At 45.6% G+C, this 57,671-nt stretch carries 53 protein-coding genes and 2 pseudogenes; 9 read left to right on the top strand and 46 right to left on the bottom strand.

The annotated features are described in order from the left end of the window. Window positions 1–30: 30 nt before the first annotated feature. The 15 genes from GLIP_RS11525 to GLIP_RS11460 all read right to left on the bottom strand — a co-directional run bounded on the left by GLIP_RS11525 (window position 31) and on the right by GLIP_RS11460 (window position 11,589). Window positions 31–438 carry a helix-turn-helix domain-containing protein gene (locus GLIP_RS11525; protein ID WP_008844806.1) on the bottom strand — a complete coding sequence of 136 codons (408 nt, stop codon included), beginning with the start codon at window positions 436–438 and terminating at the stop codon, window positions 31–33. Between the two features lie 89 nt (window positions 439–527). Beyond that, entirely contained in the window at window positions 528–1,214 is a 687-nt protein-coding gene (locus GLIP_RS11520) for a hypothetical protein (protein ID WP_456057496.1), read from the bottom strand. Window positions 1,215–1,350: 136 nt separating this feature from the next. Beyond that, a complete protein-coding gene (locus GLIP_RS11515; RefSeq protein WP_008844804.1) occupies window positions 1,351–2,418 on the bottom strand; it encodes a DUF7146 domain-containing protein in 1,068 nt (355 codons plus the stop codon). 91 nt (window positions 2,419–2,509) lie between these two features. Further along, the gene (locus tag GLIP_RS11510; RefSeq protein ID WP_008844803.1) at window positions 2,510–2,851 is read right to left on the bottom strand and encodes a hypothetical protein; all 342 of its coding nucleotides are present in this window, start codon (window positions 2,849–2,851) and stop codon (window positions 2,510–2,512) included. Then, window positions 2,851–3,348 carry a RadC family protein gene (gene radC, locus GLIP_RS11505; RefSeq protein WP_008844802.1) on the bottom strand — a complete coding sequence of 166 codons (498 nt, stop codon included), beginning with the start codon at window positions 3,346–3,348 and terminating at the stop codon, window positions 2,851–2,853. Before radC ends, GLIP_RS11510 begins: the two co-directional genes overlap by 1 nt. Window positions 3,349–3,430: 82 nt before the next feature. Beyond that, entirely contained in the window at window positions 3,431–5,068 is a 1,638-nt protein-coding gene (locus tag GLIP_RS11500; RefSeq protein ID WP_008844801.1) for a VWA domain-containing protein, read from the bottom strand. Between the two features lie 69 nt (window positions 5,069–5,137). Further along, entirely contained in the window at window positions 5,138–5,578 is a 441-nt protein-coding gene (locus GLIP_RS11495) for a hypothetical protein (RefSeq protein ID WP_008844800.1), read from the bottom strand. A 61-nt stretch (window positions 5,579–5,639) separates the two neighbouring features. Beyond that, on the bottom strand, window positions 5,640–6,593 hold the full coding sequence (locus tag GLIP_RS11490) for a DUF3150 domain-containing protein (RefSeq protein WP_008844799.1): 954 nt from the start codon (window positions 6,591–6,593) through the stop codon (window positions 5,640–5,642). Between the two features lie 98 nt (window positions 6,594–6,691). Beyond that, window positions 6,692–7,456, bottom strand: coding sequence for a hypothetical protein (locus tag GLIP_RS11485; protein ID WP_008844798.1), 765 nt, complete (start codon window positions 7,454–7,456; stop codon window positions 6,692–6,694). Window positions 7,457–7,458: 2 nt separating this feature from the next. Next, window positions 7,459–8,418 carry an AAA family ATPase gene (locus GLIP_RS11480; protein ID WP_007104990.1) on the bottom strand — a complete coding sequence of 320 codons (960 nt, stop codon included), beginning with the start codon at window positions 8,416–8,418 and terminating at the stop codon, window positions 7,459–7,461. 209 nt (window positions 8,419–8,627) lie between these two features. Further along, window positions 8,628–9,644 (bottom strand): YqaJ viral recombinase family nuclease, encoded by a 1,017-nt coding sequence (locus GLIP_RS11475; protein WP_008844795.1) that lies wholly within the window; start codon window positions 9,642–9,644, stop codon window positions 8,628–8,630. Between the two features lie 60 nt (window positions 9,645–9,704). Further along, window positions 9,705–9,848 (bottom strand): hypothetical protein, encoded by a 144-nt coding sequence (locus GLIP_RS22130; protein ID WP_008844794.1) that lies wholly within the window; start codon window positions 9,846–9,848, stop codon window positions 9,705–9,707. A gap of 81 nt (window positions 9,849–9,929) precedes the next feature. Further along, the gene (gene bet, locus GLIP_RS11470) at window positions 9,930–10,748 is read right to left on the bottom strand and encodes a phage recombination protein Bet (RefSeq protein WP_000414664.1); all 819 of its coding nucleotides are present in this window, start codon (window positions 10,746–10,748) and stop codon (window positions 9,930–9,932) included. 79 nt (window positions 10,749–10,827) lie between these two features. Then, window positions 10,828–11,247, bottom strand: a complete 420-nt coding sequence (locus tag GLIP_RS11465; RefSeq protein ID WP_008844793.1) for a single-stranded DNA-binding protein — start codon at window positions 11,245–11,247, stop codon at window positions 10,828–10,830. 15 nt (window positions 11,248–11,262) lie between these two features. Further along, the gene (locus GLIP_RS11460; protein WP_008305491.1) at window positions 11,263–11,589 is read right to left on the bottom strand and encodes a hypothetical protein; all 327 of its coding nucleotides are present in this window, start codon (window positions 11,587–11,589) and stop codon (window positions 11,263–11,265) included. Between the two features lie 367 nt (window positions 11,590–11,956). Here GLIP_RS11460 and GLIP_RS11455 point away from each other — a divergent pair, with 367 nt between their 5' ends. Together GLIP_RS11455 and GLIP_RS11450 are read left to right on the top strand one after the other, a co-directional pair. After that, window positions 11,957–12,559, top strand: coding sequence for a hypothetical protein (locus GLIP_RS11455; RefSeq protein WP_008844792.1), 603 nt, complete (start codon window positions 11,957–11,959; stop codon window positions 12,557–12,559). Window positions 12,560–12,779: 220 nt separating this feature from the next. Beyond that, window positions 12,780–13,112, top strand: a complete 333-nt coding sequence (locus GLIP_RS11450; protein WP_008305497.1) for a DMT family transporter — start codon at window positions 12,780–12,782, stop codon at window positions 13,110–13,112. A 213-nt stretch (window positions 13,113–13,325) separates the two neighbouring features. Here the strand turns inward: GLIP_RS11450 and traN are convergent, their stop codons facing one another. From traN to GLIP_RS11425, 5 genes are read right to left on the bottom strand one after another with little or no spacing between them, the layout of a single operon-like run. Continuing rightward, window positions 13,326–17,018 carry a conjugal transfer protein TraN gene (gene traN / locus GLIP_RS11445; protein WP_008844791.1) on the bottom strand — a complete coding sequence of 1,231 codons (3,693 nt, stop codon included), beginning with the start codon at window positions 17,016–17,018 and terminating at the stop codon, window positions 13,326–13,328. Window positions 17,019–17,020: 2 nt separating this feature from the next. After that, window positions 17,021–18,049 (bottom strand): TraU family protein, encoded by a 1,029-nt coding sequence (locus GLIP_RS11440; protein ID WP_039995231.1) that lies wholly within the window; start codon window positions 18,047–18,049, stop codon window positions 17,021–17,023. After that, the gene (locus GLIP_RS11435) at window positions 18,033–19,160 is read right to left on the bottom strand and encodes a TrbC family F-type conjugative pilus assembly protein (protein WP_350438526.1); all 1,128 of its coding nucleotides are present in this window, start codon (window positions 19,158–19,160) and stop codon (window positions 18,033–18,035) included. Before GLIP_RS11435 ends, GLIP_RS11440 begins: the two co-directional genes overlap by 17 nt. A 7-nt stretch (window positions 19,161–19,167) precedes the next feature. Next, the gene (locus GLIP_RS11430) at window positions 19,168–19,659 is read right to left on the bottom strand and encodes a S26 family signal peptidase (protein WP_456057497.1); all 492 of its coding nucleotides are present in this window, start codon (window positions 19,657–19,659) and stop codon (window positions 19,168–19,170) included. A gap of 4 nt (window positions 19,660–19,663) precedes the next feature. Beyond that, the gene (locus tag GLIP_RS11425) at window positions 19,664–20,011 is read right to left on the bottom strand and encodes a hypothetical protein (RefSeq protein ID WP_008305502.1); all 348 of its coding nucleotides are present in this window, start codon (window positions 20,009–20,011) and stop codon (window positions 19,664–19,666) included. 129 nt (window positions 20,012–20,140) lie between these two features. On the opposite strand from GLIP_RS11425, the gene GLIP_RS11420 reads away from it, so the two are divergent. Next, window positions 20,141–21,244 carry an RNA-guided endonuclease InsQ/TnpB family protein gene (locus GLIP_RS11420; protein WP_032479266.1) on the top strand — a complete coding sequence of 368 codons (1,104 nt, stop codon included), beginning with the start codon at window positions 20,141–20,143 and terminating at the stop codon, window positions 21,242–21,244. Window positions 21,245–21,306: 62 nt separating this feature from the next. On the opposite strand, the gene traC is transcribed toward GLIP_RS11420, so the two are convergent. The 10 genes from traC to traL form a co-directional block, all read right to left on the bottom strand. After that, a complete protein-coding gene (gene traC, locus GLIP_RS11415; RefSeq protein WP_008844786.1) occupies window positions 21,307–23,718 on the bottom strand; it encodes a type IV secretion system protein TraC in 2,412 nt (803 codons plus the stop codon). Continuing rightward, window positions 23,718–24,410: a DsbC family protein gene (locus GLIP_RS11410; RefSeq protein ID WP_008305510.1), complete on the bottom strand. Its 693-nt coding sequence runs from the start codon at window positions 24,408–24,410 to the stop codon at window positions 23,718–23,720. The genes traC and GLIP_RS11410 overlap by 1 nt, the downstream gene beginning before the upstream one ends. Window positions 24,411–24,541: 131 nt before the next feature. Next, window positions 24,542–25,480, bottom strand: coding sequence for a nucleotidyl transferase AbiEii/AbiGii toxin family protein (locus GLIP_RS11405; protein ID WP_008844785.1), 939 nt, complete (start codon window positions 25,478–25,480; stop codon window positions 24,542–24,544). After that, window positions 25,473–26,264: a type IV toxin-antitoxin system AbiEi family antitoxin gene (locus GLIP_RS11400; RefSeq protein ID WP_008844784.1), complete on the bottom strand. Its 792-nt coding sequence runs from the start codon at window positions 26,262–26,264 to the stop codon at window positions 25,473–25,475. The genes GLIP_RS11405 and GLIP_RS11400 overlap by 8 nt, the downstream gene beginning before the upstream one ends. A 219-nt stretch (window positions 26,265–26,483) precedes the next feature. After that, entirely contained in the window at window positions 26,484–26,870 is a 387-nt protein-coding gene (gene traA, locus GLIP_RS11395) for a TraA family conjugative transfer protein (protein ID WP_000180225.1), read from the bottom strand. Then, window positions 26,867–27,517 (bottom strand): TraV family lipoprotein, encoded by a 651-nt coding sequence (locus GLIP_RS11390; protein ID WP_007105007.1) that lies wholly within the window; start codon window positions 27,515–27,517, stop codon window positions 26,867–26,869. The genes traA and GLIP_RS11390 overlap by 4 nt, the downstream gene beginning before the upstream one ends. Continuing rightward, entirely contained in the window at window positions 27,514–28,803 is a 1,290-nt protein-coding gene (locus GLIP_RS11385; protein ID WP_008844783.1) for a TraB/VirB10 family protein, read from the bottom strand. Before GLIP_RS11385 ends, GLIP_RS11390 begins: the two co-directional genes overlap by 4 nt. Before the next feature lie 2 nt (window positions 28,804–28,805). After that, window positions 28,806–29,702 carry a TraK domain-containing protein gene (locus GLIP_RS11380; protein ID WP_008844782.1) on the bottom strand — a complete coding sequence of 299 codons (897 nt, stop codon included), beginning with the start codon at window positions 29,700–29,702 and terminating at the stop codon, window positions 28,806–28,808. Beyond that, window positions 29,686–30,306, bottom strand: a complete 621-nt coding sequence (locus tag GLIP_RS11375; protein WP_008844781.1) for a TraE/TraK family type IV conjugative transfer system protein — start codon at window positions 30,304–30,306, stop codon at window positions 29,686–29,688. Before GLIP_RS11375 ends, GLIP_RS11380 begins: the two co-directional genes overlap by 17 nt. Continuing rightward, window positions 30,303–30,584 carry a type IV conjugative transfer system protein TraL gene (gene traL / locus GLIP_RS11370; RefSeq protein ID WP_000433891.1) on the bottom strand — a complete coding sequence of 94 codons (282 nt, stop codon included), beginning with the start codon at window positions 30,582–30,584 and terminating at the stop codon, window positions 30,303–30,305. The genes GLIP_RS11375 and traL overlap by 4 nt, the downstream gene beginning before the upstream one ends. Before the next feature lie 288 nt (window positions 30,585–30,872). Here traL and GLIP_RS11360 point away from each other — a divergent pair, with 288 nt between their 5' ends. After that, window positions 30,873–31,460, top strand: coding sequence for a plasmid-related protein (locus GLIP_RS11360; protein WP_008844780.1), 588 nt, complete (start codon window positions 30,873–30,875; stop codon window positions 31,458–31,460). 26 nt (window positions 31,461–31,486) lie between these two features. Here the strand turns inward: GLIP_RS11360 and GLIP_RS11355 are convergent, their stop codons facing one another. The 14 genes from GLIP_RS11355 to GLIP_RS11290 all read right to left on the bottom strand — a co-directional run bounded on the left by GLIP_RS11355 (window position 31,487) and on the right by GLIP_RS11290 (window position 53,168). After that, complete coding sequence (locus GLIP_RS11355; RefSeq protein WP_008844779.1) at window positions 31,487–32,122, bottom strand: DUF4400 domain-containing protein; 636 nt, start codon at window positions 32,120–32,122, stop codon at window positions 31,487–31,489. Then, window positions 32,109–32,669, bottom strand: coding sequence for a hypothetical protein (locus tag GLIP_RS11350; RefSeq protein WP_008844778.1), 561 nt, complete (start codon window positions 32,667–32,669; stop codon window positions 32,109–32,111). The genes GLIP_RS11355 and GLIP_RS11350 overlap by 14 nt, the downstream gene beginning before the upstream one ends. 9 nt (window positions 32,670–32,678) lie before the next feature. Beyond that, window positions 32,679–34,499, bottom strand: coding sequence for a conjugative transfer system coupling protein TraD (traD, locus tag GLIP_RS11345; RefSeq protein WP_008844777.1), 1,821 nt, complete (start codon window positions 34,497–34,499; stop codon window positions 32,679–32,681). Between the two features lie 47 nt (window positions 34,500–34,546). Further along, window positions 34,547–36,697 (bottom strand): MobH family relaxase, encoded by a 2,151-nt coding sequence (gene mobH, locus GLIP_RS11340; protein WP_008844776.1) that lies wholly within the window; start codon window positions 36,695–36,697, stop codon window positions 34,547–34,549. A 121-nt stretch (window positions 36,698–36,818) separates the two neighbouring features. Then, window positions 36,819–37,634 carry an abortive infection family protein gene (locus tag GLIP_RS11335; protein ID WP_008844774.1) on the bottom strand — a complete coding sequence of 272 codons (816 nt, stop codon included), beginning with the start codon at window positions 37,632–37,634 and terminating at the stop codon, window positions 36,819–36,821. Window positions 37,635–37,667: 33 nt separating this feature from the next. Continuing rightward, window positions 37,668–38,438, bottom strand: a complete 771-nt coding sequence (locus GLIP_RS11330; RefSeq protein ID WP_008844773.1) for a hypothetical protein — start codon at window positions 38,436–38,438, stop codon at window positions 37,668–37,670. Between the two features lie 26 nt (window positions 38,439–38,464). Next, window positions 38,465–40,516, bottom strand: coding sequence for a protease Lon-related BREX system protein BrxL (gene brxL, locus GLIP_RS11325; RefSeq protein ID WP_008844772.1), 2,052 nt, complete (start codon window positions 40,514–40,516; stop codon window positions 38,465–38,467). Between the two features lie 38 nt (window positions 40,517–40,554). Further along, window positions 40,555–42,858 (bottom strand): PglZ domain-containing protein, encoded by a 2,304-nt coding sequence (locus GLIP_RS11320; RefSeq protein WP_008844771.1) that lies wholly within the window; start codon window positions 42,856–42,858, stop codon window positions 40,555–40,557. Between the two features lie 12 nt (window positions 42,859–42,870). Next, window positions 42,871–46,632, bottom strand: a complete 3,762-nt coding sequence (gene pglX, locus GLIP_RS11315) for a BREX-1 system adenine-specific DNA-methyltransferase PglX (protein WP_008844770.1) — start codon at window positions 46,630–46,632, stop codon at window positions 42,871–42,873. Window positions 46,633–46,636: 4 nt separating this feature from the next. Further along, entirely contained in the window at window positions 46,637–50,326 is a 3,690-nt protein-coding gene (brxC, locus tag GLIP_RS11310; protein ID WP_008844769.1) for a BREX system P-loop protein BrxC, read from the bottom strand. Between the two features lie 12 nt (window positions 50,327–50,338). Beyond that, complete coding sequence (locus GLIP_RS11305; RefSeq protein WP_001115853.1) at window positions 50,339–50,887, bottom strand: hypothetical protein; 549 nt, start codon at window positions 50,885–50,887, stop codon at window positions 50,339–50,341. Continuing rightward, window positions 50,871–51,671 carry a BrxA family protein gene (locus GLIP_RS11300; RefSeq protein WP_007105023.1) on the bottom strand — a complete coding sequence of 267 codons (801 nt, stop codon included), beginning with the start codon at window positions 51,669–51,671 and terminating at the stop codon, window positions 50,871–50,873. The genes GLIP_RS11305 and GLIP_RS11300 overlap by 17 nt, the downstream gene beginning before the upstream one ends. Window positions 51,672–51,687: 16 nt before the next feature. Continuing rightward, window positions 51,688–52,608, bottom strand: coding sequence for a WYL domain-containing protein (locus GLIP_RS11295; protein ID WP_008844768.1), 921 nt, complete (start codon window positions 52,606–52,608; stop codon window positions 51,688–51,690). 317 nt (window positions 52,609–52,925) lie between these two features. Continuing rightward, window positions 52,926–53,168: a hypothetical protein gene (locus GLIP_RS11290; protein ID WP_226992213.1), complete on the bottom strand. Its 243-nt coding sequence runs from the start codon at window positions 53,166–53,168 to the stop codon at window positions 52,926–52,928. Between GLIP_RS11290 and GLIP_RS22410 the strand changes: the two genes are divergently transcribed. Beyond that, on the top strand, window positions 53,118–53,249 hold the full coding sequence (locus GLIP_RS22410) for a hypothetical protein (RefSeq protein WP_008844766.1): 132 nt from the start codon (window positions 53,118–53,120) through the stop codon (window positions 53,247–53,249). The genes GLIP_RS11290 and GLIP_RS22410 overlap by 51 nt on opposite strands. Before the next feature lie 49 nt (window positions 53,250–53,298). Here the strand turns inward: GLIP_RS22410 and GLIP_RS11285 are convergent, their stop codons facing one another. Next, window positions 53,299–54,207, bottom strand: coding sequence for a 3'-5' exonuclease (locus GLIP_RS11285; protein ID WP_008844765.1), 909 nt, complete (start codon window positions 54,205–54,207; stop codon window positions 53,299–53,301). Window positions 54,208–54,590: 383 nt separating this feature from the next. Then, window positions 54,591–54,791 carry a hypothetical protein gene (locus GLIP_RS22095; protein WP_022614398.1) on the bottom strand — a complete coding sequence of 67 codons (201 nt, stop codon included), beginning with the start codon at window positions 54,789–54,791 and terminating at the stop codon, window positions 54,591–54,593. A 55-nt stretch (window positions 54,792–54,846) separates the two neighbouring features. On the opposite strand from GLIP_RS22095, the gene umuD reads away from it, so the two are divergent. The 4 genes and pseudogenes from umuD to GLIP_RS11265 all read left to right on the top strand — a co-directional run. After that, window positions 54,847–55,296, top strand: coding sequence for a translesion error-prone DNA polymerase V autoproteolytic subunit (umuD, locus tag GLIP_RS11280; RefSeq protein ID WP_008844764.1), 450 nt, complete (start codon window positions 54,847–54,849; stop codon window positions 55,294–55,296). A 7-nt stretch (window positions 55,297–55,303) separates the two neighbouring features. Then, window positions 55,304–55,537, top strand: a pseudogene (locus GLIP_RS11275) (Y-family DNA polymerase); the annotation flags it as partial. A gap of 390 nt (window positions 55,538–55,927) precedes the next feature. Continuing rightward, window positions 55,928–57,139 (top strand): tyrosine-type recombinase/integrase, encoded by a 1,212-nt coding sequence (locus GLIP_RS11270; RefSeq protein ID WP_226083541.1) that lies wholly within the window; start codon window positions 55,928–55,930, stop codon window positions 57,137–57,139. A gap of 4 nt (window positions 57,140–57,143) precedes the next feature. Continuing rightward, a pseudogene (locus tag GLIP_RS11265) lies at window positions 57,144–57,671 on the top strand (hypothetical protein); the annotation flags it as partial.

Below are 57,671 nucleotides of genomic sequence, written 5' to 3'. Positions count from 1 at the left end.
TCTTCGTGATTCTTCATATCAATTGGTTTTTTATTTTTTATTATCGCCGTTAAGCGTAAATTCAATAATGTCTTTATGTTTGATGCGACGATGGGTCCCAACTCGATGAAAGGGAATTTGACCGCTTTCAAGGAGCTTAATTAGAAATGGGCGTGAGACGTTAAGAACATCTGCAGCTTCTTGGGTTGTCAGTTCAGGTTGCTGTGGTATGACCTTGACTGAACTTCCATTGCTAATTTCATTTAACGCGTCTGCTAGAAGGCTAATAGCAATTGCGGGCAGTTGAATAATCTTCGGCTCTTCATCATTTCTTATAACCTTGATTGAGTAGCTGGATACATTGTCACTTATCAGCTTGCGCAATACCTGTTTCCCTTTGTGTGCTAATTCGATGTCGCTAGCAGAGGGAGGGGAATTGACGTTTTTATGTGTTGACATACTGGCTCCAATGACAAGGCAGAACTTGAGTAATCAATTTAAACGAAATAAACGAAATAAACAATATATTCGAATCGTACATTGATACTTTATAAACTAACTTGGTTCATTGTTATGCACTGATTAACAACAGAAACTAAAATCTTAGATGATCCACTTGTGGGTATCATAACAAAGTACATTTTGCTCCCCACATGCTGCCAGAACTCGGCCTCTTGGGCATATTTTTTTGCTTTTTGGATAGCGACGTTTTCTGGCAACTGAGTTTTAGTTAGCCCCGAACATAGCAGCTTTGAGCACAAAGCCTTCCAAGGATGCTTAGGTACACCGTCTGAAAGCCGTTCCACAAACCGTTCCAGTGCATGACGAGTCACCACGACAGGTCCAATGTTCGGAACGTTGATTACCTCATCGATTTCTCTCACGGTAGCATTATCGACGATGTATTCTTCGAAGGAATGTGAGAGCCAATCGTCCCGCTTCTCTACCGAGATCTGTGCTTCCTGGTATCGAGTGAGCAAGAACCTAGTCAGGCTGTAAAGTGAATGCTGAGTTGAGCGTTGTTTCTGTAACTTTTTGATGGCTCCTTTACTGACTCGGATTTGAAGCCCATTGCCGCTTCGGTTACTCCCCATCACCTCTTTCACTGACAGTAGGTGATGAATCGCATAGAGCTCAGCTGCAATTGGCTTTTGCTGCTCAGGTAGCTTGTCGTATTGCTCACCTAAATCGACCTTTAGCTCACCACCTCTTCGAAGGCCAGTCTTCCAGTACACCGTATACTTGCCATCAATCTGCTTTGTTAAAAGAGTTAATACCATCATGTTTGTTTCTCCTATTGGTTATCTATTTTTCATTCTCCATGTTTTTTCAAATATGCAAGGCGCAAAAAAGGGGCCGAAGCCCCTTGGATCAGATATGAACTTTCGGAAAGCCCATAGCACCGTAAACATTCAGCACATCATTCCAATCCCAACTTTTCACGCCGAGTGACGTTGGTATCGGAGGGATCAGGACTTGTGTCAGAATGCCTTTCTGCCAGGCTTTTTTCTTGAGTTCATTCGCTGCATTCAGGCCGGTCTCAGAGAGATCGTGGTCTGCCCAGATGTACAGCATTTTCACATTACTTGGTGGCTCAAACCTAGCCAGTAGGGTTGCATTCACAACCGACCAACATGTTTGCCCCGTAGCTCTGGTAACCGCTAAAGCTGTTTCGATACCTTCAGACACACCTAATACCTCACTAGGCTCACCTATAGGAATGGCACCACCAGTGATTGTTCTGTCACTGGGGATCGGCATCATCTTTTTTGGCTTTTCAACTGGTGCTTTGAATCCATCTTCACTTAGGTAGATCCGATGAAACGTGGCCGAACGCCCTTGCTGCGTAACGATTTTACCTAGCAGCGCTGGGTAGCTATCGATAAACAGACCATCTTCATCATGGTAAGGCAAGTTTGGATGAAACCTCAGCACCGAATCCCATTCAGGACGAAGCCGCGTAACAATGCCACGACGATGCAAGTAGTTCCAAACGGGTTGCGCACGAGTATCTGCAAGGGATAACGTTTCTCCCCAGGTTTGATTCAAGCGATGGATAATCGCTTTGTCCTCGTCCTGCTTTTTAGTCTTCCAGTCAACAGCGTTACTCGGTATTACCCGAGTTGGTACTTGTCCGGGTTGAATACCTAGAGCTTGACCGATTGCTTCAATAGACTGAGCAAAGTTCCATCCATTAATCCAAGACAACAGTTCAAAACCATCATGAAAGATCCCGCAGGTGTTACAAACGCCACCTCCGGTATATTCAGCATCTTTGAACAGCCTAAAGCCATCACGACCGCCATGAACAGGACAAGCCACATGACGGCCTTTTCGAGCAATAGCGGCATCAAGTTCTGGCACCAACGCCGCCAGTATTTGAAGCCACTGGCCATTAAGATATGGCCTTACAGTTTCAATTTGTAAAGGTAACGCCATATAACCTCCTTAAGTAAAAAGCCGACTCCTACCACAAGTGATAAAAGTCAGCTCTGGGCCTGCATTGAGCCGTTTGGTTAATGCAGGAACGTTAGTCAAGCTGGATACCATGTCGTCTTAATAGCCACATGATGGAATCACGAAGCACATCAGGATCGACAACCGCAGCCATTGCGCAAACACGAAAGCAAAATGGCGTTAATTCGTCATTTTTAATCCACGACAACACATCCTTGCGCAATCGAGTACTGACACGACCGTCCAGCAATACACGGATTGCATCTAATAGAATGCCTTCGCGTAACTGCCAGATTTCCGTGTCAGACCAAGTGACAGGGGCATCATCAAACTCAAATAGAAATTCGAGCTGTGATGACGTGTGTTGATGGGACTGCTTTTGTGATGTAGGAGAATGGGCAATGCGCCCATTCATTAAAGATAACCGCGTTCAGCAAGCGAAACGCAGCCCTCGGATGCGACCACAACATGGTCAAGCGTTCGAATATCAACAAGTGACATGGCGTCACGGAGTCGATGAGTGATGCGTTTATCGGCTTCACTGGGCTCAGGATCACCCGATGGATGGTTATGAACCAGTATCACTGCTGCCGCATTAAGTTCTAACGCCCGCTTTGTTACTTCCCTTGGATATACGCTCGCCGCATCTAAAGTGCCTTTGAATAGCTCTTCAAATCGAATAACGCGATGCTTTGTATCAAGAAACAGCACGCCAAAGACTTCGTGCTCATACTCGTGCATCAGTGTTTGCAGGTATGAGAACGCCGACGATGGCTGTTCAATTTTGCGACCTTTACTCAATCGACCACGAGCGAGCTTAAGCGCCATATCTAAGATATCCGCTTCGGTCACTTGCTCAGGAACGATATAAGTACCGGCTTCTTCGCCAGCTAAGAACTTTCTGTTTTTCATAGGAGTCTCCAAAAAAAACGGAGACGAACCCATGCCCTGACGGGGACGGAATCGTCCCCGCAGGGTGGTAAAGTTGATGTGGTTACTGAACTAACAGTTGTTGTGTTACTTCGAATAACTCACGCTTCAGATCTTTGACGTCGTTAATCACGATGCTTTGAGGAAAGAATTTCTCAACACTGCGTGTTTGAATGCCGATCCCCAGCAGCTCAAAGCCACTTCGTCTGCAACGGTCAACAATGTCATGCGTAGCAGCCCAGTCATCTGGGTCACCATCGGTTAGCACTATCATTAGCTTTCGCTTCTGTTTTTGTGCCAACAAACTGTTTGCCGCAAACCACATAGCTTGTGCCATAGGCGTACAACCTCGTGGTTTTTGGTCAAAACAGGCGGCCCGATGTCGAACCGATTGCTTGGGCAATAACGCGATAGAAACTTCCTGATGAATACCAGGAAAATAACTGACCGCAGGTACAACACCCGGTATACCTTCCAATGCCATGGCCAAAGCCAAAGCGGCTTCATTGGCAACATGAAAGTACTTGCGATTACCTTCGCCAATGGGCTTACCCATTGAGCCCGATATATCGACAAGCAAGTGCACAGCAGCATTAGGCGCAATGCGTGGCTGCTTTTGAATAAACAATCTCGATTCACCTGCTTGTGAGGCGGCAAGACGATGGGTTGCAACTCGAAGACCGTGCCGTTTGGCATGATTCCGATTGTCCTGACTGGACTGAACCATGCCCCTAAGCCTGGCTCGAATTTGAGCCGACTCAGACGCCGATAAGGTCAAGATGGCCTCATCACCCAACATAGCTTGTTCTGCTTGGGGCAAACTGAGTGGAGTGACGCCCTGATGTCCTTCAGCTTGTTCCGACAACACTTCTGCCACTTGTGCAAAGGTATCGGGTTCAAACTGAGCGGCACTGGCCTCTAAGGCTTGTCGCAAATTGTCAGCTTGATCAGAGTTATCTGAATCACCCGTTGCAGACGAGTCTGCTTCCGGGGTTTGACTGTCACTACCGTTATTGCTGTCATTACTTGCATCTTGTCCAATGTCATTACCGTTATCAGCATCCAACTCATCCTGTGGTGGACGAGATTCGTCTTCCAACATGGCAACGATGGCATCGACAAGTTTCAGCACTTCACCTGTAGAGCCTAAGCTAGGCACTGCTGTCAGCATGGCGCTTAACCGGCTCATCGCTGCGGCAGGAAAGAGTTGTCTCACTCTTTCATCAACTGCTTGATACAAAGGCGTCAGTGCTTTCTGACCGAGAAAATGGCATCTCAAGCGGAACAACAACCAGGCTTGCAAGTTAGATGCAGGCTCAAGCTGTTCAGGTACACACATTTGCTGTGTGTCCACCATGTACTCAATCACTTGCGAAATACTGCGCCGGGTTCCGGGGTAATCCTTTGCCAATTCGTTTTCAATGCGAACGTCCTCAATGATATTGAGAAATGCCTTACGGATCGGTTTGGACGACGCTTTCTGCACCATGTCAAAATTGGTATGCCGAATATGCGCCGCTTCATGAGCCAGATAACCCCAAGCTATCTGTTGATAGTGTGGGTCGTCTGGGTTTGCTGTTGGGATCACAATCCGCTCACCATCGGTAAACGCATCTTGTCCTTGAATAAGCACCTTCACACCAAACTTTTCGCCATAAGCGGCGGCAACGATTGGCAGTGCGTTTTTTAATGGATGATTCATGGGAGTCTCCTAATCATTAGGGGGAATACTCCCTCAGCGGGAGCGTTTCCCCGCTCGGAATGTGGGTGTTTAAACCTGTGCTTTTAGCTTATCCAGGTCGTATTTTTGACCTAGCCAAGCCACCAATTGAGCTGGACTCTCGTGCTGCTCAAATGACGTTTTAAGCTGGTCTAAACTCAGGATGTCATCCAATGTCAGACCGTACTGGTCTTGTAACTGAGTAGACACCTCGTGTTGATATTGCAGCCAGGCCCGCTCATGAGCGGTTTGCTGCAATGCCATGTTTGGAACAAATACCATGGCCGTTACCCAAGCTCCTTGTGCGTCCGCATCTGCGATCAAAACAGGGTTCTTGGGGATCACGACACTATGTGTTGAGTACGATCGTTGTACTAACGTTCGACAACACGCCACTTCTGGTATCGATTCACTTTCAACCGCATCAGTCACACCACGAAAATGTGCTTCAAACTGGTTCAGTTGGCTGGGGTTATGGATGGTTGATTGCATAATTTCCTCTTACATAGTTCAGAGGACATGCGCCCTTAAGGGCAACATGCCCTCAAGGACGTTAGAAATAAAATGAGTTTGGTACAGTCGAACCAAGGTTTGGTCTGACGGTTGGTTGTGGTATTGCACGTAAGTTATCTGCCTGAGCAGATACTGGCTGTGCGGGTTTAGGTTCAGGTTTGGGCATCAGTTGTCTGATATCCAATTGACCTTCACCGTGCATTCTCATCTTGTCTGGATCAGACAAAATTAAAATGGTCGCCATCAGTTCGTGATAGAGATTGTCTGTCACAGGGCCGGTCTTCGGCAGACGAACAAATAAATTGTCCATCGCTTCAACCATTGGCTGAACTCGGTGATCCAGGAATGACAAACCATCCAACTTGTCTCTTAACCGTTTGAGAGGATTAAGAGATCGCTGGCTGATTTGATTCTTACCTGCAACGGAACGCTCAAACAGTTCATTGGCATCACGAGCCACCTCCCTAAAGAGGGTGTGTCCCATGCCATTGACCTTGTCATCTAATCCACCAGCTTGTTCAGCCGGTTGCATTCGATAGATGGCATAACCGAACTGAAGCCGTTGTTCCACGTCTTCGATGGGTGATAATGCACGTCGGATTGCATCTGCAAATTCCGGGTGTTTCGCAACCCAGTCAAACGTCACCTGATCATAGTTGTCCAAGAACAACTGCTTACACTGCGCAAACTCCTGACCGATCCGGTCAAGCTCTGGAACAATCTGATCAATTCGGTCTTCAGGGACGGCATAGCCACCTAAAAACCGCACACCGACTTGCTCACACAAGCGCTGCGCTTCTTTCTTAAGCCTTTCAAAGTTCGCCAATGCCTCTGGGTCACAAATTTTTTTACTCCCTAAGCTGGCAACATCCTTCGGTGGAAGTTGGCTGCCATTGGCTAATCTGAAATCTTCAGGCCTTAGTTTTTTTCTACCGCTCCAGATGGAACAGTCGATGTGACAAATCAAAAGTTTGTCAAGGGTTTGAATACTCATAGTGCATCCTCATGCGAGATGGGGACGCACCACTCCCAACAGGAGCAATGGCCCCCGTTTGGGTGGTAGTAGTTGACGCGCTAATGGCAATACCACTATCAGAAATAGTAATTTTGCGAATCAGGCGACGATTGGTTGAGATCGATTTTCACAGGCATTAAGTCCAGTGCTTCAGCTATCGGGCGAACCCGCTCTAAATCACTGCCTAGCAACCGCAATACATCTTTTTCCAACTTCAGTTGGTCGGATACTTCTATCCCTTCAGGACTCGCTACTGTGAGCGAACACAGTGGTGGTAATTGACGCTTAAAGGCCAGTAACAGCAACAATGGCCACGGGCCATCATCCGTGTTAACAATGCCAGCGCCTTCACCTGACACCGTGCTGATTTGATTGGTACTAGGTAATCCGCTTTTGCAAAACCCTAATGACCATTCTCCAATCCTGACCTGGTTATCATCAATAACAGCCAAGCCATAGGCTTCAAGCAGCTTTGCCATATCGAACAACGCTTTTTGCGCCAGCGAGATTTGGCCATTGACGTCCTTGCGAGTACGAAACTCCCAACTGACGTTATTGGCGCACGCGACACTATCTAGCGCATTTGAGAGTTCAAATGGCCGCCCTTGATGATCAATGCCGACTTGTCCAACAAATCGATAACCTTTGTTGATTTTCTCATTGATTCGTCGGTCTGCTTCAGCGTTAGGATCAGTCGAATCAATCAATCGCTGCTGCGACAATTGACCTGCTTTTCCAAACCGAACTTCAATCTCCTGGTTATCTGATCCAACATAAATGGCCCATTCTTTGGCTGTCCCATCAGAATGACTGTAACGGTAAAGAGCAAAGCACTTTTCCATCATCAATCCTCCCAATGGTCACCGAAGACATCAGCGGCAATACGATGAATGGCTTCTCGTTGCTCCAACTCAGCACGAGCCGTCAAAGACCGAACCAGTGCATACTCCACTGCGTTAGGAGCGCCTTTGAAAGCAAGTGTTAACTTTGCCCAGCGCACCAAGGTCCGAGTGGACATGGTGATACTAAGCTCAGCACCGCCATCCGCGCCGCCAATAAAGAGACGACGAATGTCACCAGCCACCTTCACCATTTTTTGGCGAAAGACTTCTGGCAAGCCCGGCGCAACGTTCTCCAGAATGGCTTCCTCTACAGATGGCTCTGCATAGGTCGCTTCAATGATTCTAAAGCGATCAAGGAAAGCCAAATTCTGTTGAAGCACACCTTGATACAAGCCCGTCTGGTCACCGCTGCCCGCACTGTTGCCGGTAGCGATAAAACGAAACTTGTTATGTGGCATGATGATCTCACCGCCATTTTGTGCGATGACCAACGGGGCACCTTCCAAAATGTCATTGAGTCCAGCCAGTTCAGCAGGCTCAGCAAGATCCATTTCATTAATGATCAGCAAATGGCCATGCTTGACGGCCAGTGCCAGTGGTCCATACACAAAGGTCATGTTGCCATTAACCAGTGTGTGGTGACCGATAAGATCGGACAACTCCAATCGACCGTGCGCAGTAATTTGCTGAACAGGCCAATTCAATCGAGAAGCAACTTGGCAAATAAGCGAGGTCTTCCCGCATCCCGTGGGGCCTGTAATATACAAACCATCACCGTCGGGGTTAGACAAGAACGCCAATACGTCACGTAAGTCTTCTTTTCTAAAAACATACTCGTCCTTGCGAACGGGAATGTTTGGATGGGTAGTGTCGGCACTAAATCCTTCCAGAACGAAAGCATCAGGAGCCGGGACATTAAATGCTTGATTCACTTGAACCAAAAATGGGGATTGTTCAGTCATGGTAAACCTCATCAGTTTTAACGAGGCCCCATGCCCCAACAGGGAATGAAGTCCCCGTCGGGTGGTGTGTGGATTGTGGTATGGCTGTGTATGTAAGAGTTCAGCTCGCTCTATCATTCGTACCCAGCATTGGCTACGAGTGAATTTGCTTTCTGATGCACTCGATGTAAGCGCATGAGAAAGGAGCCGAAATCGGCTCCAAGTGAACGTTAAAAATAAAATGAGCTCGGCGAGTCACCTGGCAGAACCAAGTTCTCTTGCTCAATGCTGATTTTGATTGGTGTTTCAACGGGCTGATCTGGCTTATTGGTGCTGATGCGCAACCGCTCTTGTGGCGCTTTTCGGTAAGCAGCTAAAACCTGTTCGTCCAGCTCGCCTAACTTATCGGTGGCCAATTGCTTATAGTCCACCGTGCCCGCCATCATGTAGCGGCTGAGTTTGACCCCAGCATAGTCGGCATGAGCGTAGTTACCCATCATAGCGACCAATTTCGACTGAGCTTCTCGCATTTCCTCTTTCAAAGATTTAATGTGACTTTCCAGTCGAACCACTTCGGCATGTGCTGAGCAATACTGCCGAGACAGTGATGTCCAACGGTACTGAGCTTCACCCTTAGGAACAAAACAATCTTGCTCAGGGCATTTTGACGGTTCCTTTTTGGTCTGTACTAACTCCCAAAACTGAAGCGCTGTTTCTTGCAATTCAGTTAAGAACGCCGCGTCTCGTTGTATTTCAAACTCAATCAGTTGATCCTCAAAATAGAATACCAACCAACCACGCGTGCTATTGGCGACCAGTATTTGATGCTGAACTTGCACCCAATACAACTGGTACGCCTCACTTTGTTCTCTGTGAGCTTGCACATCCTCAAAAACTGACTGGCAAGGACATTTCAATTCAACGGGTTCGCCCGCATCGTTGATGCCATCAAAGCTAGCCCGAAAGATTGCGTTATGATCGGCTTCAGCACACAACGGCAGAAGAAAGTCATTATGCGCATTCTCAAATGCTCGCCTTGCTTGAGGCTCCAACCGTATACCGCGAAGCACATTAGGATTATTTGACAGGTCTTCCGGTAATACGAATCCGGTTTTTTCTGCCCATAATCGCCAAGGTGTTTTGTAGGGTGAACGCCCCATAATAATTGGGGCTTCAGATGCCGTAACACCTGCAATGCGCCACTGGTGCCATGCAGGAGTACGTTGTGATAGGTCGATAACCTTCATATTGCCTCCTTTGAGGGGAGACTCCCCCGAAGGAGAGAACTCCCCTTCAGGGTTAAGTGGTTACTTTGCAGCTTGTGCTAACGCTGTTTGGTGCTGAACAACACTTGCTTGAACCGAATCAATTGCCGCTATACCGGCTTGAATCGAACCTACGACAAGGGCAACAACCAATACCAAGCGAAAAAGTGAGGCTGATTTAGTCATGGAAGATCTCCAAAAAAAGACGAGACCTTCCCCCTGACGGGAGAATAATCCCGCCAGGGTTAGTAGAATGAATGCGTGGCGCTAAGAAGCTAAAGGCTGTGTGAGCGCTTTGGCTGCTTGTTGCTGTGCATTAAATATTTCTTGTTTCGCAAACGTCAGTTCAACACCTTGAAAATGTTCATTGGCATATTCCAATGCACTATTCCAAGCGTTTGAAGCTTCCGCCCGCTCGATAAGCTTGTAAACAAGCCCTCGGGTTCGATCATCAACTTGCTCGGGTGGAATCACCGATGGCTCAACAACATGTGTTGCTTGGCCTTCGATAATTCGCTCCGCTTCGTCTTGATCGAAAATTCCCACAAAGCCAAACGCAATGCGAGAACACTGGATCATGGATTTATGTCTTAGCATTCGCTTAGTGTGCGTCTGCCATGGACCATCTACACGATAAGGGCCATTTTTGCCGTTACCTTCAAAAGGCGGTCGATAGACTTCATCCAGGTATTCAGTGATTTTGACTGGGTGCGAACGGTCGCGCCGATAGATGATGCATTCCATCCATTCTGGGCATTCTTTCGCGCCATCCATTGAGACTTTGTTTTCTGAAGTCTTAAACTCCATGCCATCAAACTGGTCGTGTTGATTGATGATGCGAGACCATCCATCGACACCTACCACTGGGATAATCCCAGCTTGTTTATCAGGGAACGCAAAAATCTCTTTGGTGAAAGGGTTCAAGCCGTACTGATCTGCAACCACCAAGAGCGCCATCATCTGCTCATTGGTCGGTGCACTACCGTCACGTTGCTTGAATGCTGTTGCTTTTAGGGTATCGAACAACTTGTTTGGATCGACACTAAAGCGCTCAGCAAAGCGTTGGATTAGCTTTGGTTTTTCCATTTTGGACTCCGACAATCAAAGTGGGAGTCTGCCCCTGACGGGAAAGTACTCCCGGCTGGGTTAAAGCGTTCTTGCTCGGTTAAAAATCTGGTTCAGGATAAGTTTGTGCCCAATTAGCTTGGGAGCCCGCATCATCCGCCGCTGATGGCTCAGATGCTTTGTTCACACTATCAAGAAGCAGAAACTCGTCCGCGTCCACTTCGGTCAATCGATGCTTAATGCCATCTTTCTCCCATGAGCGCGTGCGCTGAGGCCCTTGAACAAAAAGCTTCGCTCCTTTTTGGATTAAATCTTTTGCTCTTAGCCCTAACTTAAATCCACCACGATCTCTAAAAACGACCCGATGCCATTCCGTATGCTCTTTGAGCTCATTGGATTGACGGTCGCGCCATTTCTCAGAAGTGGCCAGTGAAATGCTGGTCACTAAATCACCTGATGGATAGGCTCGTGTCTCTGGCTCAGAGCCAACGTAGCCTATGAGTGTTACTTGGTTTTTCATAATGTTCTCCTCGTCTTAGTTGAACTCTGTGCACACAGTCGTTTCTGCCCGGCTGGGCAAAGATGACTGACGGCGCAGATAGGTTGGTATGTCGAGTAAAGCCATGTCGTACTGATGTGGCTCTTTGTAAAACGCAGATGTCAAACGGGGCATACCAGGAGCTTTAGGCACTGCCATTGGACGACGTTTTGGTGTTGGTGTGAGCAATCGCTTGATTTGAGTAAGTACAAATCGAAACGGGCGCACGCTTTGACGAGCAAGCAATCGCAAAAGCGACCAGCTCAGTTTTGCAAGCAACATAATGCCTGCGATTTGGATAATAAATCCGAAGATATATTCCATTGGTGACTCCTTAATTTGGTTGTGAAGGAGTCACCCCCAACTGGGGAAAACTCCCCCAGTTGGGTGGTGAAAAGGCGAACCGCAAGGAACGCATGGTTTAGCATGTAAAAACATGCAGGCTATTTGTTTAAGGAGGCTAGCTACCTCTTTGTACCACTGAGAAAACTCAGCGGCGAGCTTCCTTTGAGCTCATGCTCTCAGGCGCAGATATCACTGAAACAGATCAGCAATATTTGATAGTCAGTGTAACCGTCTTATCCAGACAGGATAGTTAGAAAGATGCTCAATTCTTCCACCTAGCTGAAAGGCCATTACCTCACAGAGGATTAGTCTAGGGACTGATTATTGTCATATCAGGAGCAAACTTATGGCCCAAGCAAAACCCAATTACTCAAAACCCATCTTTGAACAATCATTCACAATTAACAGCTTACAGGCGCAACGTGTCGTTGACCGTGTTTTTAGGCGCACGGTCAGTGCGCTTTACGGAATCGATGTCATCCTGCGCATCATTGGCGATGAGAACGAAATTGATGAAGTGGAACAGATCATTAGCCAGTTGATCGAGGATTGCGCTAAGGCGGTAGACAGCGAACAAGCTCGTTTGGACAAACTGATGGAGTCCAACGGCATCGATGAAGTACCTGACTACACCGACCCGATAACCTTCAACGCTAAAATCAGCTCGCCTCAGGTTGGCCAGTTTGTCGGCTTAGTTCGCAAACTCGATGCGTTGATGATCTCAATGGACACACTCTGGTTATCTAGCGTGCTTAGCAACAAGCAACGTGTTGATGGCAACTACGCATGGCAACAGCGCATTATCAAACTTGCACGACGCATTATTGATATCGAAATTCGAGCCCGAAAATCAGCTCAAGCTAAAGGTAAAGAAGCAGAAGTTGAACAAGCGGTGCCTTCAACCGATGACGATATCATTGAAGAGGAAACAGATACTCCCTCCAACTAGCCAGCTAGGCTCCCATCACACAGCCCCTCTCGAAGGGGCTATTGAAATTTAGTGTTGTGGATTTTGAAACACAGTTTTGGACATTTCTGAGTCAGCCGAGAGCGCATTGAAACGTTGATAAAGCAATCATTGCTCAGAAATTCTGTTTTTTAACAAGATTGTATTTAATCAATAAACTCCATATACTTAGCCCTCAGCTAAACCTACTAGGAGTATATTTGTGAAACACTGGTTATTCTTGACAATAGCAATACTTGGTGAAGTGATTGCAACCACTACATTGAAATCAACCGATGGTTTTACAAAGTTGATTCCTTCATTCGTTGTTTGCTTAGGTTATGGTATTTCTTTCTATTTTCTATCGTTATCCCTTAAATCTATACCAGTTGGCATCGCTTATGCTGTATGGGCGGGCTTGGGCGTGGCCATTGTTACTGGCATTGCTTGGCTTGTATATGGACAGAAAATGGATACATGGGGGTGGATTGGAATTGGATTAATCGTATGTGGTGTTGCTGTACTTAATCTACTATCTAAAACCAGCGCTCATTGAACGAATGACAAAGTGATAGGATTGAGTGAGTCAAAATCTTAATCAATGGCTTAACTTTGCCCCGTAGCTAACACAAAAAAGGGCAAAAGCGCGTTAGCTGAAATTGTTCGATCTGTGATCACAAAGTGCAAAAATGGTTACTTTAAAGCGTAAAATCGCATTAAAGTAACCAAAATGGAACATTATTGTCGCTGCTATTTTAGAAGGACGAGCTCAATTATTCCCCGAAATTTCTTCCGTCGCCTCCTGACGCAGTTTCTGTGCATCCATTCCGTTTAGCCGTTCAATGGCTCTATCTGCGGCACTTTGACGGTTCCCATCAACGTTTAGCGTACTTCCTGAGCCTGTGAGTCGTTCCAGATCCAGTGACGGTATTTCGGGTAGGTTGCCCGTGATCGACAAGATACCTATCCATTCATCCAAATTGACTTGGCTCCAATCTACCTGGTTTAACTGACTCGCGGTCAAACCTTCACAGTTTGGTGACTTCGCACTGCCCCAGCCAAGGCCTAATTGCGGACGTACTTGTTCTTGAATGATCCGTGAAAGTGGCGAAGTAAAGCAGCAATATGACTGCCGTTTTTCAACACAGGCACCTAAGAACTTGGACTTGCAGTAAGAGCCCACGTAATGGCAACTCTTCAATACCCGCTTGGCGTTCATCTCAAACTCACTCTGCTCACATTTCCAGATAAGCTGAATGAGGATCATGGTGACTGAATAAATCATGTAGGCCGTCATAACCGTACTCAGAACTGCGCCCGCTGCGCCTCCCAGTGCAAAGTTACCACCCGAAACGACACCATCGGCTCCAACCGCGCCACCAACGTTACTAAACAGTGCCGATTGCGCCCCCGAACCAAAGGTCGTACCTACCCATTCAGCCGTCTTATTGGTCAACACCTGCATGAAGCCAGTCGCAGCTTGCTCCGCTCCCGCGCCAGCAGCCGTTGATGGCCCAGCTCCCATGAGAGAGTCCCATGCTGACACAAAAGGCTCTTTGACCGCACTCCAAGTGCTCGTGATTGGCTCCCTGAGCGTATTCCAAGAACCATAGATTGCCGAAGACGGATTCATGGCCATGACTGCCGTATCAAGCTTGTTAACCGCCACTATCATCGTGATGTAGTCCGATAACGACACGCCGCTTGGCTTTTCACAGCAATCCACTATGCCGCCAACGGCTTTTTTGCACTGGCCAGCATTACCTTTAAAAACCGTACACTCGACGTTATCTTGGCCATCAGCTCCCGTACATGACATATCATTGGTCATAAACTGCGCCGCATTAAGCATCGCAGCGGCTTCTGCAAAGTTAGCCTGCTTGATTGACTCTGGCTCTAAACAATCTGTGCCCATACAGCGAACTGGCCCCTCACAGTTGTATTGAGTTTCCATTCGTGCATTTTGCACTTCTACGCTTTGTCCGCAGTCATACACCAAACTTTGGATATAGCAGAAGCCTTCATGACCAGCCCCGCCTTCAGTGCATTCGGTTCTGACATATTGGCAAGCCAGATTTTGCTCTAGCGCGGCACACGTATTGGTGGTCGTGTTTTGTCCGTTATTGACGATAGTTTGAGTATTACCATTGGCATCTACCCAGCTATCTGAGCTGCCCATGTTGAACTCAGGATGAGCAGTCGAAGCATTGTAGGTCGCTCTTGCCCTCCAGCATGAGAGTCCCAGTCCATCAGAACTGCCGCGACTGGTTAAATGAGCAGGAGACGAAACAACCGCAGGATAAAGGCTTCCAAGATTAGCCAACTCGCCACTACCAACCGTTAACCCGTCGATTCGTTTTGTGCCCGTATCCAAACACTGCCACTGCACCGCAGTAAACTGATCCGTTTGCATCAAGCATTGCTCTATGCCCGGATCACTTGATTGATGAACAATGTCTTGCTCTAAGTACTTGCCAGAGAAGGTCAATGAAGCGCTCAGTTTCGCAGGAACCAAACACTTCTGAACTTCTCGGCTGCAAGTGTCGAAATCGACTTTGTACCAGCCGGATTCGCATCTGGAACGAGTGACTTCCTGAGGTTCATGCCACGAAATAATCGACCCATTAACGACCTTGCACAATGAGCCAACCAAGGTTCCTTTTGGACAGGTCATTTCAGGGTACTTAATGGACGGTTTCGTCTCTGTGACCGCTTCTTTATTGCCCGTCAGTGAGAGTGTCGTTTTCCAACCATTTGCCTTTGACGGCGACTCGGTGATTTTTATCTCAGTATTTTGATTATCAAAAATCCTCAGTGTCGCGTTTCCAGTTTGCATAGTACTGCTGTGCTGTGGAACAAAGCTGAGCGTTTCAGAGCTAAAGCAACCGCGCTCAATGTACAAGCTTTGTTGATGTGTTTCGGCGGATACACGTCGCTCTAACTGACACTGAGTAAGCGTGCTGATCTTTTCGCACACCTGGTAATCCGGTACATGCTTGGTTTCAGTAAATGGCGTAATAGTCTGAGTAGGCTCACAGGCCTCAAAACTACTTGGCATAAGGTTGGATACCACACACTTTGGATCGCTGGTTTGCAATCCACAGTCATAGGTATCGGTAAAACGAATGCATTCACCTTTATCATTGGTTTCGGCACATTCTGACGACATGAATCCACAGGAAGGATTCGCTTCAAGCACTTGGCAGGCCTGATTTTCAATCCCCTTATAGCTTTCGTCATCCACACTGACTTGTATACGCCGACACAAAGGCGATATGCCCGCCACAGGGCTTGGGGCAAAGTAGGATTCACAAACTGAAACACCATTGACCACCGTACATCCGTTGGTTGAAGACGGCTGATCCGTGCATTGAATGCTGTAGTCTGAAAACTTCGTCGGGATATCCGCTGCTTGTTCGATACAGGATTGTGGCGACCAACTATCATTCATCACCACCTTGGTTGGATCAAAGCGCACCTTGATGCGTGCATACCCCTCACCACTACCAGTAACCGATACGCGAATTTTTACCGGCACTTCTAAACCTGGTTCTACCGCTTTTAGCTTAGCAGTGAGATCGGTATTTGGATTGCGCTCCCAACTGGTACTGAGCTCGCAGCGGCCAGCCGTTTCTGGTGGAAAGTTATTGTTCGGCCCAGACCAGACTTTCTGATCGCCAAGCCAAACTTGCATGTAGTCATCCCATTTGGCGTACTCAAGAACGGCTGAGGTAATCGCATCGGGGTTCACGACTTTGAGTGTGATGGCCTGTTCAAACACTTTACAACGGCCACTCCAGTAGTTGTCGCCAATTCGTCCAATCCAAACTTCAAGACATCCCTCACCACAAGAGCGAAGGTTCATTGGTCCTGAAACATGCTCAATAATGCCTGCCGTGTAATCGTGAGTAATAGTGCAGCTGTTAACCGCTGTATTGAGTCTGTCACATTGCTGGTAGTTTGGGCTTCCTTCACCTTGAGACTCACAACCTGGGAAGCTTTGCGTCAATAGATTAGGGTCAGTTTGAACCGCATCAGTTAATGCCCAAAGGGGATCATTGACCATATCTGGCCGAGACCTGTCTTTGATTTGTTGTAGCGAACGAAATGCCTCACCCGTAGCGCCACTTTCGGGTACCATGCTCTCTTGGCGCTGCGTCCCCAATTGATTCATGCTGGCATCAGAGCCATAAACGCCTGTTAAGACATCCAATGAGCCCTGATCCATACCTGGGAAAAGCTCTTGCAAGTTAATGGACTCATTACCACTGCCATTCGGCACCGACAATGTATTGCCATTGAGTGCGGGCATCGTCCAGTTTTGCAGCAATTGCTTACCTTCTTGTTGTCCGCTTAGGCCGGATTGGCGCTGTACATCAGCGGCCACACCATGTAAGGGCAAGCACGCCATAGTGATAGATAAAATACCCGCTAACACTCGGGTAAAAAATGTTGGTTTCATAGTTAACCTCCCGAGTTACAGCAGTCTTGCCAGCGCCACAAAATGTAGAGCGCATCTTCTCCGGCACCGGGGATCGTTCGCCACTCTCCCCATTTCATGGTGCTTTCACCGATGACATGCGCACTTTCAGTTTCTGGTACAGGGAAGAACATACTCATCTTGTATTGGGATTTCGGCAGCATGGGTTCGATAACAGGTCGGCATAGCGCACTGTTCCCCATTGTTCGTCTTGCAAGACCACGCCTGTGTTGAGCCGCGATTGCACGCGCCGCTAAATGGCTGGTGTTTTCTGCTAATGAACCAAAGGCTAAGGTGTGGCCAGATAACGGATAGAGATGGCCCCAACTGCCAGCACACCAAAACAACTGATCGATGGGTTTACCAAGCGTTGATGAAGCAGCGTCAGCGGTACAAGCAGAGATAGCCAATGGATTAGCAACAGCAGCAGCTTCAGGCTGAGTAAAAAAGGCCAGTTCATCGTTCAGCCATGTTGGGTCCAATTCCGACAAATACATCAAGTCAAAATCCATGTAACCATCGGCATTGCAATTGCCATCCATGAACAAATCGAGCATGACCAAAAGCGGAAAGGCGTAATAATGGTAATGGTAGAAAGCAAGATCACCGGTATCGTATTCACCTTCACCATGACCACCTTGCAATCGCCTATCACCTAACGGTAAGCGAATCCCTCCCAGTGAAGGCGAACAACCTGGCGTTCTGACCAGTTCAATCAAACGCGCTGGCTCCCACATACTGGTAACAATACCTGGCCTTGGCACGCCTAAGTTGTCTTCACATAAGCAAAATGACTTATTTGATGCGCCGCTTGGGACATTGCCAGAGCCAAGAGGAAGACCGGCAACCCGGATAGGAAAAATGCATGACCAGCAAACATCCGTCAGCAACTTGCCGGACAATAACCCCGCGTCTGGGCAAGTCAATTCGGCTTTTGCAGGAATAGAGGCGCTTAGGACAAACATGACAACGAGAGTCCGCATCAGACGATACGTATTATTGAGCTTTTTCATGAACAAGCTCCTTTGCTGGAATTTCTTCTATTTCAAACGCGAGCCCCTTTGCTTGAACAAACGATGGGGTGACTTGCAGATCAAAGCGCTGCTTTAGCGAGGCATTGAGAAGGTAAACCGGACTATCCAATGTCTTTTCGAGCGCATTGAGGCGATTCCAGCCTTGGGCACGGTCGAGCTGCGTGGTGATAAGCGTAATGCGGCGCAGCGTCCTATCTTGCGTCTCAAGCCAATGCGCTACTGCGTCCACTTCTTCAGCGTTCGACGCATTAAACACCACGAGCTGCTGAGTAAATGGCAAGGCTTTGAGCGGGTTAATACGCGTTCCTGCTGGGATCAATGTTCGGCCATTGGCATCCAATAGTGGCCGCTGCATGACGATGGTTGGATCAACCGTTCTTATCCGATACTGCGTGGCTTTGGGTAAGTCAGTGAATGTTTGGCGAGACCAGAAACGCTCAATGGCTTTTTTCTTTAATGCGCCCAGGTCAATCGACTGTAATCGCTGCATCGCCACTTGCATCAAATCCGGTTCTAAAATCGAATGAATCGGACCGCGTTGACCCAATGAACCGGTATTGCCGGTTTCAATTTGGCGTTGCAACCAGTCCTTGCTGTAAACCCCTAGTGCACTTGCAGTCACCTTGTCATCGTCTATGCGAAAAATGGCAGGCACGCTAGTCACCCGCCAGTGCACAAAGGCTTTCGGATCGATTCGAACCTGAGGAACAGGATCAAGCCCCGTCATCAGGGTATGCCAATCACGGATAGCTGCCCCCAAGGTCTTTCCTTCAGGAATTCCCCGAAACAACACAATAGCGCCGGTAGCACTGGCCTCTTTGAAAAGCTGCTTCAGTGACGAATCTCCCAGTGAGGACGACGCAAATATCAACCATTCATCGCTGTGTTTGAGCGACGCAGGTTGTTCAACCGGTGCAAAAGGCTCTATAAATTCAGATGCACCATCCACAGCACTTTGTAAAATGCTGCGGCTCATTTCGACGATCTTTTTGTCCTCGTCAGACAACGGATAAGGCTCTTGTGCCCAGGACACTTGCACCCAAGCCAATGGAGCAACCAACAAAAATAAGAGGCATAGTCTTCTCATCATCCACCTCCTACCAAAGCGGCCAAGCGCGACCGACAATCTGCTCGCGCTTAACGGCATTCCAATAACGGGAGTCGAAACTCGTTGCGGCCTCACCGGAAAACCAATACTCGTTTTCTTGCAGCGTCAATGAGCGGCTAAATTCTGTTTCAGCCACACCAAGACGCTGGGCTAATGCCATGCCGGTAGAGACTTCAGCACCATTCACCAGCACATGCTCAGGCGTCACCTTGACTTCATCCCCTGGCATCCCTGTTAGGCGTTTCAGCATCCGAGTACCGTCGTTATATAACGGAGCGAGTCCTTTTGAGTGGAAGGCATACAGACCATCCTTAACGGGCTCTTTATTCCATAAGTCAATCAGATATACCGTGGTATCAGGAAGGCAGCGCTCTTGCTGGGTATCAATACCTATTCGGTAGCGCATCATGGCATAGGTGCCTACCAAGGCCATGATTAACGCAAGAATGGTCAGCCGGATGAGATATGGCCGCCAAGGCATTCTTTTACGGAGTATCTGCATGAGACACCTCCTTTGAGCCTACTGGCACGAAAACAGAATCATCAGCGCCAACCACCGCTTGGGCATCCAGCACGATAAAACCGGCTGCTTTTAACTTTTCAATTTGCTGATTGGTCTGAAGCAACCTGGATTCGATGTCTTGTTCGCTGGCATTAGGACCCAGTGACAACACCGCATCCCCAAAATCCACGACTGCAATGGGCGTACTTAACGCCAACTGGCTGTGGATGGGTTCGAGTGTTTTCATTAAAAGCCAGCTGGTCATTAAACCGCTACCAGCAATAGACAAAGTAATAGAGGCCATAAATGGCCAAAGCGTGGTCTTATTCATCTAAATCCCGCGAGAAACCCCGTCCTTCTAGGGCGAGGAGGGATAGCGGTTGCTCCGAAGGAGCAAAAACTACCCGATTGGTTAATGTTAATATTTACTTTCACAAAAACAACTGTATTCTTGTGAACTATGAAAGAGATCGCTATTAAACAACGCTTTTACCCAACGACTGAACAGGCTCAATTGCTTGCGCAGACTTTCGGCTGTGTGCGTTTCGTTTATAACGCGATCCTTAAATGGCGTACCGACGCTTTCTACAACGAAAGCAAAAAGGTTAACTACAACACGGCAAGCTCTAAGCTGACCGAACTCAAGAAGCAAACTGAGTTTGAATGGCTTAACAGCGTGTCGTGTGTACCGCTCCAACAATCTTTGCGCCATCAACAAACTGCGTTTAAGAACTTCTTTGAAGGAAGGGCGAAGTATCCAGCCTTTAAGAAGAAGCGCAGCAAGCAAAGCGCAGAATTCACGAAGTCGGCGTTTAAGTTCAAAGATGGCAATATCTACATTGCCAAGTCCAAACAGCCGCTTGATATTCGCTGGTCGCGTGAACTTCCTAGCGAACCAACTACCGTCACTATCTCGAAAGACAGTGCAGGCCGCTACTTCGTGTCTATGCTTTGCCGCTTCGAGCCTAAACCACTGCCTGTTACCAAAAAGACAACGGGTATTGATTTGGGTTTGACCGACCTTGTGATTACCGCTGACGGGTTTAAATCTGGCAATCCCCGCCATACTGCAAAGTACGAGAAGAAATTGGCTCAGGCGCAACGCCGCCTTTCCAAGAAGAAGAAAGGAACTGCCAACTTCCACAAAGCCAGAATCAAAGTTGCTCGCATTCAGGCGAAGATTGCCGACTGCCGCCGCGACTTTACCCACAAACTCACCACTACGTTGATAAACGAAAACCAAGTGATTAGCTGTGAGAGTTTGAGCGTTAAAAACATGGTCAAGAATCCGCGACTTGCTAAGGCCATTGGTGACGCCAATTGGGGCGAAATGGTTAGGCAGCTTGAGTACAAAGCAGAATGGCGCGGCAGAACACTTGTCCAGATTGACAAGTGGTATCCGTCTAGTAAGCGTTGTAATTGCTGTGGTCACGTAGTTGATTCTCTACCGTTACATATAAGGCATTGGACTTGTCCAGCGTGTGAAGCGCGCTTAGACCGTGATACCAATGCCGCTATTAATATCAAAGCCGCTGGGCAAGCGGTGTTAGCTTGTGGAGCGTAAGTAAGTCCCGATTGTTCTAATGAACTTCGGGCATAACGCCTTGAAACAAGAATCCCCTTCCTTTAGGGAGGGGAGCAGTCAAAGCCTCGCTCCTTCAACAACTGAGAGATGGCATCAGCAACAGAAAGGCCTTTGCGCGTTAACTGTTTAATCGCGTTTACATCTTCTGCACGGGACGAGTACAACAGCTTGTGAAACGGATCGACGATAAGGCGGCCAATCCCGGTGCCCATCTCGGTAATAAAGAAAATCTCGGAATAGACACCCGTGACGGTATGAACCGTTTTCAGGTATTCGTAGCCGCCTTCACCTAATGGCAAACGGCCTTCTTTTTTGAGCGCGTTGATGGTTTCGGCTTTTTGGCCAAGCAGGTACATATTGGCCGAGTTTTCAGCGATGGCTTTACCTGTAGGGCTGTCGTATAAATCGTTGACCGACTGCGTTACTGTTACAGCACTGCCGCCATATTTTCGAAATCGACGGTAACCCGTCTCGATAAACTTACCGACATCACCTTGAGTCAGCAGATCCCAGGCTTCGTCAATGAACACAATCTTGCGACGATCCCGCTCACCTAAGTACATCTCCTGTTGGATTTGGTAGATAAGCTGAAGCAACACCACTTGTTGCAGATGCTTACGCCCCTTGAGCTCTTCTAACTCCAGAACGGTGAATCGGTTTTTGAAGCGAATATTGTTGTGACCATTAAAGAAGCGGCCATATTCGCCCTGTGTCGTAAACGGATAGAGCTGCTCACCCACGTCCTGCACACGTCGGTCTTCATGATTTTTTAAAGCCTCTGCCACATCATCAACCAACATGGCACGACCTTTTTTCTCCCACAGTTCACGGGTCTGACGTTTTAGGTTGGCCATCTGAAAATCGGTTAATGACTGCGTAGGTGCGGCCATTGCGGCCAATAACCCAACCAGTACATCCGCTTCTTCGTCATAGTCCTCAACGATTTCAAACGGGTTTAAGCAAATGCCACTGTCCCGCCCGAACTGTAAGAACTCACCATCATAGACTTCACACAGCTTTTCATAAGAGCGGCCAACATCAATTACCCAGCATTGCCCGCCTTCAGATAAGTAGGAGGAGATGATTTCGTTCACCAGGAATGACTTGCCCGATCCCGATTGCGCCGCGATGCAACAGTTGTAATTACTGCCCGAGTCATAAAGGGACACACTCATGATCTGGCCATTGCGGGAAACAAAGTTAATCACTGGCGTGCCCGTGCCTTTCCAATCTGCAAACAAAGGCAACAGTGGGATCACATGTCGTGTCGCCATGGTCTTAAATCGAAACAAGTCGTTCATCGCCTGGCGGTCGGCACCAAATGGCAAGGCATTCAGGAAAATGGGCAAACAGAAGTACTTGTCTTCCATCAGCTCAAACCCGAGTTCTTTGAAATAAGTTCGAGCATTTGAAACAGAGCTGATGGACGCCTCTTCCGTCGGGGAAAACAGCGTTAAGGTCATATTTGCCCGAATAGGACGATCACCTTCTTGCAAGGCTTCAAAAAGAACATCAAACCCCTTTTTCTTGGCTGCCAGCACCGGCACAAACTTGAGCATCGGGCCATAAGCCTGATTGACCGCCCATTGACGCTTCGTCTCTAAACGAGATCGCATCGCCTCGGCTGAAGGAAAGTGAATGGTGACATTTAGCAAAAAGCTGCCGCGTAAGCCGCGACTGCCCGTCATCATATCGCCCGCAAAACTTGCGGCATGACCAAACCAGATCCGCTCAGGCAAGCGCTTAAACGATAAGGTTTTAACTCGGTAATCACCCAGCATCAGACCTTGGCTATCCACCTTGATAGCTCGGTCATAATCCAACACTTGCTCTCGAAGTGGTTTATCTGCCTCACTGCGGATTGGAGATGGATTACGCCAAGAAGCATCTTTTCCCCAGTTAAGTTGCGCACTTAATGCCGCGAGCCAATTTCGGTCAGTCATCTCAGTGACGCGAAAACCAACCGTTGCCAACGCCTGAGAGAAAGAAGCTCGAAGCGCGGATGCTCGACTCAACTCACGCTCCGTCGGTATAGGACTTTCCAAAGGCAATTTGCAGGTGACGATCAGTTGAAAGTTGCGTACCTGAGTCTGGGTCGATTCTTCTATCGATTGAACCGTGCCCCCATCGAGGAAATCCGCACGTTTGCGTATCGACGCCCTAAGCAATGGATCGGATTGACGATGCCGTAAGCCCATCATGCGCTGAAGGTCGGTTTGAATATCAGGCGAGGCGTACAGGCCAAATTGCAGCAAAGTGTCTTTTGGCCAGTCGTTGTTGAGTAGAACATTAACCCTGTCTGCAACAGACTCATCACCACCAGGCAATGGGTCACATAGAAAACCAAAGCCAACACTCTGGTCTTCCATGAAAAACAGTTGCTCATCGTCGGAATAGGCCAATACTGGCAAGAGCTCTGAAGCGCGTTGCCCTGAATACAGAGAGGCTTTCATTAACGCCCCTCCAACCAAGCAGAAAGATCATAAGGACGGCCTCGGCTGATGCGACCATCATTGGCGACGATGAAAGGCACACCTTGAATGCCCAGGATTTGAGCCGTCACCAAGGTACGCTGCATTGGTTCTAAGTTGCAGGCATCATCCTGTTCTAGGTTACCAATCCGGCCATTCAGCAATGCATCGGTGGCCGCTTTTTTGTCACGCGCACAGCCAAGCTGGCGAACCTGACGCTCTGAATCAGGACCAAGCACTGGCACAGGGAGTATTTGGAAGGTGTATTCTTTGGTTAACGGTAAAGCTTGTTTCAAAAGCTCATGGCAGTGCGGGCATCGTGGGTCAACAAAGACCACCACTTTCTTTTTGCCTTCACCCAGCGTCAGTGGATTCAAATCATCCATTTTTAGGCCAAGACGACCTAAGTCCAGCGTGTTCCCCGCTTCACGAATTTCTTCAAGGCTGGTAAGCGGCTTTTTGGACCAGGCATCATAGAGCGTGCCATCAATGACGAACCGGCCACTGTCTGACATGAAAACAATACGGCCATTGCTTTCGACCGCTTTCATACCCGTGACAGGTAAAGAAACCATGCCGTCAATTTTGCCAACGGGCGACACTTCAGACACAGGTTCAGCTTGAACCAAAGGAGACAGCGCAAGCGCCAGAATGATTGGAGATAGTTTTCGCATGAGGAGTCCTCGTTAATGTAAATCGAGGCTCCAGTCTATGCAGTTGTCCTATGTGGACTCGGTTAGATAGATTGAAGAAATCGCAATCTAACTAGGGGGCTTATAGCTCGTTGAGGTTTGTTATAAACGAATTACTCGGCGTTTGCGTTAACAAGCCAATCATCAAGCACTTGCTTCAATTTATCTAATTGCTCTTGATGTTTTGCTTGATTCTTTGCCAATTTGTTTATGTTCTGCAACTTCCAACGAATCGCTGGCAAGTCTGCTGCATTAGGATAGTCAAACAATGCCCAGTCAGGTTGCCCTCTTTTGAATGACATAAGGAAAGCATAATCCCTTTCTGTGAAATGTTTTTGCAGCGAAGTTAACATCATAGGCCTAACAGAAGCTAAGTCTTCGCATTCAACTTTTTCAAAAGTCATTCCATCAAATTCTGCCTGAAATTTCTCATTCAGCGGCTGCCAGTTTGGCGACATGACTTCATTAATAGGCCGAGGATGACTTAATGTATAGGTTAAAAAACCCACTAAAATCTCTCTCGAAACCCCTTCACTGCCAAGTAACATACGCACATCAAATAAGTCGCGAGGATGTTGGCGATCCATTGCAGCACACAATTTCCCACCATACAGATCGGGAAGACTGACTACCTGAATCTCAGCATAACCAAACTCGTATTCAACAGACTCTTGAACTGCCATTATTTCTGCACTATGCAATGTACCTCTGGCGACGGGCGACACTTCAATTTTGATCGTCGCAACCGGACTTGATACAACTATTCTCAGTTCATCAGCTTTATTATCCTGAAATGCCGCTCTGATATCTGGTTGAGTATTGATTCTGTCTGTAATGCGCTGCAATGCAGCCCTGACATTAATCAAAGCCTCATCTCTTGGTTCAAGTGGAAGATAAGCAAGATCAATATCTACAGATAACCGAGGAAAATCTCTCACAAATAAATTAATGGCGGTGCCACCTTTAAGTGCAAAAACCGTCTCTGTTGCTACCACAGGCAGCATTCTTATGAGCAAAGAAACCTGTTTGTAATATGGGCTATCTTTATCCATTATGTTGTTCACCTTTTTTGACGCTTAATATCTCTGGCACTGTGATTTGATATCGCTCATCAAAACGTCCTTTTTCGACAACCTGCCGCTTTCCTGCCCCCAATTTAATTCTTGTTTCATCTATGCGATTGACCCACTGGTGATCGTAGTATCGACCCAGAAATAGAAATATTCGGTTTGCCTGAACAGAGCTGCTTCGTTCAAGAATATCTTGTACTTTTCTAGGGCTAAGATTGACTAAACCCTGAAATAATTCTGCGACATGCTCAAATGAAATCAGCTTTCCAATCGCATCTACCACTTCATAGGCAGCAAGTTCTGCACAGCTGACAGTGAGTTCTTTCTCTTTAACCGTGATCCTTTTCAAATCTTTCTCGGGATTCACTTCAAGCTTATGGTTTCCACAGTAAAACCAATTCTGATAAGGGAATTCACGAAACCATTTCGGTAAGGACGACTTGTTTTTAACGCAAATCCAAACTTGCTCTTTGTTCAGCTGTAAATAGTGACTCAGTCCTTGGTGAGTTAAGCTGCTCAATCCAGCCAAATGAACTGAAACGCCCAATTGCACATCTAATGCTTGAATGGCATCAACCCAAGTTGGCTTTATATCGCCCCGCGCATCTGGACGATAATACACGCCAGAACATAGCTTCTTTAGCCAACCGTTCTGCGCGTACTTTTGAGCCAAGGAATAGCTCACACCGTTTTCAGTCAGCCATTGCTGAAGTACTAGCGCACCAGGAGAAGTATGAGCAACAAGCCAGTTTATCTTAGATGACATTTTAACACCCAAAGTATGAATATCACAAACAGTATAAACCATATAGTTTATTGTGACAGTGATTTTAACACTTTAGGTATTAATATACCAAATACTGTAAACCAAGCCCGCTAATGCGGCGTTGTTGAAATGAAAAGGTCTACACAACATCACCAATAACCCGATGTTGTGTAGACCTAGTTTGATTACCTTAAGTGAACTGCCTACTATGGCTCACATTCAGGTGCCCAGTAAAACGGCGCTGATTGCTGGAACAGTTGTGCCAATAACTTCTTGAGTGCTGGCAACAACAGGTAAGGTTGCAGACATAACACTTTCAACGACGGTTGGCGTATTGTAGAGACCCATACCGCCACCAATGCCCAAGGCAAAAGCCATCAAGCTTTGGCGGGCGATACCGCCCACAATACCCACCAGTACCATGGCTCCCGCTACGATCCGTCCCAAAGTACCTTGGGTCCAATCTTTTAGGGTATCCCACACATCAGTGAAAGCATCACCACCGGTGCCCGCAAATGAGGGCTCCGAAATCATTAACGCCATTAAACCAAGCGCACCAATGGTCATTAGGCGCTGAGTCTGAATGGTGCGAACTGCATTTGTCATTCGTTAGTTTCTCCGTAGATACTCAAGTTATCGCGCTTACCATCAGCTCCCGCTGAGGCTGAATCGCTTTGAGTCTGAAGTGGACGTAGCACTGGCGAAACCGTTCGAGGTGCTGACACCCCAATATCCCACCGGCGCGGTTCAATTTCGGTAAACACGTAGCTGGATAAATTCAGATCTCCACGGTCATCCTCCCAAGGCGCAATCCAAATCCGCATTACCCTTGAAGGAATGCGAATAGGTGCAGATTGCTGCGTCTCAGGTAATGCTGGATGGCTCAGCAGTCCTGTCTCTAAATCAGATTGTGAATACCCAGAGGGAGAACCAATTCGAGTCGCCACAGCATCAATCGTCTTGGGTGCAGCGCCATTACTGGTCAGCTCATAGACTTCACGAGCGGATAAACAGCGCACACCGTCAGGCATACCTGGGCATCCATATTCACTACTCCCAAGACCCAATGAACTACAGCCAGACAATAAGGTTGAGCCGACTGCCAATAAAAGTAATCCAGCTTTAGACCACTGTTTTGACTGGTGCTTTGGGTTGTTCTGCATTGATGTCGTCATGGTTAACTCTCCTCTGGATACACATCTTATTGTCTGAAACGGACTTCGATCGGTTAGCAACATGCAGGATTTTTTCATCTTCTTGCACCTCCCCCTTGCGAAGTGGCCAACGACAACGAGGCACCACGAGTGACTATGACTTCAATTTTCCTGGCAGCGTCTACCTCTATGACTGGGAACATATTTTCAGCCATGTCCAAATAGAACTTGGCCACTCGATCCAATGCTTTACCTGTGCCTTTAATCGCAGCGCCTTGTAATGCTTCTTGGCTCATGACTTGCTGGTACAGCTGAGTATCACCGGCATTACCCGTCTGAATCGTTGGTACAGGATTCACATCAAATGCGCCTGCCAAGCCCTGTAGGAATCCGGCCATCATCGATTTAGCCACCAGTTGGCCTTGTTTCGACACTAATCGGCCACGAATACCGGCTTTGCCGTCTTCACCTACGGCATAAGAATCCAGTCGTGTTTCAATGACGCCGCCATCTTCTCTCACACATGAAATGGTCTCGCCTCGCAAATAGGCACGCTCAGAGCTCAAATCACCGTAACCTGCGGCGATCAAGAAACACTCTTTGATATCCGCTCTAAATCGGTTGGGTAAAATGGCTTCCTTTTGAATCCTCAGCAATGCTGGAAAAGGCTCGCGTCTTGCGGACTCGTGAGTGGGGGCATCCAAACCTGTGATCAAAGTACCTGAGATGATGCTGCCCGCCGGTAGATACAAAGGCGGCGCTTCTTGCACAACAACCTCTGGTTCAGCAACCACTTCAGGCTCAATCATACGAATCGTGATTGGCGGCAATGGAACATCTCGTGCTCGTGTACCTTGGCCATTGGCTGGCTGCTGATAGAGCGGATCAGGCAGCGGCGCATTGGCAAAATAGTCGTCTGGGTTAGACGGCAGAGGCTTTTCGTCTTTGGGTAATTCCATGGCAGATAAAGGCACTTCAAAACGGCTATTTTTGCCTTCAACTGCTGCATCACCTCCTGCGCGAACATCATCAAGTTCCGCTCTAAGGCGGGCCAGCTCCGCATTGACCTCACTTGGTATAGAAGGCGAACCTGGGCTTAGCCGTCCTGAATCGACGTCGCGACGCAAGCGCTCAACTTCACGACGTAACTGTTCATTGCGCTCACTGAGTAGTTTTACGTTCGCAGCCAAACTATCGACCCCAACATCACGAGTATTGGTATCCGTAAGAATGTGCCGGATCGTTTCCTTCCGGTTCCGACTGCTTGCGCCATCGTCAGGATTAGGTGAAAACACCATAACCATAAGAATGAGACCGCCAGCAATACCACCAACCGATAGACCCCGCTTCATGTTCGGGCTCATTTGTTCCCATTGTGCTTTCATCGTTATTCACCTCCTACAAGAAGCGAAGGTCGCTGACTTTCCACCGCTTCTTCACGATGATTGCGAACAACCACATACAACTCAGTCTTTTCACCCGGCAACAAGATATTGCGAGGCCAGTAGGCGCTTGCCACTATATCTGGTGTATGGCAGGCTAATTCACTGGCTTCTATCGGCTCATCGGCAAAGCTTTCAACCAGTCCTACATATACGGTGAAGTAATGTCCCGACACAATTTGCCCCTGCTTAAAACCAAACTTTAAGCCCGGCTGAAAACATTTCGGGCTTGTGTCAGTTTGGCCAGCTAAACGGATGTCATAGCCTTGTGGTAACTCATTTAGTGCAAGGCGTCTGAGTAAGTCACGTAGGTTATCGACGTAAGGTTGAGCTGTTTCCCAAGTGGCGGCTTTGCGGTTCACGACGCCCTTAATAGGCCACTGCTGACCATCAATAGCTAAGGTGATTTCACGCGGTGGAATACGACGAGGTACTAAGGTGACAGATAACGCGGGTGCTTCCAGACCAGGCGGAGTGATGTAAAGTGAAACCGGTGATTCTTTGTCCGTGGCCACATATACAACATTCCCCTTGATTTGCGTCTGAGCATCACTGGTTGTTCTCACCTGAGGCGATTCAAACGGCGTCACAATTCGATTCAGATGACCAAGTGCTACAGGGATCAGTTCATTAACCCCCGGTGTCATCAGTAGCGTTGTTGGCGTATCCGTTGAAACCGTATTGCTTTGAACCGGTGGATTTGCAGTAGCAGACTGCTTCATCACACTGGCTGGCACAATTGGCAATTCCACGTCTGCATACGACGCTTGAGATAACAGGACGCCACTCAAGCTCATTGCGATTAAGCTTGGTGTCATCCATCGACTAATTTTGGTTCGCATCATTCACCCTCCGGCTTTGCTCTTGGGTCAACTTTTCACGAACTCGCTTCGTTCTAGCTTGCCCCTCATACGTATCCATCCAACTGAGCTTTGGACGGTATTGCTCAATATCGATGTCAAACTCATAGGTGCGAGTTTGGCGCTGTTCATCTCCAGATGGTCCAGAGACCAAGGAATAACCGGTCACAAAGACATGGCCGGTTTCATACTCATACTCCACTTGTCTGGGTTGGAATTTGAGCGTGACTCGGTCTTCACGGATCTGTCTTGCCTGAATCTCCAGTGCATCGACCACTTGCTGGTACACCGCAGGTGAAAGCAGCGGCTCGATAGCAACCCGGATAAAAGACACATTGCCCGGCGTCACGTTGCCCATAAGCTCAGCTAGGTAGAGCCCCCAGGATTCCAAGTAAGGCTGAGTAGCCTGGTTTCGTGACACTTCAGCCGTTTCAGACAAGGTTGGCGGTTGAATGGCTACCACGGTATTGCGAGAAAATGCCGCAAGCAGCAAGTTAGATAGCACCAGCACTGCAATCAGAAACCGTTGCCATCGGTTCTCTAATTGCGTGCCTTGCCATGATTTTAAAAACACGTCGAACTTCACGGCAGATAGCTCCTGATAAATGGGTTAGGGATCGTCTTGGCTTTGGTTGGCAACAGTCCAGCCCAGTAGATGGCGTGAAGAATAAAACCATCTGGGCGACCATCACGAAAACGCCGATAGAGCTTGGTTGTTACCAACCCCAACAGGCATAAAACCAAGGCATTACCGGTAAAAATGCCGATCACTAGCCCCAACAGAATGGGAGCCATCTCGTCGGCACTCCAAAGCAGGAAGTGCGGCGGGTCATCGATATAGGACGGAATACTCACAGGTTCCATAGTCACTCCTCGTTGTTTGAATTGAGAAGTGAAGGATGCCTTGGGATTGGCAGGTTCAGTGGTCAGCTAGATGCCGAATTCTTGAAGGTTTTGAGGGTTCTACTCAGACAATACTAACAATTGATCTTTTTGATGCGGTTGATATGATGGGGATATTGGTCGTGTCGAGACCAGCTGCCCACTTTAGCAAACCCGGACGGGACGACATGCATATCAAATTTATTTTTTGCTTAGGTTTTTTCTGCGACCTCGGCAGTGGGCACCGTATTCGCTAATAGGAGAAACTCAATGCAAATTACTAAAATCATTTCCTCTGCCACGGTTGAACGTTTAAAGCAAAAAGCACGAAAGCTTAAACGTGAACAATCCATTACACACACTGAAGCACTCGATGAAATTGCAGTATCTGCTGGTTTTAATCATTGGCATCAGGTTGTACAAGCTAATGACGTACTGAAACCATCAGAGGTGGCATTATCTTCTGGATGTGTCATGGCTTTTGATGTCAAAGATGGTATGGATGTCGATACCAGTGATGGGATCTTAATTGAAGACCACTTCTTGGAGACGCTTACTGAAAAGCAGCTATTCGAAATTTATGCCAATTCCCCTGATGAGGACGATGAGCAAAACAGGCCACTAAAAGAAACGCTATCGGATTCAGAGCTTCATGAGTATTTTCGAGATGATTGCTCATTCATGTACTTTCGCCTAGCCGCGTCTCATGCAAACAAACCGCTGAAAGAAGTATTGGCTCTTATACGACAGTACTCGTTTTGGATGCCGCAATATATTTGGCTTCAAGGTCACCTTATTGATACTTATCATTTGCCAGCTGAAGACGAGAATGGCAATGCCGTAGGCGTCAGGTTTTAGCTCTACAAGATGAGGCCTAACTGGCCTCATATTTTCTTCTGCAAGTGACTTAACGCCAACCCCGCCATCAATGCCAAACCAATGATCAGCGACGGCAACACCACCGGTGGAATAGCCAGCGGGGCGAACAATCCCATAAACAGCAAGATGACGCCTGAACCCAGAATTATCATGCTGTAGCGGTGAATGATTGGGCTCGAAAAATCAAAGGTTGTCTTCTTGATCTTCCAGGTCATCAAGCCGTCCCACAACGCCGGTAACATGAGAATAAGCGCAAAGGGCAACCAGACCATCAGCAACGCAAATCGAGTGAACACTTGGTACAACACATCAAAAAATGCTTGAATACGGTCTTCTACCCAGACAAACCAAAAGCCTCCCATGTTCTCCATCCCTTTAGAACGAAGTCGCTGCTGTTCAGTTGGGATTAGAAAATCTCGCACAGATTGCTCCATCTGCGTATCCACAATCCATGACTGATACCAGCGATGGCTAGTTTGACCAATCCAATAGCTTGTTTGAGCGCCCAATTGATTTTGGATCATCTGCTTCTCTTTACTAATGACCCGGCCAGTCCAATCACCGGGCACTAACACGCCAATGGCAATAATCTCCAACATCAGTGCCAGACACAGCAGCCAAACCGACTTATGCTTGCTCATGCCAAACATCCTCTTCTACTCGCGCCAGCATGGCTGCAACGGTTGGCGTCATAATCCGGGCTTTAATCACTTGTTGAAGCCGCTTTGTCGTCGTATGACCAGTGACATAACGCACGTCGATGCGTCCTTCAGCCAGATACGCCATCCGATTTGGACGATTACGAATCCAGGTGTGGAAATACACACCATCCACGGCGGCCCACTCGAAATGGTCAGGATCACGCAGGCGAATCCCCGTTAAAGCACTGGCGGCAGTCCAGGTCAATGCCTCAATGAAATGCCAAAGGCGTACACTGTCATCATCACAACTGACTTCTTCATAACTGCCCAAGCCATTACACAGACACAAATCAAAGATGGAATGGCCATCTAACGTGAACGCATCCGTTAAGTAGTCCGCCAAGCAATACACCGAGGCCAAAGCATGAGGCCAGTCGGTTTCAAGCAGTCTTAAGGTTTCCTTGAACTGGGGATTATGTTGCTGCCACTGAGCGAGCATTTCTTTACTGGTAAGTGTTGTCATTTTCAGACAGACAGAATGATGCATACAGACTCCTTATGCTGCCTGTGTAGAGCTGGTTAAAATAGGAATACGGCCTTTGATCACGCGGCCACCTGAAAGCTTGGCGATGTACTCCAGGTTAGGGAGCTGGCCTAATAGCTGCGGTGGAAACATATCGCCTTCTTCCTCCATCAAGCGTTCGCCATGATTGCCGGTAAACAAGGCGGGGCTGTCCGAGTTGGACGACATACCTTGAGTTTGCATGATGTACTGCAACCGAGTCTTAGGGAGATTGTCGGTAATGTACTGCTGCGTTTCGGCATCCATCACCCGAAGGGCTATCAAGTTGTTGATGTTACCTAACACCTGACGAGCCTTTGCTTCACTGCCTGTACGAGCAGCAAAGTCAGCAAAGGTCTGAGTAGCAATCACACAACGCATTTTTGCGCCACGGCCTTTGTTGAGCAGTTGAATGAAGGGATCGTTAACGACTTCAGCCGCCTCATCGATGAAGATATTTACGGGACGATTTTCAACACCATAGTTATAGCGGTCACCGGCCACAGCCGTGAGATCGGATAAAAGCAACGAACCAATGGCGCTGCCCACCATGGCGTCGGTCAATGAATCCAAGCCGATATAGGCCACTTGGGCATTGTTGATAATACGGCCAGAATCCGTAATTAACCGACTGTCATCCACGTCGTTTGCAATCGGTGATAGCAATGGGCCTAGTTCACTTGAGGTGAGCATATTGAGCACCGGCATCAGTGAAGCCACCATCTTGGAATAGTGGGTTCTATCGTGCTCAAACATGCTCAAAAGGCCTTCCAAATCGGTATTGGCGGCAACAGGCTGAATGCGTTCATAGTAAAAAAGCAGCATCGCCATAGCTTGTTTTGCCAAGGTATTAGCCTTTTCGGTAAAGCGCTTAATCTCCACACTAAAGTTTGGATACACCTGCTCCCCCCAGGCTGTGACGGCTTTTACAACTAAGCCTTCTGGGCCACCTTCCAAGAATCGCCTCAGTGTTTTCAGATCAGGACGTTGTGACGTAAGCAACAAACCTTGCACGATGTTATTCAGTGCCATTTGGCCAAAGGCTTTAAATGGATCAGCACCCGTTTCGGATGGGATTAGTGCCGCAATACGGCTGGCAATTTCAGTACCCCGGTTAAAGTTTCTCAGGGGATTAAGACGTACTGAATGCTCTGGAAAACCCGGATGAAAATACACAAAGCGCTCAGGACTACCGGCGGCAATACAGGCTCGCTGCGCATTATCCTTAAGTTCTTTGTCGCCCTTGGGGTCAATAATAATCACGGCTTCATTGCGCAAAATGGCCTGGGTGATCATCGCATCAAAGCATCGGGTTTTCCCTGCACCGGTCGTACCGACAATTAAGGTGTGTCCCTCAGTATGACCTACTGGCTGGTACACATCTTCTTCTTTGGGCTCAACACCATGAATCCAGGTTGAACCCATTTGCTTGCCGTGACCTTGGTTAAGCAAGGTTTGCTTATCCCGCTTTAGGATTTCATAAGCGCGTTGGGCATGACGTTGATCCCACTCAAAGCCATACCCTAACCACAATTCATCAGGATGTTTTGCCATCACTTTTTGCAAATGCGACAGCTCCATAAAAGCCAAAGGTTTGCCTTTTAATCCCTTCTGTAACTTATGAAGACGGTAAGCCTCAGGCAGGCGATACAACGCCATGCCCGAGGAAATCCCTGTCATCCACCAAAATGGCTCAGGTGGTAGCTCAGTCAGCATTTCTGCCGCAATCGCCCCAGTGGCCCCAACCAGCCAGCCTGCTGCTGCCATGGCTTCATAGTTCGTGCGCCAAGGCATCTCGTATGCGTTTTCTTTCATTCATGCTCCGCAAAATAACCGTTTGCAATAGCTTAATTTCAAAAGGATTAACGTTTAGCGTGAGCGGTAAACAAAACCGTTTCCCCCTCATCAAACTGGCATTGGTCACTGGCCGAGATCCCACGAAGCAATTGCCCGGCTGGAATACCATGCTCATTGGCGACTTGGCGTAAGGTTTGAATCGTGACGCGAATACCATCGGCACTATGATCCACGTCGGGGTAATCGCCATCGGTCAGTAAGATGGGCAAATCTTTCACAAAACTAACCATCTGTTGCCGCTGCGCGTGTTTGGGGTCTGTACTTGAGTTCGCATTGGCCGCAATCGGCTTTTGCTTACGCTCCGCTCTTGTGGCGGGCTCTTTTGCTTGGGCATTGGTTATATTAATTCGACTCGGACGCTGTGAAGCCTCTTTGTTCTGAATTGCTGTCACTGATTCTGCGTCTTGTTTGGAAAGGTCTATCAGTGCAGTTAGCCCTTTAGAAATCGATACCTTCAGCAGTAACCCTTGCTCCTGAACTCCATCATTTGTAGTCACAGTTCTGGCTTTACGCGTCGGGTTTGCCGGATCTAGTTCAAGCCAATCTAACCGACTGAGTTCAGCAAGCAGTTTTCGGGGTGCACACCAAGGTCTTACGGCATCGGGATAGCGGATCAGAAGCTGTTCACCAACCATAATCAACGCACTGCTGGCCTCTGGGAACCACGCCAAAGATTCAGGAAGATTCAATGCTTCTGCATCGTGCTGGTTTACGTTATTTGAGATAGCGCCATCATATGAATTGTTAGGCTTTTCACATCCATCACCCGGAACGTTTTCATTTTTCTCAAGGTGATTAACATCACTGGCATGAAGAAGTTCATCATCTTGTTCGGACGGTTTTGTCGAAGGCGACTTAGCCGAATTGCTATGTTCGATTGATGATGACGCTTCAGGCAAGTCTGAATGCTCACTGGAGCGACTCTGTGGCTCTGCTTGTGTTTGCTGTGTTGCTTCCCACTCAGATTTGCTAAACAGTCTCACGCTACTTGGTACATTCGAGCTGAACAATAAGTCGGCCTCAGATATATGCAGCATGGGTAACCAGATTGGCTTGTCGTCTTTGATCAGCACTTCAGGGGCAAGGCTTTCATATCGCTCATTTGAGGCGGATTTAGTGGCCAATCTTCGCTCAATGAGGATGTCCGCAAGGGTATCGGGATCTCTTGGGATGCCAGGTATCTTGTCTTTGGCCAATAGCTCAATGATGTCCTTAGCCGCGCTTTTCCAAACCAGGTAAAGATGGGTTGATTGATTCGATTTTCGTACCCAGACTCTGGCGTCTCGCTGATTGACCAGCCATTGCGAACTGGCAAGCAATCGCCTCATGGCATCAAGTAGATAGCGTTCGACTGGGACACCAAGGGCATTGTCGTCAACGAAAATTCGTTGAACTTTCAGGTCTCGCTGGACACTGGTTTGGTCAGCTTCAATGACCAGTTTAGACAGGACATGCTCGGGATCGGTATTGCCAATTGCCTCCAGCATGGCTTGCAAAATCTCAGGACCCGGCTGGGTTAACCAGGCGAGCAACTCAGGTGTCATCACCCGGTTTAACACCAAAATTGAAAATTGCTCGTGCCGCTTGCACCGTCCGTCGCGCCAGCGAATGAAATAGCGTTCAATGCTGTTATTAGTGGTCCACTGAGATAATGTCTCTAAAAAAGGGTTCCACTGATAGCGTCCATCTTCGTCTGTAATGGACAAGTCTGAAACTGGCTTACCAATATCATGGAACAAACCGCCAAGAGCCGCCGCAACACGCCACCTTGGCTCTAGCTCTTTTTTCTCAACCGGTGTGCCACTGGCAACAAAGATGATACCTTCAGCTGATTGTGCAGCCCAGAAAGCAACTTCCAATGAATGACGTAATAAACCGCCAGCACCACTGTGATGATGATGCTCAGAAGCTGGCAACAAATGAACATAAGCAGCAAGATGGTCAATGCAGGGCTGAATCAACCGTTGAAAATCACGCTGGTTAAAGCCAAGTACCTGGCGCAGTTTGGCAATTAGCTCCTCTTGTGTGGACTGCAAATCTTCAGGTGACGCAGCTGGCAACCCCTTCAGGAATGGCGGGTAGCGTGGAATTTCTACATCCAGTTGCGATGAAAGCTCTGGTAGTGCTTTGGTTTGAAAAAATAGTTTTTTGAACATAGTGAACCTCCGACACGATAGTGTGAAGGTTCAAACAGAGTTGTTTAGTTCGATAGCTTCAAAAATCTTGCATCAAACTACCATGTCATTTTTAGGCCACCAAGAGGCTAACAATCCGCTATCAATGTTTTACGAGTTCTTTTGATGGATACTTTAGTTGCCATGTTTCTATTAGGAATAACGCTGCGGTACTTGCTGAGTGAATAGCTAACTTGGCTATACGGGCATCTAGTCGGGTGTATCCCCGCTCTCGACCATGAGCATCACCACCATGTGTTCGCAGAGCTCCGATACCTTCAACAATGGTTGCCAATCCAGATAGGACCTTTCTTACGTCATCAGCAATTTCTGGATTTACATTAATTTCTCCAGGAGACAACCCTAGTGGTCGCTTTACTGAGTCAAACAATCCCTTAATATCTTTCTTCTTAGGAAGTTCAAAGCCAAGTTCAATTATGATCGAACGGCACACACTCTCCAGTGTAGAACAAGCCGATGTGACAGCACTTTCCGGATCACGAAAGGCGCTTTCCAGGGCTCTATCAAGGTCCCTAGATACCGTATCCATATTCAAAACTTCGGCTTTGGTTGAAAGCGTCGCTAAGACTGAAGCACTAACTCCAGTTTCAACTTTGGCTAAAATTTCAAGCAGTTTTGCCTTTTCCTGCGGGTCTTCGGGCTTGTAATCACATTTATACTGCCAAAGTTTTCTGAGTACTTGACCAACCAAGTAACCATCCTCTAGCTCAATAAAAGCTCTTAAACGTTTAGCCTTTGAGCCCCCATTGATCTGGTACTTTTCTTGAGTAATATCAATGTTCAACTCGTCTTCAAAATACTCAGCCATTGTCCTATCTGAAAAATCTAACAGGTAGCCATCTGTCATTTCGAAAATTTTATCTATCGTTCTAATCTCAGAACCTTTTAGTTTTGGCATGAGCAATCCTCTCTGACCATAAAACGCTGACCGTCATGTTGTTAGCCAAATAAAGCCTTGATAAACAGAGATGGGTACCGAAATTAATGCACTAGCCAATGCAATTGTCTTAGCCAACCGGCTTTCAAAAAGCCTATCAATAAGAACGCCCATGCCCTTTGCGTTCGTTTTAAGTTTTCCCTGAGCTAGCTTATCGATTACTTTCTTATAAAAACCGGTCTTACACAGCGTAGAGTTGTGCATTTTGATGAACTCATTGCTCTTGAACGCTTCTACTTCTTCCGCACCAGTTAAAAAGTGCCTATGGATACCACCATTCAAATTCATCAATGACTTTAAGCGAGGATCTGCAACATAACCACTGCCATAACGGTCAGACAAAATATCATTGAGATTGATTCGTCGTTCAACAGGAATTACTGCCATATCGGTTTTACCAAGTACTCGATATCGATGTTCTAAATGTTCGAAACCGTAAGTCAGATTTCGCATATTCCAGTGAATCCAGTATCTATCACGACGATCACGGACAAATTCATTGAATTTACCTAGTAACGCAAGCTCAATATCATCGAGACGTTGATGGATATTATCTCGACTGATACCAAGTTCTTCAGCAATAGCGTGAATAGAAAAACTCACTGTCTGGTCTGTAGACAGGTGCAGTATTGCAATCGACGTAATTCGAGGAGATAAGCCGTCGTTATCATCATTCAAGCTTTGGCAAGAATAGTGAATAATGTAGAAATTCTGAGGTGTGCGCTTAACCTCACGAATGAATTCTTTGCTATTAACGATAGTCAATCATCTTACCCCAACAATATTTAAAATCAGTCAAGCAGTATGCTTTTTTGCATAAGCATCTGATTATTCTGATAAAATGGAACATCTGTATTGCCAAGAACTGTTGGTGGTACATTTGTTAGCTCAACTAGATTATCCATTGGAACAACAACCGTCTTCGCGCCATTCTCAGACAACATTGTTATCTTGTCAGCAAAGTTAATCGACCTTTCAATCGCACCGCCAACGGATATATTACCCAACACTGCAAGGCCAGCCTTTAGGTTCTTTTTGTACAGAGCAGACACGATTGCGATATAAACCGCTGAGCCAATTCCCGTTGATATTGAAGCCCCCAGCATATTGGTTACTTGGATAGTCATATCGTAATTTTTAAGCGAGTGCTGTTCACTTAAAATTGTTTTTTCATTAGCTTTAATATACTGGTAGGTATTCTTGATATTTTCTTTTACTCCGGTGTTACTTACACCAGAAATATTGAGTTTCCCAGAACCCGAGGTAGTAACAGCTTCAATACGCACGAGCGCGACATTGTCACCATCACTAGTACTGGTGTAACAAACACCAGGCGGCAGTGGCGTATTTTCGATTAAGTGAGATCCCTTTTCCTCAGGCAAGCCAACAAAGTGCTCTTCCTGCGTTTCTTTATCTATGTAAGAAAAATTCGTATCCCAAAACTCCATTCCACCGATTCGCTTTAACTGTTCTTTCACGCGACGTCGCATTTCAAGAGCTATCTCGAGGTATTCACGCACATCTTCCTTGGTGTATTCACCATTCGGGTGAAGCAATTTAATCAGACCTGATACCGTCTTTTTTACTGGCTTGGTGTCACGTTGTTTCAAGTGTGAACCTAGCGAAAAAAAGTTTTCAAGAGCATCAGTGTATGTAACGCGACGAAACGACTTCAATGCTTCTGAGAAGTAGTCTGTACTGAAACCAAAATTAGATGTGAAGTGTTTAGGAGCAAACTTGATCATTTCCCACCCAGGTAGATAAAAATGAATACGATCAAGGAATGCAGTATCGTTATTCACTTCATCAGAAAGAGGACTAAATAAGTGAGATGTTTGCAATACCGTCTCAACTGGTTGATTTATATTGCCGTTTAGGATTATTGAAGCAACACCAGTGATTTCACCTCCTGCACCAGCTCGCGAAAACGAGCCAGACTCCATATAGTCCTTCATTAAAGGAACAGCATCCTTTTCTTTAAAGATCTTGTCCGTTGCCTCATCGAAACATATCGCATCCCATTGACCAACGGCACCAACTTTGCCAGTAGAACCGTGAACAAAGAGCTTGGCAACTGTTCCTTGACCACCTGATATAAGCACGGCATAAGGTGTAAGCTCTTTAAAAACGAACGACTTACCTGTTGACCGCGGACCTAACTCTACAAAGTTAAAATTACTCTCAACCATTGGCAGCAGACGTGCAAGTAACAGCATTTTTACGCGGGTTGTCATCCCTTCAGCATCTGGCTCATATCCACAGCTACGTAGCAATACATTCAGCCATTCATCTCTCGAAAACTCATTTCTTTTCTGGATAATCTTACTGTTATCAAAAGTCGACAGTTGAATAGGCTTTATATTTGTCACTACAAACGGATATATGTTTTGACCGATTCTTATGTCGGGGTCATATTCGACGTCAATAATGGCCCAAATACCACCCATCAACATCTTCTCATGCTCTTTCACAAGGCCATCACGGATATTACCGTTGTTAATGTTGCTATTTTGAAGCTGAGCCCAATAGATATCTTTTTTCGAATCCAGTTTGACAGAAATTTTATCGATTATTTTAAATCGACCTTTTTCTCTTATTTTAGAATGTATTAGAGAACTTTCTTCCGGATTAACATAGTGCTCGCTAAGAATCTTCTTAACGTTTTCCATGCCTTCTTTAATCTTTTCTTCATCATCGGTAGAGCAGGAATTAGCAATTAAATATTCCAATACAAACACCGGTACGTTGGCACCAACTTTTACCATACGCACTAAGTCTTTCTTTACCACATAGCCTCGAAAGTGCTCTAACAGCTTGTGATCTAAATCGTTCAAAACGGCCATCGCCTATTCCTCTATCGCATTCTTTAACATAACTGGCCTTAAAATAATCCGCCAAGGTCGCGGTCGTTATTCTTTTTAATAAGAACACGATCAAGCTGCTGTTTTGAAATCGCGTCTACCAGTTGCACTTCTAACTCTTCATGGCCATCAAAGGTGTACTCTTTAGTAACCTGACCATTACTCTGCACGGTAATAACATCGCTCTTATTCACTTGGGTTTTGTTAGCAAAGAACAACAACATCACTTTACGGTCAAGCGTGAACATATTTCCTTCACCCGGTTCAGCCCGCAGTTTTAGCTGGTATAGCTCTCCAGTTACACTGACCAAGTCATGCTTGTTCGCAATGGTTACAGGCAGCTCTCCCATAACATCACTTTCTTGCTCCCAACAAAAATAAGGCGTCACCAACTCCTGAGGTGCTAAACCGCCATGCGCAAAGCCATAAGTACCAGGGGTTTTGAACGGGTTCATGCTGCGAGCGAAGTAAAGATAGTTATAATCTTTGTAGACCTTTGCTACTTCAATAAACTGAGGGATTAAACTTTCTTGCTTGTCACTGGTCCAGATGAAGCGTTCGTCAATGTAGTTTTGCCCTGAAGGCTTAACCACTATCTTATCGGCTTCGCTTAGCAAGCCAGTCAACACGAAACCATGGTCGGTGATTAAATACACCTTGGTATAGCCGATATTGAGCAACTGATTAATCTTTTCAGCAAAAAAATCGATAGATTCTGGGAAGTATTTGAGCGCCTTATGATTGAGCTTGTCACCCATGTCATCGATGTCTTTATAGGTACAAATTAATACTTGGCCCGATAGAGCCTGATCACTCACTTCATCCAACCGGATGTAGTCAATATTAATGCTTGTATTTTGTTCCGAAAGATACTTTTCTCGCTTGTTTTGAACGGCCTCAACCACACCATTAGCCATGTAGATATGACTCATGTTGTTTTCAGTTTCGGATGGACAATCAGCCAAAATATGACGGCGAGTAAGTGTACTATGGTTACCAAGCTGCTTAACCTTGATAGCAACCTGCTCTGCAATCTCATAGGCTACGCCATCGCCTACAATCACGGCTATTTTGCTGTTCTTTCCTGGGCGATCAATTTGAATATCGCGGTCAATAATGGCTTGTAAAATGCCAGTTTGATCTTCCCGGTACTGACTGAAATACTGGAACCACTTATCTAAAAACAGCGTAACGTACTCTTTGTAAAGCTCTTGGAAAGGCTCAAGGCTGTCACGTTGTTGCATAAATTCGGTGTACAAATTACGTATGGCAGTATCAAGCGGGCAGAAATGTCTTTTGTAAAACTCAACACATTCAGCAAAGCTGCTTAAATAGGCCATATCCTTCGGATCAAAGTCGAGCAAAGTAATAATGTCGTTCCAAAACACAATGCCCAGCGCTTGTGCCTGTTTGCTTTGATGGCGTTGTTTCAGCCTTGCAACTAGTTGTGCTGACTCTCCTTTAGCCAAAGATTTATTAGCCAGTTTATTGCCTAATTCCTTTAACCAAGCTTCATCCACCTGCCTAAATGGGTGGTCGGGATTGATCTGCCAGATAGCACTGCTGTTAATAAACGCTGAATCCAACTTATGTTTGGCGAGGTATGAGCCAAATGAATTGCGATAACTCACCGAATCAAGCCAGCTGTTGTAAACTGATAACAACGTTTTATCACAGTCATTATCCGCCAAGCCCTTTAACATCGCAGATACAACTTCAGTCGCTAGGGTAGATGCAGGTTTATCGATATATTCTTGGCCTAGCAGCTCATTAACCTTGCGGTAAAAGGTTTCACGCAACTGTGCGTCGTATTTTTCAGTGGCATAGTTTTCGGGATCATGAACAAAGGGCAGCAGTTCCTTGTCTAAATCAAAGATTTCAGAGGCTCCTTTGTGGCTTAAGTCCATCCAGTATGTACGATCTTTACCCACACTCACTTTTGCAGCAGCGATCAACTCGTCTTTCGGCAAGTTAATATTTAAGTTTAAGGTCCGGTGAACCTTATCCTTGATGTAGTTCTGCAAATAACGAATTTCGATGCAACCATTGGTCTCACAGTACTCGCGTGCAAAGGTTAAGTCTTCTTTGCTGAGTTGCGTATAGATAACGTACTTGTGCTCAGATTCAGGATGCTCTTGTATGGCTTTTTCAATGCGATATTTCGCTTCCAGCTCGTCGAGCTCTCCATTGGTGAAGTACACCTCACATTGACCTTTCAGGCCCTTTATTAGAAATTCTGCCTCCCCGCTTTCATCAATAAACACGGCCACAGGGTGCGGTTCCAGGATGCGCGCTAAATCCTCTTTAAACCAGGTATCAATCATAGTCGGGCATCCTTACCAATCAGCGTTCAAGTATTTTTTTAGCTGGCCTGCATTCAATACGTCATAAGCCAGTATTTTCTTTTTCTGTAAAGGCGCAATATTTTTGCCTACACCATCATCAAGAATCGGGTTGTAACCTTCAGCCAATAGTTCGTCGATTTTCTTTTTAAAGGCGTCGATTTCTTTCAATTGCTTAAAGATACGCTCTTTCTCGTTTTGCGCTTCAGCGCTTTCATTGCCAGCAATATCACTCTGGCGGTTTTGCAAAGCGCGTTCACGGTTTTCGATATATACCGAGCGTAAGCGCAGCAAGTTATCGCGATTCCATTTGTATATGATGATATAGCAATCGAAGCCTTGCTCTGGGCCACTGGTTAAGTGCCAGATAAATGGGGTTTTGGGCAAATACATAAACAGATTTAAGTGATCTGACAGCTCTGCAAAGAAATATTTGTTTAGGTAGTCATGGATTTGCCGCCCTAAAACAGAATCAAAGCTTGAGTATTGAGCAGTACTAAACCCTTTTTCGAGAAACTTCTCCTCGATACGATCAAGAAGCACTTTCTCACCGGCATTAGGCACTAGCGGGATAATGCCATCTTCATCTTCCATTAGAATTTCACGAACCATATCAGCCAAAAATTCCATGGCTAAAGTTTGCATACGTTGCTTAGGGATTACTTTGCTTTGTTTGAACCAATACCAAACGTTAATCGGGTTGACCTGATGTCGGATGCAGAACTCCTCTAGATCGTTGTTGCTCTGGTAAAGGCTTCCAAATCCACTTTCAATGGCTTCACGTTCTTCGACTCTAAACTCTTTGATAGGTAGCGCTTCGATAAACTCACGAGTAGCGTCCAGTGGAAATGTTTTTGTCGCCTCCGTTTCTGCCAGATAATCTTTTCGGGCTTCGGAGGTAACCGGCAGACCACCGATGCTTACACCTTCTTTGGCAAGCACCATCGCTTTATCATGCTCAGTTAGGTTATAGATTTCAAAGATCGTCTCATTAATAATGGCCTCATTAATGAGGATCTGAGTTCTAAAATGATTTTCACGATTTAGTAAACTAGTAATCGCCGATCTCCAGTCTCCGCTATGAAATGACAACAACGGGCTCTTATCGTATTCTCCATCAAACAATTCAGTTGCTCGTATTTCCCTCGATATTGAAACATTTCTTTGTGATAAAAACTCTATCAGGGTTTCTTGAGTTTTATCTGGGATTACGAATGGAATTCGTTCAATGTCACCGACCTGCTTGTTCACTGTAGGATTTAGACACTCAATTATATAATTCGAAAGTACAGAATTAAAAAATGCCAATATGTAGTGAGTGTTTTTGTATTTCTTAATGGGAAATATTGAACTACCACCAACATCAAAAATACATCCTTTTGGCAATATTCTGTAAGAGGGGCCCTTAGAACCAGATGCTGAATATGTTATACCTTCTTTAAAGTAAACAGCTTCATTTTGAGGCCTAGATTTTTGTTTTCCTTTATCATCAGTATAATTTTTTACATCCTGCCCACTTGATTTCCAGTTGACCATTAGCCACAAATTACCAGACCACTTCTTATATGGTCCTCCTTTGGCGTAGTAAACCCAATCATTACCATCAATATTAAAATCTGACGAAGAAAGCTCCCACCAAAATCTTAGAAAACGATTATTGTTTGCTGTCGCTAACCCTTGACAGTTTTTCAAAAGATCTTTTACTGACTCACTCTTAAACTTCTGCCTAAAATCATCGGAAATCCAATAGATAAATGGCCATGATTTGATGATTTTTAGTTTGGATTGTGGGATGGTGTAATTATTTTGGTAAGCTACACCATCAATCAAATTATCATAGGCCTCAACAAAAGCGTTGTAACGTTTGCCTTCATAAATGTGGTTCAACTTTATAAAGGTTGAGTCTTTCTCTTGTTTATTTTTATCAAGGACATACATCGCAGCATCAACTCGAGCTGACTGATGGAACATTCCTAAATAGCCCCACTCCACGAATAGATCGATGCTCGTTTTCTCAATCATATACTTTCGGACATCTTCGAATGTCTTGATATACATAAATGTTGGCGGATGAACCATGGCGACCTTACCGTCCTTATCTGTAAGTTCGCAGCAACGCTTGATAAAGGTGGCATATAAGTTGGTATTAAATTTGTGAGGTTTTTTATAGTTGTCTTCTATGAATTCTTTTAGGTCTGGCCCAAAGTCCGCACTATCCGTGTACGGCGGATTAGCAGTCGCCAGATCATATTCAGAGGTTAACAGCTCTAAGAATGTAATCGCATCTCGCGTTTTTCCGCTTAAGAAAGTATTGCGTTCTGTTCGAGCATACTGCTCTACCGCAGCGAATAAGTTTGCAAAGAAGTTTTCTGCGAATTCTTGGTGCTCGGCATAGTCTGCTGCTGCGAAGAGATCCCCTTCAACAATTTTCTTTTTTAACTTTTGTGTCGAATCAAACGTTTCACCAAGCGCACGTTCTTTTACTTGAGATAGCTGTTCTTTTAACTCTTTATCAATATGAATCAGCGAGCCAAACTTATAGGCTTGCATGAGATCACCCCATACCTTCTCTATAAACTCCCGCTGCTGAGCCGACACCAAATTGCCCTGTTCGAAGATGTGCTTTACTGCCGCATACTCAGGCAAATAGAAATCGGACGATACCACTTTGAAATGCAACTCGCCGACTGTACGGCGCTTTTTCTTAGCTTTGATAAATAAGCCAAGCTGTGCTAACTGGATAGCACGATCGTCTAAGTCTATGCCATGCAGGTTATTTTCAATGATGAGTTTAGGGATGTCTTTTTCATCATAGTCTGCACCATAGTTTTCAATTTGGTCCAGATAAAGCTCGTAATAGAAGTCAAAGGCATACAATAAAAAGTTGCCCGAGCCGCAAGCTGGATCAATGGTGCGCACTTCATGTAAAGGCTTAGGTGCTCGTATTTGTGTTGTTGGTGCGTTGGCAATTTTATAACGCTGTTTTATCTCAGAGTGCGGGTACATCTCGAGGTACATTTTACCCAGAGAGTTTTCGACCAAGAATTGTACCACCCAGCGCGGCGTATACACCTGTGATTGCAGTGATACCTTGTTATATTCGGTTTTATCACCGCTGTCTTTGTGGGCCTTTTTCTTGGCGTTATTGTAGCTTTCGTACATCCAACCGAGAACATCATCACTTTGCCAGATGGTCTCTTCTGATGAGTCATTAGCTTGCGCGTCAGTATCAACCACATTAAAGGCGTCAATAATATCATTTAAACTAATAGCATCAGGTAAAAGCGCATAAGGGTAGGCTTTGCTATACAACGGCAACGTTTGACCAAGTTCGTCAAACGCTGATTTTAAATAATCGCGAATACCTTCCAGCTCTTCATCACGCATGTGCGGATTCATTTCTAGCCAGGCTTTATGGCCGAATGAACGATCACCATGCTCCTTTTGCTTTGTTAATATGGGCGGAAATAAGCTGGCTGCCTCCATCACCTTTATGGCAGCAAGACGGTTGAATAAGGTAAACGTTAATTCATCCAGTAGCTTTTCACGGGCACTTTCATAGCCACCGGTTTCACCGATATGGTTCTCCAGCATCACGGCGAAGCGCTCGCGCTTGGTTTTAACTTCCTCTGGTAGTTTTTCTACCTGGATGGCGTCCATTTGCTTGGTCTTACTAAAACCCAGTCTAGAAAATTGCTTATCGAAGGCGGCTTCAATCAGCTCTCTTAAATGGTCTACGTGGTCAGCTAATTTCATGGGCTTACAGTCCTTCGCTATTAATATCTATAGTTAGTTCGATTTCTTCATCGGGCTTGGCCGCAGCAAGCGCCGTTAGCTGCGTAGTCAGCAAGGTTTTATACTCTTGCACTGTCATCACCTTACTAGAAACTTTAAAAGCAACTTTGCGGGGTTGTTTCGGTGCTGGTGATTGAACTGGAGTCGGGGCTGGTGCAGGCTCGCCACCATCGGGACCACGATTAGGTGTAGGCTGCGGTGTGGGTACAGGCTCGGGCTGCGGTTCTTCTGTGATAAAACTACTTTGTAAAATAAGCAGCTCGCTATCTTTTAGCGGTGCTTGAGCTGTGTAATTCAAAATATCGGAGAGAGAAAAACCACTATTTGAGCAACTAATGCTGAACGCAAGTACTGGTTCACCAACTACTCGTTTTTCTGCGTAGGCTTTTAAGGCATCAAGCTTTTGCTGATTTAATCGGTTCGGCGCCGCGGGGTAGTTCTTAAGTTCACGAAAAGCAGCCTCAATTTTACCGCTCAGGACCTTGTACTCGTGACTCATACCTATAGATGCTGTCTTAACTAACTTGTAATAAGCATCTTTTACAACTTGTACTTGTTGCTGGAGATTGGCAAAGTTTTTCACCATATCCAGTTTGAATAAGCGCTCGAATTCTTCATAGGCTTCATCAATGTTATTGTCACTGCGATCAGCTTTTATCAGCTCGCTTCGAACATCGTCAATAAAGCGCTTAAATTCTTTAACTTTAGGAAAGTTCTTTTTAATGAATTTCTGAGCTTTTAATATGGCTTGAACCGAATTGCTGAACGTATCGCTGTTATTAAGTAGATACTCAACCTTTTCGATATAGTTACTCTCGGTAACTTTACCCGCAAAACCTTGCAAGTCTTGTTTTAAACCTGCCACTTTGGGGAATAGTTCTTCAAAATTTTGAACAGTATCACTCAGGTTGGTAATGGCACTGATAAAGTGTTCAGCCATCAAACGAATACTGTCAGCCAAGTCAAAATCGTTTGTATTCCAATCTACCTTTTTGCCGATATGGTCCTGTGTTTCGAGTTCCATCAGTAGTTGTACTGCCTGGTTCTTCTGCACAGCGGTTAGCGTTGCAGTAATCGATTTGAACGACGCAGATTTAAACTTGGTGGTATTCGTAAAGGCATCGTGAACCGCTTTTTGCTCATGAGAAAAATAGGTGTCGCCGTTAAACTTAACCGATAGTCGACCGGCACGGAATAGTACTGCAAGAGTCGTTACTAATGTTCCGTAGCTATAGCCCCATGGAGCACCTGACAAGTCAGCTTCTAGAGATTTACCATCCATATAGCGCGACTTTATCTTAGCGTTGATTTCTTCAACAATTTTAAGGTGATCGCCAGTAAAATTGCCGTGACCGTCGAAGAATGCAAAATCATTAGCGGTAAATAACTTATTCAGGCTTTCTTTATGTGTGCTGAAAATCTTCGAGACCAGGCTATCAGAAAGTTGACTTGATAAACGCTTGGTGTAGATGTTTTTAACCATTTTTCGCTGGTTGTCGGCAATGGTTCCCTTAAATGTATCAACGTTCAGCAGATGCTCGTCGAACATGTAGATCAGGGATGCATTGTGATATGCGTCTTGAATTAGCCCTCTTAAAGTTCGTTGCTTCTCTTCTCGTATAACTTCAAATTCACGAATAATTTGACGCTTATCGGCATCTTTTTCATTCGAGTATTTTTCCTCCATGTAGGCGTAGCGCATAACTTCGCCTATCAATTTATCAATCTGGGAGAACTCTGAAGTATCTGGCACCAAGGTAATAAGCTCTTTCTGATACTGAGTATCAAGCTTCAGTTGTTCAATAAAATCCTGACGATCATCACTGATATTGAACAAGCTATAGGCTGTGATCTTTAAGTGTTTGCTTCCTACAGGTGCTAACTCATCGTCTTGGTCCGACAGCACGCTAAATTTGAATGCATCACTGCCATCATTGTAGGATGCAACTGCGTTAAAGGTTTTGTAGTCCTTCAGATACTTAATTAACTCACGCTTCTTGCTGAAAAGTTCGACATCAAAATCTTTCATTTCTTCGAGCATTTTGCCTTCAAGATCTGATGTGATTTTGTAGTTGTTGTTTGATAGTAGTAGTACTTTAGCTTCAAGCAGTAGCTTAAGCGCGTCTTCAATTGCTGGCTTTACTTCATAGTAAGACGTAATGTCAGTAATATAGCTTTTGGTTATATTTTCAACCGTTGGCGCGACTACTTCAGAGTCGGCTAATAGATGCATGGTTTTGAGCAGTTTCTCGCCGTCAATGCTGCTGCCATTTTCCTTTAATATTTTTCGGCTTGTATCGTATTTGTTGACCAATCCAACTGGCGGCGCGGTTTGGGCTTCATCACATATCGCGAACCCTGGCGTAAAGCTATACAGCTCTTTGTCACGCATTTGCTTACGTAGTACGTCAAATGTTGTGATAATCATGCCTCGAGCTGCAATTTGGGTAGCAACTAAAGCGTTTGAGCTAAACAAGAACTTTTGCAAAATATCGAATTGATATTTGTGGAAAGGATAATAGACCGCAAAATCTTCAGCTGTTTCCGTTTTCGTAGGGAACGATGATTTTAGGTTGGTGGCGTCGCTGATTAGGCCTTCATTCTTTTGGTAATAAGCAACTAAATCTTGTTTTGCCTGTTCTGTTTTTTGAAGTAATCGACTACGAATGATAACGTCTACTTCTGTAGACTCAAGGTGAATCTTGGTTTTAAAACGATCGGTAACCTTGGTCAAACTACTGCGACTGACGTTAGCATTGTTAATCACGTCGTCGAGCTTTTCTTGGGCAATCGCTATGGTCCAAACTTTATTACTTATACTCGATAGCGATTCACTAATCCCTTCTAAATCTAAAAGGGTAAATTTCTTCTGGCTAATAGCTTCACTCGCCTCATCGAAAACAAAGACTAGTGTTTCTTCTGCATTAAACTTAAGATATTTTTCCAGTTCCGTTTTAAATTTACTGGCAGAAAAATCCTCTATCGAAGCACTGTAGACGCTTTTGGTATCTTCATAATCTGACTCGCTGTACCCCATTTCGGCAAAGACCTTTCGCATAACTCTAGCGACATGCCGATTACTTTTCTTTAGCTCATCCCAATCCTTCGACTCTAGTTTTTGGACAATAGTTTTAAACTCGTCGTATTTACCATCTAGGAGCAGATCAAACTCCATATAACCGTAAATATCATCACGAAAACCAAGATTTTTAAGCAGATTAGCAAACAAGGTGAAAGCCAATCCACGTTCAGTATTTTGCTTAGCAACATCAAGGAACACTACGCGGCTGTTAATTGCGTCAAGATTACGTAGGGCGTTTTCAATAAGACCTGCATCACTTACACCTTTTAAGCGTGGTATAAAACGCTCACGTGCAGGAGTACCATTTATAATCTGGTTATCTATTATATAACCCAGCATCTTTCCGAAATATGACTTACCAGAGCCATAAAAACCTGATAACCAAACCCCTGTCTCTTTAATATTAGAGGTGAATTGGTTTGTAAATTCGTAGAGGTGCCGCCCAATACCTTCGGTTACGATGTATGACTCGATTTCGTGTTGAATTTCTGTCTCTGAACGGTCTTCAAGGTCAATAACGTTTTTAATATCTTCTTTAAGATCTAACGTTAGTATGTCATTTATGATTGTCATTTAAATTAGTCCCTATTTCACTAACGTACAGCGATACTTTGATGCTGGTCTAAAATTCAAGAATAAAATGTTGTCTTCTGATATTTTCGATGGATAGAAAATGACAAGTGGATGCTTTAGCTGCATAACATCTTTGTGCTCCATTATGTTTACATTCTCTATACCCGTGCCATACAAGCAACCACTTCGAATAAGAAATGGAATCTTATCCTTTTCACAAGCCTGTTTAATGGCTGAAATAATCATGTCAAAAAGGTCTTGTTCTGGATCGTCAGATTTGAAAACAACATGTGGAGTGTTAATGAAATCTCTGTAGTACTCGGAGAAAGCATCCCAGCCATCGGAATCTATAAATCTGACAAGTAATTGGCTGATATCTATGAATTCCGCTTTCTCTTCATAAATATCTCTCGCTTTGTCAATGTATAAATTTTCCTCACCTGGACAATAGGAAAACAATATACTGTTACCACCATTGGCTTGCCGACGAAGCTGATCTTGGTTTTCAATATTAAAGTCTAGGTCAGCAAACTTTTGTTTGTGATCAGCTATAAAGGGCATCGCATATATCCTTATAGGTATGAGTTAATTCGACATTGAGCGCTACACCATTGAAACTCATGTCAAAGAAGCCTTTCATTGAAAGCTTTTTGAATCGGTCTTGAATATCTTCTTTGGCTATAAAACTTGCAGGGAGCAATTCATGCTCAAAAATGCTTTTTATCTCAGGTGAGAATAAATTAGAGAAATATACGAAAAGCACTAATGCCTCAGGTGTTGGGCGAATATGATTGAAAGACTTCACCCGCCCTACCGTTACAAAGTCAAACTTGGTCATTAAACTGAGGTACTTTGTAGCAACTCTATATAAAGTATCTTCTGACCATTGCGGAAAATCAGGACCCTCTGAAGACATTTTATCTTTTAGAAAGGCAATGATGTCGTCCTGTGAAATCTGTGCTCTTCCTGTGAAATACACTTTACTGAACACTTGTGTTGTGACTTCTCTGAACAACCGATTATTTAGACATAGGTGCCATAAAAAGCAAAACTTCTTATCTATTAAAGGCGCATCTGAAAGATAAATTTTTTTAATTAAAAGCTCATGATCTTGATTTATAAACTTTAGAATCGCCTTATTAATCGCCCAACTTACTTTATTGCGAGTTTTTGAAGTTCTAATGTCAAACTCATTTTCATCAGTTATCTTCGAGTCAGTCAAATTAGGCTCACAAAAATAGGCGCTAATTATATTGAAAACAAGCGTATAGTCTTTCAGGCCCGCAATATCTTTAATTGCAGTGTTATAATCTTGAACACTCATTTTCTCTATTAAATCTTTCATTTGTATATCTTATTTATTACTCATAACCAGGTGCTATTTTTAAATTACCCACACCATATAAGGCACCTAGATTTTTCAGCGCTAGTTGAAAATCTCTTGGCTCTAATTCGGATTTTTTTGAACAATCCACATGCCATTGGCGAAGCAAATACCCAGCGATTGCAGCTCTAATCTCAACCTTTAGAACGCCACCCGCCATGCCATAATCCAGTTCAATCGCTTCGCTGTGTTCAATGCGTGGGTGTGGTACTAACTCCAGCTCTACAAATCTGTTCCATTGTCGGTCCTGAGTTTCAAGTTCAGCCTCAGACAGCTTTGAATCTTCAAGCACACCCGCTGCTTTAATTCGGGTCAGTACAAAGTCACGAAACTCATTATGCTTGCGGTCAAAACCACGAACGTGCCAACGCAGGCCATTGTCCACCAGCGTATGCGGCACAATTTCACGCGTGGTTTCACCGCTCGATAACGACACATAGGTGATACTCAAGGCTTTGCCTTTGTAGATGGCCTCGGTGACTTTCGCTACTATCGATAAACTCGGCTTGTTAAGGTGATAAGGCGCTTCACAAGCCAGTGGTGGTTTTACCTTTCCAGTGAAGCCATCTCCGTACCCTTGGCTAATCGTCGCCAGTGTTCTCACAACGTCATAGTCGAACAGGGGCTCAAAAGCTTCACCACGCTTATGCAATTTGAGCTTTTGGTCATACTCAATGTTGCCTGGCGCGAGCTCTCTGTACATTGTGAAGTCTTTCGTTGCTTGTGCAGCGGCTATGCTGAAGCGATCGACTAAATCCGCTCGCACCGCTTCTCCCTTAAACAATAAGGTGAAATCGATGTGGGCAATGCGATCCCTGGTTGCTTGTGGCAACTGCGCTATCTGCGAAAGCCTATCTGACTTCGCCACTACCGTTTGTTTCAGACCATCATTTGTCATGCGTCTTGTTTATCCAATTCAACCAGTTTCTTAAAACTCTGTTTATAAAGTACGGACCGACATCGCGTAATCACATTGAATAGTGTCACTCAATGCTGCTCTTTATCCGCAATGACTTAGCAATCTCTACCGGTTGAAGCTGGACAGATGGCCATAACACACTGAATAGGCTTCAACCTAATTAATTTTATTAGGTATCATCCTATCACAAATTATTTTGTAGGGAAGACTAAGCGGCAACTTTTTGATCTGGATTGCAATTGCCGCTCAGGTATGGGCGTGAAGACACTGTTTCATGCCATTGCTGGTAGCCGCTATCAATGCGCTACCCGAACCAGTGGCACCACGATGTTACTGCTTTCAGACTTCCCTTTTTCCGAGTATGTGGACATCAGGGCTCGTTGCTCACTCTCCCGAATGCGCCTGGCAACTTCTGCCTGAGCTGGCAGCAATGGCAGCATCCCTTCAGCAATCGCGTCTGGGGCAGACTCTTGGCCACAGGACATCAAATGCTTCCATGGATCTTTAAGAAAGCGCTCGAACGTGATGCCAAATTCAATGATGCGGGCAGAGACGAAGATTTCGCCCCAGTATTCAATGTAGCTGTCTTGGTACATGGAAAGATTCCTCTTGTTGGTTAAACCATGAGTTCACTTTCCATTTTCCAGAGGTTTTCAAATATGCAAGAGGCTATGACAAAGCTTTAAATCGATTGCGGGCATCTTTGTAGTCATAGTGGGCATGTTCTGAGCCACGATGGTACAAATCATCCAGGTAAGCTTGCTCCAGCGGCAGCTCGTCTTCGCTGATTTCGCGCCACCAATGTTTGTTGGCACCTTTAACACCGTCATGCCAACGGTAACCGCGCTCTTTTAAATAGTCCTTTACGTCAAACGGCGCACCAAACGCACGAACTAATACAGTTCGCCTGTCTGCTTCAGACAACAAGTTTGCAACGGACTCGGGCAACAAATAGAACAACCAGGCCATCGCCAAACAATCGGTTGCAGCTCGGTGTCCTTCATAGAACCAACCTAAGCGAAGCAGCAGGTACTCAAGCTTTCTACTTTCAAAGCCCAGTGCTTTCCAATCTATGCCACTGGCTGAACAGGCCCAAGATAGATGGCCTAATGCAGCAAACCGCTTTTCAAAGAAAGGACGATCAAACTGTGCATTGTGTGCAACCACCAGCGGATCATCGGATAACCAACTCGCTACAATTGCATCATCAATGCGCTGGCCTTGCACCATATCATCGGTGATACCGGTTAACTCGGTGATCAGCTCGGGGATTGGCTTGCCGGGATCTTCATACAGGCTGATCACATCAACAATCGACACAATCCGCATAGCTGATGGGCTGTAAAGCACCTTAACCATACCAAGCTCAATAATGGACTCGTCATCGGCAGACAGTCCGGTTGTCTCTGTATCGAGCAGCACCATTGGCTGTTCATCACCGACCACAGGAGAAAGTTCAAGTGGCCAGGACTGCGGTTCACGCGTTAATGGAATGCGCTCCAGCAATCTAAAATCTTCTGGTCTTTCTGGGATCTCCGCGAGGCGCTCTAGCGGAAATGGCGCAGGGGCTCTTGTCATTGATGGTTCCTCTTCAATTCTATTGTTCGCTTTGGGTTATTTCACTGTGCCACAGGTTTTTCAAAATGCACCTTGGATACCTCAGCGTTTTTTTAATCTTTCTACTGGGTGAACCCATGTATGAAGGCTTTGGCTAAGCCTTTCAGAAAGCCTTAGCTAAACCCTTTAGGTAACCCTTACCAATACCCTTTACGTATGGCTTAGCCAACCCCTTTTCAAACGGTTGAAAAAGGCTTTAACTGAGTTCGACTGAGCATTTTAATGATGCTCCTGACTTCCCTTTAAGCCAGTAAATTCAATACGAAACAGAATTTTACTAACTGTTTTGAAACCCTTTGCGAAGGGTCCAACAAGCCTTGTCTGACGGTTACTTGACCCATGCGTTAACCAGTAGCAGTAACAGGATCAGTAACAGAAACAAGAGCAGTAGGCAGAAGCAGTATTGTCCAAGCCTTGCAGGCTTTGACGAGGGCGAGCAATCCCCACATCAAGCTTTTCAACACAAGAAATAAATCACCCACGACACAACGTCTTACTCGAACAACTACAGTTTTACCTACAATTTTACTTGTAGAAATCAGCATAGCATTAGATACTGTATAAACAAACAGTATTAATTATGATTTTTCGAGGTTCGTCATGAGTGTCTCGCTGATAGGCCGTAGCGGCGCACTTGCCTTCATCAAAGCCAAGCGCCTTCGTATTCCATTGTTCATGGAACGTGTTTCTGCTGGTTTTCCTTCACCAGCGCAGGATTATGTTGAGCAAACGCTCGACCTCAACGAGCTGTGCATCAAGCGACCGGCTGCAACGTTCTTTGTGCGTGTTGAAGGTGATTCAATGATTGATGCCGGGATTCACCCAGATGATATTCTGGTGGTTGATCGCTCTGTCCAAGCCGAACACGGTGACATTGTCATCGCTGGCATCCATGGTGAACTCACGGTAAAGGAGCTTCAACTAAGGCCGTGCGTCATGCTGATCCCAAGAAACCAGGTGTATGAGCCCATTCATATTCCTGAAGGGACAGAGTTAGAGATATTTGGTGTGGTCACCAATGTGGTGCGAAACATACGCCGTAAGTCGTGACTATCCCATGCCAGTATTTGCCTTGGTGGACTGCAACAACTTTTACGCCAGTTGTGAGAAGCTGTTTCGTCCTGATTTAAAAGATACGCCGATTGTGGTGCTGTCCAACAATGACGGCTGCGTGGTTGCACGGTCGCGTGAAGCTAAGTTACTCGGTATTAAAATGGGCGTACCCGTCTTTCAAATCAAAGCTGAAATGCAGCGCCATGGCATTTTGGCATTCTCGTCCAACTATGCGCTTACAGTTGGGAAATACTTTAGACATCACATGTTGTAATGTTTCAGGTTGTATAAATTAGACGTCGAGATGAGGGGTGGTTACAATTTTTACTATTGGTTAAGAAATATCTTGAAAAAGTAGATGTATGAACGCGTAACCCCCTGGGGGAAGGCTTAGCAGTGTGAATAACGGATGATTTAGGTGTTAATGTGATTGAACAAAATAGGTCGTTTCCAGATGACTTCGGCTTTGACTATTGTCTTATGTGGATTAGTACGGAGAAATATCCCTCATTTATAAGTAGGCCACACCCTGACAGACAGTGGCGAGATCATCCATGACGTTAGGGACAACTCAAAACCATTTGCTCATAAACTTCCAATTTTAATAGACCCCGATGGTATCAATGTGGTGCCAGTGAATCTATATCTTCACTCTTTGTTGGCAGATCCAGATATATCCTCCGATAAGACGATTCAATCCCATGCAGTTGCGTTATTGAGCTTCTATCGGTGGTTGAGCACGGAAATCCCCGAACATACACACCCAAGGACTGGCCTTCTGGTTGATGAAAAACCTCCGTTAACAATATATGACTGCACCGAGAAGGTAGAGGAAAGTCCAATCGTGAGATATCGAGACTATTTATTGGAAAACCTTTATACCAAGGATGAAACTGGAAAAGTCGGTGGTTCTCCAAGTACAGCCTCTAACTATGTTTTGAAAGTTGTCAATTACTTCATCTTCCTTCATCGCCAGCGGATCATTTCAATCAGCAAAACCTTTCGACCATTTGAGTTTAAGGCAAAGACTGTTCGCATAAGCAACAAAGGAAACAGAGCACAACATGAAATGCTCTCACATCTCAATCGCAGTCACAGTAAGGAAATTATTGTATACACCACAGGTCTCACTAGACCATTTAAGAACATAAAAAAACCTCAAGATGCTGATATTCGAGAGCTTAACCCACTTCGTGAAGATGAAAAACAAGAGCTTTATAAACACCTTGATATTGAAAATTCATCTGACACTAAAGCCCTAATGGTGTACTTAAAAACTGAAACGGGATTGAGATTGGAGGAATTAATAACATTTCCTGCCTCTGTCGTGGACAAGCCAAAAGCTAAAGTAGTTAAGGTGCAAATTGGTGAGAATATTAACGGTTGCTTAACCAAGTTCAAAAAAAACAGAACAATTGAAATCCCAGCCAGTGTCATGGATCTGTTGTACGAGTACAAGTTAAGTAAGGCGAGGAAGAAGGCTATTGAAAAAGGATTACTTCGCCATAACCACTTATTCGTTAAATCGAATGGCAATATCTACGCTCCAAACACCATTCAAAAGTATGTGGAAACTATCCGCAATGATTTGACACACTGTGGGCTTGATATTTATTTTGCCCCTCATGACTTACGAGCCACTTTCGCAACCGACTGGCTGTACAGCAAACATATGGAAACAGGTAAGCCCTTCGAGGCTTTGTTACAGGAGCTGGCTGATTTGATGGGGCATGAAAGCACCTCTACCACTCAAAAATACGTTAACTACATGAATGACAATAAAACATGGTTGGAATTCGCTCAGCGTAAAAATCAATTCGCACAACAATCGCTGAGGTGATGATATGGCAAAAAGTCGATTAGCAGCATCGAGAAATCAAAATAAATCACCCGCTCCGCCGATTACTAAGAAAAATGTTACTTCATTAGATTTGATCGTTGATATACGGCCAGAAGGGGTGCTAAACAGCACAAGACACAATTTTATTTATTGGTGTCATGAACAGTGTGATCCCAAAAAACCATTAGCTAAACCCTCTCGACTGGAAAGAATGCAAAAGCTAAAAAGATGGGTTGATCAAGAGAAGAAAAATGAAACCAATGCATGGTCTCTAGTAGTTAAATTAAGCGCCTTAAAGACTTACATTGCATTTTGCGACATTAAGAAGTTCGACCCTTTTAGTCAGGCTGGATATCTTTATTACGCTGGTAACTCAGGTGAGTTACGGCGCTTAGTTGACATTGCTAGTGAGCCTAAAAAATACCAATTTCAGTATCATAATGGTGAAGAGTTTGGTTTGTTGGAATCCTCAGCTCTTCAAAAAAAGATGAATCTCGACTCGATGCTTCCAGTGCTTGATTTTGATGTGTCA

It is taken from the genome of Aliiglaciecola lipolytica E3 (assembly GCF_000314975.1).
GTDB lineage: Bacteria > Pseudomonadota > Gammaproteobacteria > Enterobacterales > Alteromonadaceae > Aliiglaciecola > Aliiglaciecola lipolytica.
This window is presented reverse-complemented; position numbering and strand designations above follow the sequence as displayed.

Bases quoted from the DNA above. Each gene is read 5' to 3' on its own strand.
- GLIP_RS11525 (WP_008844806.1), bottom strand. From the start codon at position 438: ATGTCAACACATAAAAACGTCAATTCCCCTCCCTCTGCTAGCGACATC.
- GLIP_RS11515 (WP_008844804.1), bottom strand. From the start codon at position 2,418: ATGGCGTTACCTTTACAAATTGAAACTGTAAGGCCATATCTTAATGGC.
- GLIP_RS11510 (WP_008844803.1), bottom strand. From the start codon at position 2,851: ATGAATGGGCGCATTGCCCATTCTCCTACATCACAAAAGCAGTCCCAT.
- radC (WP_008844802.1), bottom strand. From the start codon at position 3,348: ATGAAAAACAGAAAGTTCTTAGCTGGCGAAGAAGCCGGTACTTATATC.
- GLIP_RS11500 (WP_008844801.1), bottom strand. From the start codon at position 5,068: ATGAATCATCCATTAAAAAACGCACTGCCAATCGTTGCCGCCGCTTAT.
- GLIP_RS11495 (WP_008844800.1), bottom strand. From the start codon at position 5,578: ATGCAATCAACCATCCATAACCCCAGCCAACTGAACCAGTTTGAAGCA.
- GLIP_RS11490 (WP_008844799.1), bottom strand. From the start codon at position 6,593: ATGAGTATTCAAACCCTTGACAAACTTTTGATTTGTCACATCGACTGT.
- GLIP_RS11485 (WP_008844798.1), bottom strand. From the start codon at position 7,456: ATGGAAAAGTGCTTTGCTCTTTACCGTTACAGTCATTCTGATGGGACA.
- GLIP_RS11480 (WP_007104990.1), bottom strand. From the start codon at position 8,418: ATGACTGAACAATCCCCATTTTTGGTTCAAGTGAATCAAGCATTTAAT.
- GLIP_RS11475 (WP_008844795.1), bottom strand. From the start codon at position 9,644: ATGAAGGTTATCGACCTATCACAACGTACTCCTGCATGGCACCAGTGG.
- GLIP_RS22130 (WP_008844794.1), bottom strand. From the start codon at position 9,848: ATGACTAAATCAGCCTCACTTTTTCGCTTGGTATTGGTTGTTGCCCTT.
- bet (WP_000414664.1), bottom strand. From the start codon at position 10,748: ATGGAAAAACCAAAGCTAATCCAACGCTTTGCTGAGCGCTTTAGTGTC.
- GLIP_RS11465 (WP_008844793.1), bottom strand. From the start codon at position 11,247: ATGAAAAACCAAGTAACACTCATAGGCTACGTTGGCTCTGAGCCAGAG.
- GLIP_RS11460 (WP_008305491.1), bottom strand. From the start codon at position 11,589: ATGGAATATATCTTCGGATTTATTATCCAAATCGCAGGCATTATGTTG.
- GLIP_RS11455 (WP_008844792.1), top strand. From the start codon at position 11,957: ATGGCCCAAGCAAAACCCAATTACTCAAAACCCATCTTTGAACAATCA.
- traN (WP_008844791.1), bottom strand. From the start codon at position 17,018: ATGAAACCAACATTTTTTACCCGAGTGTTAGCGGGTATTTTATCTATC.
- GLIP_RS11440 (WP_039995231.1), bottom strand. From the start codon at position 18,049: ATGAAAAAGCTCAATAATACGTATCGTCTGATGCGGACTCTCGTTGTC.
- GLIP_RS11435 (WP_350438526.1), bottom strand. From the start codon at position 19,160: ATGATGAGAAGACTATGCCTCTTATTTTTGTTGGTTGCTCCATTGGCT.
- GLIP_RS11430 (WP_456057497.1), bottom strand. From the start codon at position 19,659: ATGCCTTGGCGGCCATATCTCATCCGGCTGACCATTCTTGCGTTAATC.
- GLIP_RS11425 (WP_008305502.1), bottom strand. From the start codon at position 20,011: ATGAATAAGACCACGCTTTGGCCATTTATGGCCTCTATTACTTTGTCT.
- GLIP_RS11420 (WP_032479266.1), top strand. From the start codon at position 20,141: ATGAAAGAGATCGCTATTAAACAACGCTTTTACCCAACGACTGAACAG.
- traC (WP_008844786.1), bottom strand. From the start codon at position 23,718: ATGAAAGCCTCTCTGTATTCAGGGCAACGCGCTTCAGAGCTCTTGCCA.
- GLIP_RS11410 (WP_008305510.1), bottom strand. From the start codon at position 24,410: ATGCGAAAACTATCTCCAATCATTCTGGCGCTTGCGCTGTCTCCTTTG.
- GLIP_RS11405 (WP_008844785.1), bottom strand. From the start codon at position 25,480: ATGGATAAAGATAGCCCATATTACAAACAGGTTTCTTTGCTCATAAGA.
- GLIP_RS11400 (WP_008844784.1), bottom strand. From the start codon at position 26,264: ATGTCATCTAAGATAAACTGGCTTGTTGCTCATACTTCTCCTGGTGCG.
- traA (WP_000180225.1), bottom strand. From the start codon at position 26,870: ATGACAAATGCAGTTCGCACCATTCAGACTCAGCGCCTAATGACCATT.
- GLIP_RS11390 (WP_007105007.1), bottom strand. From the start codon at position 27,517: ATGAAAAAATCCTGCATGTTGCTAACCGATCGAAGTCCGTTTCAGACA.
- GLIP_RS11385 (WP_008844783.1), bottom strand. From the start codon at position 28,803: ATGAAAGCACAATGGGAACAAATGAGCCCGAACATGAAGCGGGGTCTA.
- GLIP_RS11380 (WP_008844782.1), bottom strand. From the start codon at position 29,702: ATGCGAACCAAAATTAGTCGATGGATGACACCAAGCTTAATCGCAATG.
- traL (WP_000433891.1), bottom strand. From the start codon at position 30,584: ATGGAACCTGTGAGTATTCCGTCCTATATCGATGACCCGCCGCACTTC.
- GLIP_RS11360 (WP_008844780.1), top strand. From the start codon at position 30,873: ATGCAAATTACTAAAATCATTTCCTCTGCCACGGTTGAACGTTTAAAG.
- GLIP_RS11355 (WP_008844779.1), bottom strand. From the start codon at position 32,122: ATGAGCAAGCATAAGTCGGTTTGGCTGCTGTGTCTGGCACTGATGTTG.
- GLIP_RS11350 (WP_008844778.1), bottom strand. From the start codon at position 32,669: ATGCATCATTCTGTCTGTCTGAAAATGACAACACTTACCAGTAAAGAA.
- traD (WP_008844777.1), bottom strand. From the start codon at position 34,499: ATGAAAGAAAACGCATACGAGATGCCTTGGCGCACGAACTATGAAGCC.
- mobH (WP_008844776.1), bottom strand. From the start codon at position 36,697: ATGTTCAAAAAACTATTTTTTCAAACCAAAGCACTACCAGAGCTTTCA.
- GLIP_RS11335 (WP_008844774.1), bottom strand. From the start codon at position 37,634: ATGCCAAAACTAAAAGGTTCTGAGATTAGAACGATAGATAAAATTTTC.
- brxL (WP_008844772.1), bottom strand. From the start codon at position 40,516: ATGGCCGTTTTGAACGATTTAGATCACAAGCTGTTAGAGCACTTTCGA.
- GLIP_RS11320 (WP_008844771.1), bottom strand. From the start codon at position 42,858: ATGATTGATACCTGGTTTAAAGAGGATTTAGCGCGCATCCTGGAACCG.
- pglX (WP_008844770.1), bottom strand. From the start codon at position 46,632: ATGAAATTAGCTGACCACGTAGACCATTTAAGAGAGCTGATTGAAGCC.
- brxC (WP_008844769.1), bottom strand. From the start codon at position 50,326: ATGACAATCATAAATGACATACTAACGTTAGATCTTAAAGAAGATATT.
- GLIP_RS11305 (WP_001115853.1), bottom strand. From the start codon at position 50,887: ATGCCCTTTATAGCTGATCACAAACAAAAGTTTGCTGACCTAGACTTT.
- GLIP_RS11300 (WP_007105023.1), bottom strand. From the start codon at position 51,671: ATGAAAGATTTAATAGAGAAAATGAGTGTTCAAGATTATAACACTGCA.
- GLIP_RS11295 (WP_008844768.1), bottom strand. From the start codon at position 52,608: ATGACAAATGATGGTCTGAAACAAACGGTAGTGGCGAAGTCAGATAGG.
- GLIP_RS22410 (WP_008844766.1), top strand. From the start codon at position 53,118: ATGCTTCCATGGATCTTTAAGAAAGCGCTCGAACGTGATGCCAAATTC.
- GLIP_RS11285 (WP_008844765.1), bottom strand. From the start codon at position 54,207: ATGACAAGAGCCCCTGCGCCATTTCCGCTAGAGCGCCTCGCGGAGATC.
- GLIP_RS22095 (WP_022614398.1), bottom strand. From the start codon at position 54,791: ATGCTGATTTCTACAAGTAAAATTGTAGGTAAAACTGTAGTTGTTCGA.
- umuD (WP_008844764.1), top strand. From the start codon at position 54,847: ATGAGTGTCTCGCTGATAGGCCGTAGCGGCGCACTTGCCTTCATCAAA.